Origin of the sequence: Microbacterium helvum (assembly GCF_014779795.1) — a bacterium.
Lineage (GTDB): Bacteria > Actinomycetota > Actinomycetes > Actinomycetales > Microbacteriaceae > Microbacterium > Microbacterium helvum.
On sequence record NZ_JACXZS010000001.1, the window covers coordinates 397411 to 453632 of the forward strand.

Consider the following 56222-nt stretch of genomic DNA (forward strand, 5'->3'; position numbering starts at 1 on the left):
CGCGGCTGCGCGACGTCACCGCCAACATGCTCATCAGCCAGCCGAGCGTGTCGCGCCTCGTCGACCGCATGGTCGCGCGCGGACTGATCACGAAATGCGCGGATCCCGAGGACGGACGCGGCTCGCTGGTTCACGCGACGGATGCCGGAGCCTCGCTGTTCCGCCGCATCGCGAGTGCGCACGGCCGCGCCATCGCCGAGCGGATGTCGATCCTGAGCGACGACGAGCTCTCGCAGCTGCGCGACCTCACCGCGAAGCTGCGCAAGAAGCAGCCCGGCTGCTGACGACCGTCTACGGCGTCCGGCGGCGCAGCGTGAGCGACGCCAGGATCAGCGAGCCCACCGCGAAGGCCACGACGACGAGCAGCGGCCCGAACACGTCCCATCCCTCGTCGCCTGCCGTGACGGCGTTGATGGTGTCGATCGCGTAGCTCAGCGGCAGGATCTTCGAGAACTGGTACAGCGCTTCGGGCATGTCTTCACGCGGCATGAAGAGTCCGCCGAGGATGATCTGCGGGAACACCAGGATCGGCATGAACTGCACCGCCTGGAACTCGGTGCGGGCGAACGCGCTGGCCAGCAGCCCGAGCGCCGTGCCGAGGATCGCGTCGACCACGGCCACCAGTCCGAGCTGCCACAGCTCCCCGTCGACCTGCAGGTCGCACACCCACACGGCGAAGGTCACGGTGATCACCGCCTGCAGCGTCGCCATCAGCCCGAACGCGAGCCCGTAGCCGACGATGAAGTCAGCCTTGCCGATGGATGTCGTCATCAGGCGCTCGAGCGTGCCCGACCGCCGCTCGCGGAGCGTCGTGATCGACGTGATGAGGAACATCACGATGAACGGGAACAGCGCGAGGATCGGGCCGCCGAACTGGTCGAAGACCCCCTCCTGGTCGCTGAACAGCCAGGCGAACAGTCCCACGAGCAGGCTCGGGGCGACGAGCATCAGCGCGATGGAGCGCGGGTCGTGGCTCAGCTGCCGCAGCACGCGGCCCGCCGTCGCGAAGGTGCGCACGCCGTTCATGACGCGTCCTGCCCCGACGGCGGCCCCGGCTCGGGATGCTGCGCATGCTCGCGGGCCTCGCGGCGGGTGAGGGGATGATCGGATGCCGCAGCCCGGTCGCCGCCGTGCGCATCGTGCTCGATGAGCGCCAGGAAGGCGGCATCCGGATCGGTCGTCCCGGTGTCGGCGAGCAGTCCGTCCGGGGTGGTGTCCGCGATGATGCGGCCGGCCCGCATGAGCAGGAGCCGGTCGCAGCGCAGCGCCTCGTCCATGACGTGGCTCGACACGATGAGGGTCGTTCCGGCATCCGAGAGCCCTCGGAACACGTCCCACAGCTCGGACCGCAGCAGCGGGTCCAGGCCCACGGTCGGTTCGTCGAGCACGATGAGCTCGGGGGTGCCGAGCATCGCCACCGCGAGCGAGACCCGATTCTCCTGTCCGCCGCTCAGCGACCCGATGGTCTGGTCGCGCTGGTCGGCGAGCCCGACCTGCTCGATCACCCGGTCGACGTCGCTCCGCGGCGCTCCGCCCAGCCGCGCGAAGTAGCGCAGGTTCTGGCGGATCGTGAGGTCGGAGTAGACCGAGGCGGCCTGGGTGTCATAGGCCACGCGGTGCCGCAGGCCCCGCGACCCTGCCGGTTCACCGAGGACCGTGACCGTTCCTCCGGCGACTTTCTGCACCCCGACGATGGAGCGCATGAGCGTCGTCTTGCCGCACCCGGACGGCCCGAGCAGCCCCGTGATCTGCCCGCGCGGAATGACGAGATCGAGCCCGGCGAACACCTCGGTAGCGCCGCGCCGGACCCGCAGTCCACGCACCTGGACGGCATCCATGCGCTCAGAGTAGACCCGCATCACCAGCGGTTGTGGACCTCTTCCGCCCAGCCCAGGATTCCGTCGAACGCGACCGCTTCGCCACCGGGGATCTGGAAAGAACCCGACCAGTGCCCGAAGCACTGATCGGTGCGCGACGACAGCACCGCGAGGTTCGTGCGGGTCGTCTTGTCGTAGAAGGGCGCGAAGGATGCCGCCAGCCCGCCGCCGGTGATCCGCCAGGGCTTGCGCCAGTCGGCGATGTCGTAGTCCCACGTGAGCTCGTCGTGGATCTTGTGCAGGCGGCCGTCGACGAAGAACGCGTTCTCGGTGGACCCGGTGCCCTCGGTCCAGCGGCCGCCGACTTGGATGCCGATCGTGCGGCCATGCGAGACGCCCGAGCCGGCGCCCCAGTTCCACGCGATGTCGTACGGCCAGCGGCCCCGGCCGTGGTCGAGCACCGCCCACGACTCCCCCGCAGGGACCTCGTGGGTGACGCCGTCGACGGTGACGGTGCCCGAGGCCGGGCGCGCGACGTCCTTGACCGTGTACTGGAACCGCGTGCGGCTCCACGGCACCACGACCGCGAGCCGCTCGTGGCCTTCGGGAAGCTCGGCGAACACGTCGAACGACGCGCCGGGGATCCGGGCGCGCAGCCGGGTGCCTCTTGCGCCGGTCCCTGAGCCTGTCGAAGGGATCACCTCGATCTCGAGGTCCTTCGCCCGCGCACGCGCGGGCCCGCTCTCGACTCCCGCCGGAAGCTCGGCGCCCCGCGCGGGGATGACGGTCGCGCCCTTGCCCCACGTGCGCTCGGTGGCGCGATCGAACACCCACACCTCGTGCACCGCCGCGTAGTCGATCGATGGCACGGTGAGCGCGAGGATGTGCGTCGGCGTCGTGACGTTCCAGTACTCCCAGCGCTTGTTGCGGCCGAACCCCCGGCCGATGCCCGACGTGTCGACGAGCGGCTGACGCGCCCAGCCGATCGCGTCGGGGTTCACCCTCCCGTTCGCGAGCGTCAGCGACACGGGGGCGGTGAGCTCGCGCTCCGTCATGCGGGGTCCTTCCTGAGGCGCGGGGATGCGGCATCCCTCAGTCGATCGTTGATCGCGCGCATCACGTCCTCGGGAACCTTCACGAACCGCCGATCGTACGTCACGAGCCCGTTGACCTCTTCTTCGACGTCGGCGAGCTGCGTGTACACCGTGACGGCGAGGCCGCGGGCGATCGCCGGCGCGATCTCGCGGTCGTGCAGGCGTTCGAGGGCCGCGACGAGCTGATCGCGCGAGCGGTACTTCTTGTAGCCGAACGTCGTCGGGCTCCAGGTGTGCTGCGGCACGGCGAGGCTGTAGCCGCCGTACTCGGTGAGCGCGATGACGCGCCCGTCGCCGCGCGGCGCCTTCACCGGGCGGAAGTAGATGTGAAGGCTGCGCAGGTCGCCGGCACCCTGGTCGTGCCAGCCGCTCGCGTGGTCGACGGGGCGCGTGGGGTCGAGCTCGCGCACGACGCCCGCGATGCGCGCCGCGTCGAACTGCCCCCAGCCCTCGTTGAACGGCACCCACAGCGACAGCGACGGCACGCTGCGCAGGTGCTCGATCATGTCGCGCAGCTCGCGCTCGAACGCGACACGGCCGGTCTCGTCGGCCCGCCCGAATCGCGCGTGCCTGCGATCGTCGAGCGTCGGCGAGGCGATCGCCGGCGCCGACACCACGAGCGGGTTGTAGCTCGTGCCGCCACTGACGGCGTCCTGCCACACCAGCATGCCGAGCCGGTCGCAGTGGTGGTACCAGCGCAGCGGCTCGACCTTGATGTGCTTGCGCAGCATCGTGAACCCGAGGCGCTTCGCCAGGCGGACGTCGTACTCCAGCGCCGCGTCCGACGCCGGCGTGTACCCGCCGTCCGGCCAGTAGCCCTGGTCGAGCAGGCCGACCGGCAGGTGCGGCCGCCCGTTCAGCAGCAGCCGTGCGAAGCCGCGGTCGTCCACGCCGACGCCGAACGACCGCATGCCGACGTACGACTCGACGACATCGTCGCCGAGCGTCACCCGCACGTCGTACAGGAACGGGTCGTCCGGGCTCCATGTGCGCACCATCCCGTCGAGCACGACCGCCGTCGGCTCGCCGACCGGAAGATCGATGGATGCCGCCACCCGCTCGCCGTCGTGCACCTCGACCCGTGCGGTCTCGGAGCCCGCCGCATGCTCGCTGTGCACGGTGACCACGACGGCTCCGGCGTCGAGGTCGGGCGTGAGCACGAGGCGATCCACCGCGAGGCGAGGCACGATCTCGAGCCACACCGTCTGCCAGATTCCCGACTGCGGCGTGTACCAGATGCCGCCCGGACGGCTCGTCTGCTTGCCGCGTGAGAGCCACGAGGCATCGGTGACATCCCGCACCGCGACGACGAGCTCGTGCTCGTCGGGGTCTCGGTCTGCGGCGAGCGCCGCCGTGATGTCGAGGGCGAACGGCAGGTACCCGCCGCTATGGGCGTGAGCGCCGTCGCCGCCGACCTCGACGCCGTCGACGGCGACGCGGCACGACTGGTCGACGGCGCCGAAGTGCAGGATCGCGCGCTCGCCGTCGCGGAGGCCGCGAGGCAGCGCGAAGGAGCGCCGGTACCAGAGCGTCTGGTCGGCGCGGAGGGTGCGGCCGACACCCGACAGCGCGGTCTCAGGAGAGAACGGCACGACGATGCGACCGTCCCAGGTGCCGGGCGGCGCGGTCGGGTCATCCACGGCCACCGGGTCGGCGCCCTCGGCTCCTGGTCCCTGAGCCTGTCGAAGGGGCGTGATGGCGTGGTCCCACCGCCCGTTGAGGTTCGTCCACGCCCCGCGCACGAGCTGGGGGCGCGGATACTCCGGCAGCGGGGCGTCGGGATCGAGCGTCTCGGCCCACGGGGTCAGCAGCGTCATGCCTGGGCCTCCGTGACCGCCGGGCCGGCGGCATCCTGACGTCTCCTGTCGTGACGACGCAGCAGCAGCACGGGCACGACCACGAGCACGGCGACCACGGCCGCGGCGGGGAAGATCCAGGGCGTGGGCACCTGCTTGACCACGCCGAGGTCGACGTACGTCTCGGCCGCGCCGACGATGACCGCGGCGCCGATGAAGGGGCCGGCGACCATCGGGATCAGCACCGCAGCGATCATCCGCAGCCCCTGCACCATGCCGACACGGTCGGTCGGCGTGGCGTCGCGGACGCTCGCCGAGATCGCGGCGACCGACAGCATGAAGCCGGCCATCATGACTGTGCCCGCGACGATCACCGCGACCATGTCGCGCACGAAGAACATCGCGACCAGGCCCGCGACGAGGATCGCGACGGCGGGCAGGATGGTGCGGACCTTTCCTTCTGCGTGCCGCTGGCCCACCCGGTCGATCACCCGGCCGCCCAGGACGCTCGCGATCGAGGCGAGGATCAGCACGCTCGCGAGCACGATCGCGTATCCGTCGATGCGCAGATAGCGCTGGATGTAGATGATCAGGTAAGGGATGAACACCTGGGTGCTGGTGCCGACGACGGCGTACGCGAGCAGCAGCAGGTACAGGCGAGGGTTCGCGCGGATCGTGCTCGGGCGCAGCCCGTAGACCACCGTGGCGAGGTAGGCGCCCTGCGCCGACTCGATGCGCTCGGGGTCGCGCACCAGGAACCACGCGACGACGCCGACGGCCGCGGTCACGAGCCCGACGATGCCGAAGAACAGCGTCCATTGCCCGGCCTGCGTGAGTCCGTCGAGCGCGCCGAAGACGACCAGCATGCCGATGAGCGGCATGATCGCGAGCACGCCGTCCACGCGGCCGCGGTTGGACGGGTCGGTCGACTCCGTCACCCACGCATTGAACGCGGCGTCGTTGGCGCCCGAGCCGAAGAACGACATGACGCAGTCCAGCGCCACGATCGCCACCACCGCCGTGCCGACAGCGAGTGCGGCATCCGCTCCCGTCGACGGCTGCACGAAGCCGAACGTCGCCGTCGTGAGGCCCCACAGCACGTAGCCGACCGCGATGAACGGACGGCGGGTGCGGGCGCGGTCCGACCAGGCGCCCACCAGCATCGTCGCAAGCGTGGCCGCGACGGCGGAGGCCGCCACCAGCGTCGCGATCACGGTGGGGTCGGTCGTGATCGTGTCGTACACGAACACGTTGAGGTACATGTTCTCGACCGTCCAGGCGAGCTGGCCGACCAGGCCCAGCACCACGACGGTCACCCACGTGCGGGCGGCGAGTCGGTGGGCGCGAGGGGTCTGCGCGCGCGGCGGCGCGGGCGCAGGAGATTCTGCGGGCATCGGCATCCTTGCTGACGGTCCGGGTACGGGTGTTCCAGGGGGTGGAGCGCTTCGATCCTAAGCCGACATAGTCTGACGCCATGCGCACTCCTGACCTCGCCCGCCTGCAGGTGGTCACCGGGCCGATGTTCGCCGGCAAGTCCGAAGAGCTGATGCGCCGCGTCCGCCGCGCGCGCATCGCAGGGCTCTCGGTCGAGCTCGTCAGCCACGCGTTGGACGACCGGCGCGGCGCCGGACAGGTGAGCTCGCACTCGGGTCTGAGCGTGCCCTCGCGCACCGTCCCGGACGCCGCTGCCCTGGCGACCGAGACGCGCGGCCGCGAGCTCGACATCGTGGCGATCGACGAGGCGCAGTTCTTCGGTACGTCGCTCGTCGACGCGGTCGACGAGCTGCTCGCGGACGGCATCACCGTGATCGTCGCCGGTCTGTGCGTGACGTTCGACGGGCGACCGTTCGAGCCGCTGCCCGCGCTCATGGCCACGGCCGAGGACGTCCTGAAGCTCACGGCCGTGTGCGCCGTGTGCGGCGCCGACGCGGCGTTCCACCAACGCCTCGCGCCCGGCGACGTCGCCGACGCCCGCGTGCCCACGGCCGAGCAGGTCGGCGGCATCGAGTCGTATCAAGCGCGCTGCCGCCGTCACTTCACCGGCGGTGCGCTCAGCACTCGATGACGTTGACGGCGAGGCCTCCCTCGCTGGTCTCCTTGTACTTCGTCGACATGTCGATGCCGGTCTGGCGCATCGTCTCGACCACGGCATCCAGCGAGACGTAGTGCGAGCCGTCACCGCGCAGCGCCAGGCGCGCGGCGGTCACCGCGGTCGACGCGGCGATCGCGTTGCGCTCGATGCACGGGATCTGCACGAGGCCGCCCACGGGGTCGCACGTGAGCCCGAGATGGTGTTCCATCGCGATCTCGGCGGCGTTCTCGATCTGCCGGTTCGTGCCGCCCATGACCGCGGTCAGCCCGCCGGCCGCCATCGCGCACGCCGAGCCGACCTCGGCCTGGCAGCCGCCCTCGGCCCCCGAGATGGACGCGTTGGCCTTGAACAGCGAGCCGAGGGCCGCTGCGGTGAGCAGATAGCGACGGATGCCGCGCCGCCGGTTCGCATCGGCCACCTGGTCGTCGTCCCAGGCGCCGGATTCCTCAGGCTGCGCGACATGGCCGTCGTATCCGAGCAGCGCGCTGCCGACGAGCTCGCCGTACGGAGTCACCGCGTTGCCCGAGCCGAGCCCGGAGTCGGCGAGGAAGCGCCACCAGTACATCGCGACGGCAGGCACGATGCCTGCCGCGCCGTTGGTCGGCGCCGTGACGACCCGGCCGCCGGCCGCGTTCTCCTCGTTGACGGCGAGCGCGAACGCGCCCAGCCACTCGCCGGGCAGCTCGCGCCGTCCGTCGGCCTCTGCGGTCTCCAGCTGCGCGCGGATCGCCGCCGCCCGCCGCTTGACCCCGAGCATGCCCGGCAGCACGCCGTCGGCGCGCAGGCCCGCCTCGACGCAGCCAGCCATCGCGTCCCAGATCGCGTCGAGACCTGCGGCGACCTCCTCCTCGCCCCGCAGCGCGGACTCGTTCAGCCGTGCCGCCTCGGCGATGGTGAGCCCCTGCTCGTCGCACAGGTGCAGCAGCTGCTCGGCGCTCGAGAAGTCGAGCGGATAGGCGTGCGCCCGCACCTGCGGCGGCTCTCCCTCGCGGCGGATGAAGCCCCCGCCCACGGAGTAGTACGTCTCTCGGGCGAGCAGTCCGTCTTCCGGGACCGGCTGGGCGTCCTGGACGACGGCCGTCCCGGTCGAACGGATGCCGCCGGCCGAGGCGAGCGCGCGGTCCGGGCCGTCGTCCGGCCCGGCCCAGGCCTCGAGCGTCATCGCGTTCGGGTGCGCGGGCAGCCGGGTCCGAGGCGCGAACACGACATCGCCGCGGTCGAACGGCACGGCGTGCACGCCGGCGACGTCGAGGTGCCGCCCGTCGGGCCAGCCCGTCCACGCCGCGCGGACGGCATCCGGATCCACCGTCTCAGGCTCCAGACCCTGCAGTCCCGCCACGACGGCGTCGGGAGTGCCGTGGCCGATGCCGGTGGCGCCGAGCGAGCCGTAGAGCGTGCAGGTGACGCGGCCGACGCGCGGCAGCACACCGGACTCGCGCAGGCGGACGGCGAAGTCGTGGGCGGCCCGCATGGGTCCGACCGTGTGGGAGCTCGAGGGTCCTACGCCGATGGAGAACAGCTCGAACGCCGAGACGTAGGCGCTCATCCCGACCAGGCTACGCCGCTCGGGAGCGCACTCTGCCCACCGTAATGGATTCGAGAGCGACAGGATGCCGCATCCCCAGCCGATCCGGCCGCGCACTGTGCACGCCACCGAGCATCACACGCGCGGTTGGAACGCGATCAGACCGACGGTGTTGCCCTCGGAGTCCTTCACGAACGCCTGCCACTCCTCGTGACCCGCGGGGCCGAGCGTGTCGTCGTCGTGCGTGAAGATCACGTGCGGCGCCGACACGACCTCGACGCCCTCGCCGAGCCGATCGAGCGCGGCCTGGACGTCCTCGACGCGCAGATACAGGAGTGCGGACGGCGCATTGCGATCCAGCAGCAGCCGGACCCCGTCGAGGTCGAAGAACAGCAGCCCCGGCGGATCGAACCGCGCTCTCGGCGGAGCGCCGAGGAGCGTCTGGTAGAACTCCGCCGCACGGTCGAGGTCGTCGGCACGCTGCGCGATCTGCATGAGTCTCATGGCGACATTCTCGTGCGCGCTCGTCCCCGCACACACGTGCCGCGATGCGCCGCCTTGCTCACGAGCGGCGGGTGCGGTAGGCAGAGAGGGCAACGGCTAACGAGTCAGGGGGCTGCCACATGCTTTTCGTGCTCTACCTCATCCTGCTGATCGGCGGAATGGTGCTGCTGGGGATCTCGTTCGCTTCGCCGCTGCCCGCATTGCTGTTCGTCGTCGGACTGCTGTGCATCGTGCTGGCCGTCGCTCTGCCGATCTCTGCCGGCGCCTTCGAGCAGCGCAAATAGCCTGATCGCGCCGTCGACGCGACAAACCGGCTAGGCTCGGGAACTTCATCTGTCCCGGCCGAGGAGGTTGCCGTGTCTGTTGTGGAGGAGCCGATCTGGCTCACGCAGGACGCTCTGCGTCAACTGCAGGACGAGCTCGACGCGATCGTGGGCGACAGTGCCGCCGACGACCAGTCGCTGGCGCGTGCCGTCGAGCTGCGCAGCATCATCCGGCGCGCGCAGGTCGGCGCGCGCCCCGATGACGGCATCGTCGAGCCCGGCATGCGGGTCACCGTCGAGTTCGCCGCAGACGGCTCGCAGGACACCTTCCTGCTCGGTTCGCGGGCGCTGCTCGGCGCCGACGGGGACGTCGCGGTGTACTCCCCCGAGTCGCCGCTCGGCCAGGCGATCGCCGGGCTGCTCCCCGGCGACCGCTTCGAGTACCGCGCCCCGAGCGGAGCGACCGTTGCGGGCGCGATCGTGAGCGCCGTCCCGCACGCGTGATGCGTCTCGGCGGCCACCGCGAGGACGATCCGCGCTCTTCGGAGTGATCACCGATGCTCGTGTAGCGCCTGCTCGTCGACTGTCGTAGCTTCGTGCGAAGCTCCGGGTGTGAGGACACCGACGGGAGGCGGCATGCGGGGTGAGGCGACCGTGCTGCACGCGGATTTGGACGCGTTCTACGCGTCCGTCGAACAGCGAGACGCCCCTGCGTTGCGCGGCCGCCCGGTCATCGTCGGCGGGGGCGTGGTGCTCGCTGCGAGCTATGAGGCGAAGGCGCGCGGCGTCCGCACGGCGATGGGCGGACGGATGGCGCGCGAGCTCTGTCCGGATGCCGTCGTCGTGCCGCCGCGCATGGAGGCGTACTCGGCGGCCAGCAAGGCCGTCTTCGCGATCTTCCGCGACACCACGCCGCTCGTCGAGGGACTGTCGATCGACGAGGCGTTCCTCGAAGTGGGCGGGCTGCGGCGCATCGCCGGAAGCCCCGAGCAGATCGCGGTGCAGCTGCGCCGGCGCGTGCGCGCGGAGGTGGGACTCGCCATCTCGGTGGGGGTCGCGCGCACCAAGTTCCTCGCCAAGGTCGCGAGCGCCGTCAGCAAGCCCGACGGCCTGCTCGTGGTCGAGCCCGACCGTGAGAGCGAGTTCCTGCTGCCGCTGCCGGTCGAAAGGCTCTGGGGTGTCGGAGCGGTGACCGCCGAGAAGCTGCACCGGCTCGGCATCCGCACCGTCGGGCAACTCGCGGAGCTCGAAGAGGCGACCACCGCGAGGCTGCTGGGCCGGGCGGCCGGCGCCCACCTCCACGCGCTCGCGCGGCTGCGCGATCCGCGTCCGGTGGACACCACCCGTCGGCGGGGATCGATCGGCTCGCAGCGCGCCCTCGGCAACCGGCCGCGCTCATCCGGCGAGCTGGAGGTCATCCTCACGCAGATCGTCGATCGGCTCAGCCGCCGCCTGCGTGACGGCGACCGCGTATGCCGCACGGTGGTGCTGCGCCTGCGGTTCGGTGACTACACGAAGGCCACGCGCTCCCGGTCGTTCCGTTCGCCGACCGATCGCACGGCACTCATCCTCGCTGTCGCGCAGGGTCTCCTCGCCGCCGCCCAGCCTGAGATCGCGGACCGCGGCGTCACGCTGATCGGCGTCTCGCTGTCGCAGCTGGGGCGTGTCGACGGCGTTCCACCCGAACTGCCGATCGACTGGGACGACGGCGTGCGCCTCGACTCGGTGCTCGATGCCGTCCGCGACCGCTTCGGCGCGGCGTCGGTGTCGCGGGCCGCGCAGCTCGGACGAGACCCTGGATGGTCGACGCCGCTGCTGCCCGAGCACGAGTGACCGTCGCGGAGCGGCAGCCGTCGATGTCGGCGGCCGCGCCTACTCTGCCTGCATGCCCGAACGCGTCGAACTGTGGTGGGCCCGCCGCCAGTTCTCCAAGGGCGCCGAGGTCCCGTACCCGGTCGGCACCTATCGCGAGGCCTGGGCGTCGTACCCCGCCGTGATCCGTCAGTACCATCCCGAACTCAATGCGGGCATCGTGCTCAGCCAGGTTCCGCCGGCCGCCGACGTGCTGCTGCTGTGGCAGTGCGAGGCCGGGCACAAGTTCGCGGCCACGCCGGACGAGCAGCGCAACCGACCCGGCCGAGAGCGACGGCGCTCCGCCTGGTGCCCCGAGTGCTCCGACCTCGCGCGCCCCGCCCGCGCGCTGCCGATGCGCGACGTGGTGACCCTGCCGGGTTCGCCGGTGCCCGCCGCGGTCGCCGCCCCGGTCGGTCGCACCGTGCTCCGGCCGCGCCGACCTCCGCGCACCGTGCAGCTGTGCCCGAAGACGCCCGATCTTCCCACCGGCTCGGCATTCCTCTCGGCCTGCGCACCGAAGCCCGCATCAGCCGTGGAGGCGCGGCTGCGCGCGGACCTGTTCGCCCGGCTCGCACTGACCCCCGGGCTCAACGCCGTCCGCGTGGCGCGGCCCTTCTTCGACCACCTCGAGGTGTGGCCCGACATCGTGCTGCCCGAGCTGCGCGTGGCGATCGAGTACGACAGCACCGGCCGCCATGGGCTGGAGCACGTCGGCAAGAAGGAGGACGCCGACCGGCGCAAGGACCGGGCGCTGCGGGCGGCGAAGTGGGAGGTGGTGAGGGTCCGCACCGGCAGGCTTCAGCCCCTCGGCCCGCACGACCTGCAGGTGGCCGCCTGGAACGCCAAGACTCTGGACCGCCTCATCGATGCTCTCCGCGAGATCCGCGGGCCGCTCCTCGTCGACCCCTACCTCGTGTGAGGCTCGTACGTCCGTCACGGTGCGGCGAATCCGCCGGTCATCCGAATCATCTGCGGGGATAGTGTCGTATTCGAGCGTCGCCGTTCGTGGATGAGGTGTGCGACCCTTCCGGGTCGCCGCGACAGGGAGCCACGACACGGCTCTCGTCCTTGAGAGGAGACGGCAATGCCGAAGTATCTGATCGCGTTCAATGACGAGTGGGTTCCCCCGCACACCGCCGAGGAGCTGCAGCGCAAGAGCGAGGCCTCGCGGGCTGTGCTGGAAGACATGACCGCCGCCGGCGTCTTCCTCTACGCAGACGGCGGGATCGACGCATCGACCGCCGTGTTCAGCGTCGTGAACAAGGGCGGCGAGCCGGTCTTCACGGACGGACCGTTCGTCGAGACCAAGGAGCACCTCGGCGGGTTCACAGTCATCGAGGTGCCCGACGACGAAGCCGCTCGCTACTGGGCGGGCCGGCTGGCCGTGTCGCTGGACTGGCCGCAAGAGGTGCACCGCTTCCCGTCCGACATGGCCGAGATCGTCGAGAAGCATGCGACCACGAGCGCGTGAGATGACCCGGGAGTCGTGACGCGCCCGGCTGTCGACGAGGCCATCGCCCGCGCCCACCGCGAGGAGTGGGCGCGGCTGGTGGCGGGCCTGACCCGCCGCTTCGGCGACGTCGGGCTGGCGGAGGATGCCGCGGCCGAGGCGTATGTCGCCGCGATGGAGCGCTGGCCGGATGACGGCGTCCCGCCCAATCCGGGTGCGTGGCTCACCACCACCGCGACGAGGAAGGCGATCGACCGGCTGCGCCGCGAGTCCCTGCGCGATGCCAAGCACCAGGCCGCCCACATGCTGTCCGACGACACGCCGCCCGAACCCGTCGGTCCGGTCGAGGACGACCGGCTGCGGCTGGTCTTCACCTGCTGCCATCCGGCGCTGTCGATGGAGGCGAGGGTCGCGCTGACGCTGCGCCTGCTCGGAGGCCTCACCGTCGCAGAGATCGCGCATGCCTTCTTCGTGGCCGAGACCACCATGGCGCAGCGGATCACGCGCGCGAAGGCCAAGATCAAGGCGGCACGGGTGCCCTTCCGCGTTCCCCAGGCAGCCGACCTGCGGGAACGGCTCTCGGGTGTGCTCGCCGTCGTCTATCTGATCTTCAATGAGGGCTACCTCGCCAGCGCCGGCGGCGACCCGCTCCGAGCCGATCTCGTCGACGAGGCGATCCGGTTGGGGCGCCTGCTGCATACCCTGCTCCCCCGTGAGGGCGAAGTGACGGGGCTGCTTGCGCTCATGCTCCTCGTCGATGCGCGACGGCCGGCGCGCGTCTCGCGCACCGGCGAACTGCTGACGCTCGACGAGCAGGACCGCGGTGCGTGGAATCAAGGCCTGATCGCGGAGGGTCACGCCCTGGTGCGTGAGAGGATCGCCGCCGTCGCCGCCGGCGCCGGACAGCCCGGCCGCTATCAGCTTCTGGCGGCGATCAACGCGGTGCACACCGACGCCCCGTCGGCGCGTGACACCGACTGGTCTCAGATCGTCGCCCTGTACGACCGCCTGCTCAGGGTCGACGCCTCGCCGATCGTCCATCTCAACCGCGCGATCGCGGTCGCCGAAGTCGACGGGCCTGACGTGGCGCTCGCCGAGATCGAACGGCTCGCCGAACCCCTCGACGGGTATCACGCGTATCACGCTGCTCGCGCCGACCTCCTGCGCCGAGTCGGTCGCAGCCGCGAGGCCCGTCGTACGTATGACCGGGCGCTCGGCCTCGCGGGGAATCCCGCAGAACGGGCTTATCTGACCCGTCGCCGCGACCAGCTGGTGTCGTGATCCACGGACGCGGGCGACGCGACTCCTGACCCCGCCCCGCCCGGCGAGTACCGTGAGGTGCACGCACGCCGCGAAGGGGGTTGCTCATGGGCGAGTCGACGACCGGATCCACAGGCATCAGTCCGGCCGCGTTCCAGCGTGCGCCGGGCGTCGCGGACTGGCGGGTGACGGCGACAGGGCCTCAGGCGGTGTTCATCGCCGAGTCGCTCGCCGACGCCGCGGGGCTCGTCGCCCCGGTCGTGGCGGCAGCCGAACGCTGCGGCATCCTTCCCGACATCGATGTGCGACCGGAGGGCGTGATCGTACGGGTCCCGCCTCGGGATCCGCAGGGCATTCCGGCGCGTGCACCGGAGTTCGCCGCGCTGGTATCTCAGGCGGCCAGCGAACGGCACCTGGCGGCCGACCCCTCGCGCATCCAGTCGATCGGCGTCTACGTCGCCGAGCACTCGCGCGCGGATGCCCGCCCCTTCTTCCTGGCCGCGCTGGGTTACGACGCGCTCGGCGACACCGACGCGGCCGATCCGCTGCGCAGCGGCCCGCAGCTCGCCTTCAATCCGATCTCCGGCGACGTCGCCGGGCGGGGCCGCACGCACTTCGACGTCTTCGTGCCCGCTGACCAGGCGCGCAGTCGAGTGGATGCCGCACTCTCTGCCGGCGGACGCCTGGCCGACGACTCGCATGCGCCGATGTGGTGGTCACTCGCCTCGCCCGACAACCACGGCGTCGACATCGCCTCCTGGACGGACACGTACGACGGCTGAGGCGGGCGCAGGCGCCTCGACCCGAGCGCAGATACAGAAAAAGCCCCGAACGGGGCTTCTTCCGGTTACTGTCTCAACACAGTGCGCGCCTCGAGGGACTCGAACCCCCAACCTTCTGATCCGTAGTCAGATGCTCTATCCATTGAGCTAGAGGCGCCCGTTGCACACTCTCGCGCACAACGTCGTCAAGAATACCTGACGGATCGACTGCGCGCGAATCGAGAGCGGATGCCGGATTCCCGGGCGTGTCCGTCGACTCACGGATCGATCACGTCGAGCGCACGAAGCTGGCGCTGCAGCGCCACACGCCGGTACGAGGTGTCGATGAGCTCGCCCAGGAGCGCCCAGTCGCCGGCATCCTCGTCCACACGCAGCGCGAGCCAGCCGGAGGCTCCCTCGTACGGCGGGACGAAGACATCATCGCGCTCGAGCAGCGCCGGACGTTCGAGCTCGTCGGGGATGAACAGCACCGCGGGTTCGGGGCCGACGCCGACGATCGCGAACTGACGCTTGCCGGCACGGAACGTGCAGCGGCCGTGCGCGATGGCCTCGACGGCCTCGGGATACGGCAGGCAGATCGCGCGCACCCGCACCGCGAGCGGATGCCCGGGCGGGAACCACATCGGGTGCGCTGCCGGCGCAGGGGCCTCGTCCACGAGGGCGAGCGTACGCCCCGCGGGCGACAGGCGTCAGCCCTCGAGCTCGCTCACGTCGATGCCCGACACGCGCGGAGACGGTGTCACCACGGGCGCCGGGGTGTCCGCGTCGTCCGCGTCGGCCTCGTCGGCGCGCCGCTTGTGCGCCGCCAGGCGCGGCAGGTCGACGAGGCGGATCGACTGCATGCGTGCGGCGCGCATGCGCTCGTAGTCGGGGTCGAGGTCGGCGCGCATGCCCTCGACCTGCAGACGGCGCTGCAGGTTCGCCTCGACGTCGCCCCAGGCGGCGTCGCGCGACTGCTCGATGAGCGTGCGGACGACGTGCGGGTCGTCGGCCATGCGGCGCAGCGCCTGTGCGACCCCCGCGTACTGGCGTCCGCGCTTGCGCAGGTTGCGGGTGTCGCGGTCGCGGTAGTCGTGAGTGCCGTCGGGGTCGGTGAACTTGCCCCAGGCCTTCTTGCGCTGCCTCTTCACGAGCTCTGCGGCGGCGTCCTGCTCGTCGGCGAGCGCGATCAGCGTCTCATGCGCGAACGGCGCGAAGCGTGTCACCTCGAAGGGCTCGTCGTTCGCGATCGTGTCGACGAGGATGCGGTTGCGGATCGAGAGGCGCGCGGCGGCGGACGCGATGGACACCCCTTCGGCGATCGCCTCTGCGGTCTTGCCCATCACACCTCCCATGAAGAGGCTAGCGTCCGCGAGGGCTTCGTGAGTCGGCGAGAATCGTAGGCGCGATCGTCGACGAGGACGATCCCGAGCGAGAGGCTGCACATGACGAGACGGCGACCCCTTCAGGTGCGCGGGCGCGCGACGGTCATCACCGGAGCCGCAGCCGGAATGGGCGCCGACGTCGCCCGGCAGCTGGCGGCGAAGGGCGCACGCGTGGCGCTCGTGGATCGCAACGCCGAGGGCCTGGACGCGGTCGCGTCCACTCTCGAAGGGACCGGCCACACGACACACGCCGTCGACCTCACCGACGACGCGGCGGTGACCGACGCCGTCGCCGAGGTGGAGGCATCCCATCCCCGCATCCAGGCGCTCATCACGTGCGCCGGGTCGTCCATGCTCGGCGACCTCGGCCAGCTCACGATGGCCGAGATGCGGTGGCTCATGGACGTGAACCTGTGGGGCACCGTCAACATCACGCAGGCGCTCCTGCCCGCGATGCTGCGCGAGCCCGCCGCACACATCACGCACCTCGTGTCGATCTACGGGCTGGCCGCTCCCGCCGGGCGGATCCCGTACGCGATGAGCAAGTTCGCGGTGCGCGGCTTCACCGAGGCACTGCGGCACGAGCTGGAGCGCACGACCGTGAGCGTCGGCGCCGTCTACCCGGCGGGCGTCAAGACGGGCATCATCCTGCGCGGCCGGTACGCCGCGGCGATCGACCCCGAGGTCGCCCAGCGCGCCGCCGAGGCTCAGGCCGCGATGTACCACACCGAGCCGGAGGACGCGGCGGCGCGCATCGTGGACGCCACCATCGCGCGCCGTCCGCGCATCATGATCGGGCGCGAGGCGCGGCTGGTCGACGTGCTGACGCGCATCACTCCCGTGCACTACTGGGCGCCGATGCGCCGCCCGCTGCGCGACGCGATCGACACGCGCACGCCCGTGCGCTAGCAAGCCCGCGGCCTCGGCGCAAGCCCCGTCGTCCCGGTCGACTGTCGCCGTACGGTGGAAAGACCACCCCACGAGAGGAGCGACCGATGGGATTCATGGACGACGCCAAAGAGACCGCGGAAGCCGTCGGCGAAAAGCTGAAGGACGCGTGGGAGGACACCGCTGATCGGATCGACGACAAGGTCGACGAGATGAAGGCGGATGCTGACGTCAAGAAGGCCGAGGCCGAGCGCGACTCGGTCAAGGCCCGCAACGACATCAAGGAAGACCTGCGCGACCACTGATCCGCAGACGACGAAGGCGGAGCCGACCGGGGGGCCGGCTCCGCCTTCATCATGCGGGGCCCGATGCGAGCGGCGCCGCGGAGATCAGCCGATCGCCGCGATGCGCCACGATGCGGTGGTGGATGCTTCCGGCTCGAGCACGATCAGACCGGCGTCGTAGTCGTACGAGGCCGCATTGAACGCGTCGGGCGCACACGTCATCGGCTCGACGGCGAGGCCCAGACGGCTCTCCGCCGGGTCGGGCTTGTCGGCCGTGTGCACCTGGACCCACGGGCACGCGGCATCCCACGTCATCTCGACGCCCTGGCCGGAGGCATCCGTCAGCCGCACCGTCGCGAAGCCCTCGGCGTCGCGGATGAGTCCGGTGTACGCGTGGTCGATCTCGGCAGACCCGATGGGACGCGCCGTGCGGAAGTCGAAGCGCTCCGGGTCGTCGCCGTCGACCGGGCCGAGCGCGACAGGGCTCAGGCGGTCGGGCGTGACCGACAGCACCTCGGCGGCGGGCAGCTCCAGCGTCCAGCCGTCGACGTGTCCCTCGCCGCCCACGAGGTACGGGTGCGGGCCGGTGCCCCACGGCGCGGGCGCGTCGCCCTCGTTTCGCGCGCTGACGGACTGGGTCAGACCGTCAGGGCCGAGCGAGAACGTCGTGCTCACGACGAGGCGCCAGGGGTAGAACGTGGACGGCTGGATGACGGCGGCCAGGGTCACATGGTCGGGGCCCTTGTCGATCGCCTCGAAGTCGAGCCACGTCGCGAGGCCGTGCAGCGCGTGCGAGCGGGCAGGCTCGGTCAGCGGCAGCTGGAAGTCGCTCCCGCCGAACGAGTACCGCCCGTCGACCACGCGGTTCGGCCACGGCGCGAGGGTCGCGCCGCGGTGCGCCGGGCGCACCTCGTCGGCCTCGAACGGGACGACGAGGTCGCGACCGCGATAGGTGAGGGAACGGAGCGTCGCACCCACGCTCGCGACGACGGCTTCGTAGTCGCCGGCGCGGAGCGCGTGCTGGGTTCCGGATGCGGGGGGACGTGCCATGAGGGCTCCTTGGGGGAACGGATGGATGCCGCTGACCAGAGTAGCGGCGAGCTCAGAGGCCCTGCGCCAGCCGGTAGTACGCCTGGTTCCAGCGCAGCTCGCGCTGGAACCCGCGCACCGTGGTGTCCTCGTCGATGACGACCAGCTCGGTGGCGGCGATCTCGGCGAAGTCGCGGAACACCTCGATGCCCACCGCCGTCGTCATGACGGTGTGGTGAGCGGCACCGGCGGCGAGCCAGCACGCGGCGCTCGTGGCGAAGTCGGGCGCGGGCTTCCACACCGCACGGCCGACGGGCAGCTTCGGCAGGTCGGGCGCGTCGACGTTCTCGACCACGTTGGCGACCAGGCGGAAGCGGTCGCGCATGTCGCTCATCGCCACGACGAGCGCCGGACCGGGGTCGGCGGTGAAGACGAGGCGCACCGGGTCGTCCTTGCCGCCGATGCCGAGTTCGTGCACCTCGAGGCGTGGCTTCGCGGAGGTGAGCGACGGCGAGACCTCGAGCATGTGCGCGCCGAGGATCTTCTCGTCGCCCGCGACGAGGTCGTAGGTGTAGTCCTCCATGAGGCTCGCGCCGCCGGGCAGCCCCGAGCCCATGACGTTCGCGATGCGCACGAGGATCGCGGTCTTCCAGTCGCCCTCGGCGCCGAAGCCGTAGCCCTCGGCCATCAGTCGCTGCACGGCGAGGCCGGGCAGCTGCTTCAGCGCGCCGAGGTCCTCGAACGAGGTCGTGAAGGCGCCGAAGCCGCCCTCCTCCAGGAACGAGCGCAGACCCAGCTCGATCGCCGCGCCGTCGCGCAGCGACTGGTGGCGTTCGCCGCCGGGCAGCAGCTCGTCGGCCACGTCGTACTCCGCCAGGTACACCTCGACCAGGGCGTCGACGTCGGCATCGGACTGCGCTTCGACGGCCTCGACGAGCTCGTTCACGCCCCACGTGTTCACCTGCACGCCGAAGCGCAGCTCGGCCTCGGTCTTGTCGCCCTCGGTGACCGCGACGTACCGCATGTTGTCGCCGAAGCGGGCCAGCTTGAGGGAGCGGGATGCCGCCCACCCGGCCGCCGCACGCTGCCAGTCCTCGACCTGCTGACGCACCGCCGGGTTCGACACGTGGCCGACGACGGTCTTGCGGGCGACCCCGAGGCGGGTCTGGATGTACCCGAACTCGCGGTCGCCGTGCGCGGCCTGGTTGAGGTTCATGAAATCGAAATCGATGTCGGCCCACGGCAGCTCGACATTGGCCTGCGTGTGCAGGTGCAGCAGCGGCTTGCGCAGCGCGTCGAGACCGGCGATCCACATCTTGGCGGGGCTGAAGGTGTGCATCCACGCGATCACGCCGATCACCTCGTCGCGCGCGTTGACGTCGAGCGCGAGGCGGCGGATCGAGTCGGAGTCCTTCAGCACCGGCTTCCACACCACCTTGACCGGAAGCCCGTCGAGGCCGGCGGCGACCGCCTGGGACTGCTCGGCGACCTGACGCAGGGTCTCGTCGCCGTAGAGGGTCTGGCTGCCGGTGACGAACCAGATCTCGTACGCGTCGAGGCTGGTCGAGAGGGGGGTACGGGTCATAGTGGGGGTTCCTTCCGTGGGTTCCCGGTCGTTGAGCGAGCGAAGCGAGACGAAACGCGGTGAGCCGAGCTCTGGACGTTTCGACTTCGCTCCTTCGTCGCTCCGCTCAACGACCGGGGAGTGCGGTGACGGCGGCGGCTTCGACGGCGAGGCCGGCGCGATAGCGGTCGAGGTAGGCGGTGAAGCCGGCGACGTCCGCCGGCTCGGGGTCGGCGACGTCGATGGCGGCGCCGGCGAACACGGTGCGGTCGAGATACTCGGGGAGACCGGATGCCGGGCGCCCGGCATCCTGAATCGCCCTCGTGTAGGCGGCCAGCACGGCGATCCCCCATGCGCCGCCCTCGCTCGCGGTGTCGCCCACCGCGACGGGGGCGTCCAGCGCCGCGGCGAGGAACCGCTGGGCGACGCCGGCGGTGCGGAACAGGCCGCCGTGCGCGAACATGCGGTCCAGCCCCACGCCCTCGGCGTCGAGCACGCGCATGCCGAGGGCGAGCGTGCCGAACACGCCGTACAGCTGGGCGCGGGCGAAGTTGCCCAGCGTGAAGGCGCTATCGGGAGTCCGGACGAACAGCGGGCGCCCCTCGTCGAGACCGGCGATCGGCTCACCGGCGAGGTGGTTGTAGGCGAGCAGGCCGCCCGCGTCGGCGTCGCCCGAGAGCGCCTCGCGGAACAGCGCATCGAACACGGCGTCGCTGTCGACGGGCACACCCGCCGCGGCGGCGAAGCGCCCGAACAGGGCCGCCCAGGCGCCCAGCTCGCTCGCTCCGTTGTTGCAGTGGACCATCGCCACCGCGTCGCCCGACGGCGTCGTGACGAGGTCCAGCTCGTGGTGCACGCTCTGAAGCGGCCGCTCGAGCACGACCATCGCGAAGATGCTCGTGCCGGCGCTGACGTTGCCGGTGCGCGGTGCCACCGCGTTGGTGGCGACCATGCCGGTTCCGGCGTCGCCCTCGGGAGCGCAGAACGGGATGCCGGCGGCCACGGTCCCCGTCGGGTCGAGCAGCGCGGCGCCTTCGGCCGTCAGCTCCCCCGCAGCCTCGCCGGCGACGAGCACGCGCGGCAGCAGGTCGGCGAGAGCGGGGATGCGCCCGGCAGCGAGCGTGTCGTAGCGCGACACCAGTTCGGCGTCGTAGTCGCGGGTCGCGGAGTCGATCGGGAACATGCCCGACGCGTCTCCCACACCGAGCACCTTCTCGCCGGTGAGGCGCCAGTGCACGTAGCCGGCGAGCGTCGTAACGGACCGGACGTCGGGCACGTGCGCCTCGGCGTCGATCACCGCCTGATGCAGGTGCGCGATCGACCAGCGCAGCGGGATGTTGACGCCGAGCAGCTCGGTGAGCTCGGCGGCGGCCGGCCCGGTGTTGGTGTTGCGCCACGTGCGGAACGGCACGAGCAGCTCGCCGGCCTCGTCGAACGCCAGATAGCCGTGCATCATCGCCGAGACGCCGATGGCGCCGAACGTCGTGGGGCGCACGCCGTGACGACGCTCGGCGTCGGCGACGAGATCGGCGAACGCCGTCTGCAGCCCCGTCCACACGTCGTCGAGAGCATATGTCCAGAGCTTGTCGCGGTACTGGTTCTCCCACTCGTACCCGCCGACGGCGAGAACCGTCGACGGGTCGTCGGCGTCGACCAGGCACGCCTTGATGCGCGTGGAGCCGAACTCGATGCCGAGTGCGGTGCGGCCGTCGAGGATCGCCTGGCCGCTGGCATCCTGGGTCATCGCTCGCCCTCGCGACGCTCGTCGGACGACTGCCCGTAGATGTTCTGGTACCGGTTGTAGAGGCTGTCGATCGCCTCCTGCGAGATCGGGATCAGCGGGCCGGCCTCGCGCGCGTAGTGCACGGTGCGCGCGACGTCCTCGACCATGACGGCGGCCTTCACGGCGTCTTTGGCCGACACCCCGATCGTGAACGGGCCGTGGTTCTGCATGAGCACGGCGCGGCTGCGGTGGCCGGTCAGCGTCTGCACGATGCCGCGGCCGATCGAGTCGTCGCCGATGATCGCGAACGGGCCGATCGGGATGGGGCCGCCGAACTCGTCGGCCATCGCCGTGATCACGCACGGGATCTCTTCGCCACGTGCGGCCCACGCGACGGCGAAGGTCGAGTGCGTGTGCACCACTCCCCCGACCTCGGGCATGTTCCGGTACACGTAGGCGTGCGCGGCCGTGTCGCTCGAGGGGCTTCTCTCGCTGCCCTCGGAGCCGGGAACCACGTTGCCGTCGAGGTCGCACAGGATCATGTTCTCGGGCGCGAGGTCGTCGTAGCTCACGCCCGACGGCTTGATCACGAAGAGGTCGGCGCCGGGCACGCGCCCCGACACGTTGCCGCCGGTCCACACGATGAGGCCGTAGCGCACGAGCTCGCCGTGCAGCTTCGCGACGTCGGCGCGGACGGCGGCGATGGATGCCTCCACCTGTGCATCGGTCATGAACTCGTCCCTCTTCGGGCCAGTGCGCGTTGCAGCAGCACGAAGACGAGCAGCACGGCGCCGGTGATGATGGTCAGGTATTCGGGGTTGATCGTGCCGTCCTTCGTGATGATCAGGCGCAGAGCCGCGATCACGAAGACGCCGACGACGGATCCGAGGATGTAGCCGTATCCGCCGGTGAGCAGCGTGCCGCCGATCACCACGGCGGCGATCGCGTCGAGCTCCCAGCCGATGCCCGTCACGTTCTGCGCCTTGCCGCCGACTTCTGCGGTGTAGACGATCGCCGCCAGACCCGACAGGGCGCCCGAGACGATGTAGATCCACACGCGCGTCCGGCTGACGGGAAGGCCCATCAGCTGGGCGGAGGACTCGTTGCCGCCGATCGCGTACACGGTGCGGCCCATGCGGGTGCGGTGCATGAAGAACATGCCGCCGAGGACGACGATCACCGCGATGAGCAGGCCCGGCGTGACCGTGAAGTCGTTGACCTTCGGCCCGTCGATGATCTTCCAGTCCGTGGCCAGCAGCAGGATCGGCGAGCCGTCCGGTGCGATCACCGGGGTCGTCGACAGGATCGAGGCGAGCCCGCGGGCGAGGAACATCATGGCCAGCGTGGCGATGAACGGCTGCACGTTGAAGTACTGGATCATCACACCGGCGATGAGGCCGAACACCGCTCCGAAGACGATCATGAGCAGCATCGACAGCCAGCCGTTGACGCCGATGTTCATGAGCATCACACCGGCCACCGAGCTGAAGGCCACCACCGCTCCGACCGACAGGTCGATGCCGCCCGAGACGATGACGATGGTCATGCCGACCGCAAGGATGATCGTAGGCGCGAAGCTGACGAGCAGGCTCGACATCGTGCCGGCGTGGAACACGCGGCCGTAGGCGATCTCGGCGTAGATCAGCATGCCGAACAGCAGGACGAGCGCTGCGAGCGTGGGGATCAGCGACTGGCTGCGCTCCCACAGACCTGAGATGCGGCTCACCTGGTTCGGCTGCTTGCTCTCGGCCAGATCGGCGACGGGCGGAACGGACTCCGCGAGACTGCGCGCGTTCACGCGACGACCTCCTTCGTGGCGGGCGAGTCCTGACCGGCCGCGGCGGGCGAGGAGCCGCCCGGGCTGGGCGTGCCCAGGCTCGGCGTGCCCCCGGACTTCGATCGCCCGAGGGCGAACGAGCGCACCCGCTCCGACTGCACGAGCACCAGGACGATGATGACGAGAGCCTTGAACGCGGGGGTGGCCGCGGCGGGGATGCCGAGGAACAGCACCGTCTTGTTCAAGGTCGCGATGAGGAGGGCGCCGATCGTCGAGCCCAGAATGGAGAACTTGCCGCCGGCGAGCGAGGTGCCGCCGATGACCACCGCGAGGATGGCGTCCAGCTCCATCAGGTTGCCGGTTCCCGAGACGCTCACCGTCATCACCTCGGACACGCTGAACAGACCGCCGACCGCGGCGAGCGCCGCCGACAGGATATATACCCCCAGCAGGATCGGACGGGGACGGATGCCGGCCAGTCGGCTGGCCTTGGGGTTGATGCCGATCGACTCGATCATGAGACCCAGCGCGGTGCGGCGCATGAACAGGGCGACGATGACGACGATCGCGATGGCGATCACGAAGCTCGTCGGCAGGCCGAGGATCTGCCCGTTCGACAGCTGCCGGAACGGCTCGTTGGTCGCGTTGGTGTTCTGGCCGTCCGTGATGACGCGGGCGAGGCCGCGCGCCGCCATCATCATGATCAGGGTGCTGATGAACGGCTGCAGTCCGACGACGGCCACCAGAAAGCCGTTGACGGCGCCGAGAAGGATCGCCAGCGCCAGCGCCAGGCCGATCGCTGCCAGCATCGCGCCGACCGACGTGGGGTCGTCGAGCGTGGCGAGCGTCTGCATCGCGACCGCGCCGCCGACGGCCATCATCGAGCCGACGGACAGGTCGATGCCCTCCGTCGCGATGACGAACGTCATGCCGAGCGCGATCATGATGATCGGCGCCGACACGCGAAGGATGTCGAGCAGGTTGCCGGTGAGCAGGCCCGTGGTGGGGTTCACGCTGAGCGCGAGGTAGGCGGGGTTCTTGATCGAGTTGATCAACAGCAGCACCGCGATGCCCACGATCGCCCAGAACCATGGGGTTCTGAGTGCGGTCTTGACACGACTCATGACGCGTCCCCTTCCTTTGCTTCCGTTGCGGTGGGGCCTTCGCCCTCGGCGACGTCCTCGGCGAGCGCGTCGGCGTGGGCTTCGGCCTCGGATCCTGATTCGGTGGCGATGACGGCCACGATGCTCTCGGCCGTCACTTCGGGGCCGTTGATCACTTCGCCGACCTTCTGGTGGTCCTTGAGGATGACGATGCGCTCCGAGAGGCGCACGACCTCTTCGAGTTCGGACGAGATGAACACGACACCCATGCCGCCTTCGGCGAGCTCGGCGACGGTCTCTTGGATGTCTGCCTTCGCCCCGACGTCGATGCCGCGGGTGGGCTCGTCCAGGAGCAGCAGGTCAGGATTGGTGGCGAGCCACCGACCCAGCAGCACCTTCTGCTGGTTGCCGCCGGAGAGCAGGCGGATCGGACGGTTCGGGTCGTTGGGGCGTACGCTGAAGCGCTCCATATAGGTGTTGACGAGCTGGTCGACCTCACGGCCGGGCACGCGCCGGAACCAGCCGCGCCGTGCCTGGACGGCGAGCATGATGTTCTCGCGGATGCTGAGGTCGCCGACGATGCCGTCGTCGCGTCGACTCTCGGTCGAGTAGGCGATGCCGTGCGAGAGCCCCGCGACGGGCGAGTTCAGTGAGACCTTGTTCCCGTTGATGCGGACCGTGCCTGAGTCGGCTTTGTCTGCGCCGGCGATGAGCCGCGCGAGCTCGGTGCGGCCGGCGCCCAGCAGCCCGGCGAAGCCGACGACCTCGCCGGCGTGGATCTCGACAGCGGTAGGCTCGATCGCCCCCTTGCGTCCGAGTTCCTCGGCGGCGAAGAGCGGTGTGCGGGTGCGATCACGCAGCTCGGTCTGCCGGTTGGAGCCGAGTGCGCGGAGCGACTCGAAGTCCTTGCCGATCATCTTGGAGATCAGTTGGGTGCGATCGAGGTCGCGCGTGAGGTACTCGCCGACGAACCCCCCGTTGCGCAGCACCGTAATGCGGTCGCTGATCGCGTAGACCTGGTCGAGGAAGTGTGAGACGAAGAGAATCGCGACGCCCTGGTCGCGCAGTCGCCGGATGACGCCGAAGAGCACCTCGACCTCGTTCGCGTCGAGGCTCGAGGTCGGCTCGTCGAGGATGAGCACCTTCGAGTCGGTGACCATGGCGCGGCTGATCGCGACGAGCTGCTGCATCGCGATCGAGATGGACGACAGCGGAGCACGCGGGTCGAGGTCGCCCAGGCCCATGCGCGCGAGCGCCTCGCGAGCCTTCGCGTGGGTCTTGCGCCAGTTGACGCCGCCGAGGCCGCGCACCTCGTGGCCCAGCATGACGTTCTCGCCGATGCTGAGGTTCGTGCACAGGTTGACCTCCTGATACACGGTGGAGATGCGTGCCGCCTGCGCAGAGGCGGTGCCGGTGAAGCGGCGCACCTCGCCGTTGACCACGATCTCGCCGGAATCGAGCTGATAGACCCCGGTCAGTGCCTTGATGAGGGTGGATTTTCCGGCGCCGTTCTCGCCCATGAGCGTGTGGACCTCACCGGGGAGCAGCCGGAAGCTGACCTCATCGAGGGCTTTCACGCCGGGAAACGAGATGGACGCGCCTCGGACCTCGACGATCGGGAGCGGTTCAATCATCGCTGGGTGACTCCTTAGTGCAGCAATGCAGACATACGGACGGAGACGAACACGAGCGGGGGCTGCCGCGTACGGCTTGCCCCCGCTCGCACTTCTCTTCTCTAGCCGACGGAATGTCGGATCAGAAGCCCTTGCCCGCGTCGATCGCGGCCTGGCCGGCCTCCGGCGAGTCGAAGGTCTCACCCGGGACGACGATGGTCTTCTCGACCGTCTCGCCCGCGAGCGTGTCGTTGACAGCGTCCACGGCGAGGTCGCCGAAGAACGGGTTGTACTGGGCGACGAAGCTCAGGTCGCCGGCGGCGAGCGCCTCGAGGGCCGGAGTGGTGCCGTCGATCGTGGCGATCTTGACGTCGGTGCCCGGGACCAGGCCGGCGGCGGTCACCGCAGCAGCGGCGCCGATGCCCATCTCGTCGTTCTGAGCGAAGATGAACTGCAGGTCGGGGTTCTCCTTCAGGACGGTCTCGATGACCGACTTGCCCTCGTCAGCCGTCCAGTTCGCCGTCTGAGCGCCGATCTTGTTCCAGCCGTCGTGGCCTTCGATCGCGGCGTCGAAGCCCTCGTTGCGCTCGTTGACGACCGACAGGCCGGGCACACCCTCGAGCGTGTAGTAGTTGGCGCCCTCGGGGAAGGTCTCGACGGCCCAGTCGCCGACGGAGCCCGCGACCTTCACGTTGTCGGGGGCGATGCGGGTGACATAGAGGTCGTCGCTCGAGTCGACGCCGCGGTCGAGCAGGATGACGGGGATCTCTGCCTCTTCAGCCAGCTTGAGCGAGTCGTCCCAACCCGATGCCTCGGTGGCGGTGAGCAGGATCACATCGACCTCGTCGTTGACGAACGTCGCGAAGGCGTCGAGCTGCGACTTCTGGTCGGTCGGGCTCGCGGCGGGAGCGTACTTCAGGTCGAAGCCGGCGTCCTCCGAGAACGCGTCCTTGATCGCCTGCTCGTTGGCGTTGCGCCAGCCGCCCTCGGGTCCGACGGCCACGAAGCCGACGGTCGTGAGCTCGCTGTCGCTGCCGCCGTCGCTGCCGCTGTCGGCGTTGTCGGCTGCGCCCGAGCAGCCCGCGAGGCTGAGCGCGAGCACGCCCGCGCCCACGAAGCCCAGCATCCCCAGCATGCGCTTCTTGTGTGCCATGTTCTCCTCCTTGAGAGACCGATCGGCGCCCTTCGCCGGCCGGAGAGTTGTGTGTCCCGCGGGACACTCTCGGTATGTGCGGTACCCATTGTGCGCGCTAACATCTCCTAATGCAAGCGCGAGACGGGTATCTGTTACGTTTCCGTTACCGCGAACATCGCGGAGTGCGTTCCGCTGCTCGGTCGAGGCGTCCGTTCTGTCCGGCGTGTCTCAGATCCGTGCGCGCGCCGTTGACGACCGCACCACCAGCTGCGGCTCGATCATGTGGTGCTGAATGCCCTCTTCGCCTTCGATCGCGGCGATGATCTGGTCGAGCGCGAGCTCGCCGAGCGAGGCGAAGTCCTGCCGGACCGTGGTGAGCGGCGGAAGGAAGTGTCGCGCATCGGGCAGGTCGTCGAAGCCCACGACGCTGACGTCCTGCGGCACGCGCAGACCCCGTTCCGACAGCCCGTGCACGAGCCCCAAGGCCATCTGGTCATTCGCGGCGAAGATCGCGGTGACGTCGCCGGGGGTGAAGCCGCGGCCGAACTCGTAGCCGCAGTCCGAGGTCCAGTCGCCGGCGATCACCGGCCCGATCGGCAGGCCGGCCAGAGCGAGAGCGTCGCGCCAGCCGCCGTCGCGTTCTCGGGCGTCATACCAATCCAGCGGGCCGGCAAGGTGCAGGATCGAGCGGTGGCCGCGCTCGATGAGATGGTTGACTGCGAGCGTCGCGCCCGCGCGCTGGTCGACGGCCACCGTGTGCCAGGCTGCGTCTTGTTCGGCCTTGACCACGATCGTGGGCAGACCGGTCGTCTGCTTGCGCAGCAGGTCCAGCGATGAGGCGCGGGGGGCGATCACGCAGAGCGCGTCCACGCCGTGCGTGACGAGCTCCACCACACCGACATCGATCTGGGAGTCCTCTTCGTCCGAGATCGAGAACGCGCTGATCGCGTATCCCACATTGCGCGCGGCTGACTCGAGAGCGCGGAGTGTGCTGTTCGGCCCATACTGCACGGGACTGTCGACCAGCACCCCGATTCGCATCGCACGGCGCGTCGCCAGGGCACGAGCGATCGAGCTGCGGGTGTAGTTCATCTCTTCGATGGCCTGCAGCACACGCTCGCGAGTCGACGCCCGGATGTTCGGGTGCCCGTTGAGCACCCGCGAGACGGTCATGTGCGACACGCCGGCACGCTTCGCGACATCGTAGATACTCGGTCGCTGCCACCCCGGTCGCGTGGTGTTCTCCGCCATCGACCTACATCCATTCGTCTTTCACGTCTTGCCGCCCGAAGGGGCATCCAGCCGAGTCACTCAGCGAGGCGAGGCGAGCTGACCGGCCGGAGTCCTCGGCTCCTTCGAGCCGCCGTCCGCCTTCGGACCCTTCGCGCCCTGTCCGCATACTAAGGGGTTCACTCCCCCCAGCCAGGGGTCCACGCCGCACAGCGGAATGCGCGGGCCCTTGCACCCGGGCTTGTCCGGCCGCCCGGGCCGCGGCTTCACACCTGACTCCGGGACCTCGCGCCCTCGGCATCGATCGTCCAGTGGCGTGATGGTGACAGAGATGCTCACGGTGCCGTCCGACTGCGCGCCCGGATCCGGTTCGGCGGCGCGCGAAGCACCCGGCGTCAGCAGTGCCGACGTCAGCACCAGCGCGAGGACGGGCGCCAGCAGCCGCACTCCCGGAGTCACGGAAGCCTCGACTCCGCGACCTCGCGGCGGCCGGCCTCGCGCGCCTCTTCGAGCAGGGCGTCCAAACGGCCGCGGGAACGACCTCGGCGCCACACGAGCGCTGCCGCCAGCATCCCGACTCCCAAGACCACGAGCAGCTGCGGCCAGGGCATCGCCCACGCGGTCGCATCGGCTCGCATCGCGGCAAGGGTCGGAGCCTCACCGCTGACGACGATGACCTCCGGCTCGAGGTCGATCGCGACGGGAACGACGAACTGCGGCCAGACACCGTCGATCTCGACGGTGAAGTGCCGCGCGTCGCCCGAGAGCAGCTCCTGTGGCTCATCCTGCGGAGGGAAGTCGACCTGGCGTCCATCCGCCGTCACGACGCCGGCGATGCGCAGTCGGGTGTTCCCCGTGTTCACGACGTCGAATTCGACGCGAAGCCGTCCCGGCGCGACGGGATTCCAGGCCGTCAGATAGGCGGTCTCGATCTTGTCGACGACAGCGCTCGGCGAGAGCTCACCGGTCACCCTCGTCATCACCCTGAAGCCGACGCGACTCTCGACGCCGACGGTGGCCCCCGCGTCGTCGGCGCCTGTCGAAGAGATCGACGCGGCGACACCGGCGGCGTGGTCGCCGGGCTCGGCGTCATCGGGAACGCGGATCATGAGAGCGACCACGGCCGTCTCGCCGGCAGCAACCGTGACCGACTCGGGCAATTGGATCCACCTGCCGGCCGCAGTGGACTCCTGGCCTGCGGGGAGGATGTTGAAGCGACCGTTCTCGTTGAAGTATCCATCCGCGGCGGTGAGCCGGAACGTCACGTCATGATCGCTGAAGTTTCGCACGGCGAGATGCTCCTGCGCACTCTCGCCAGGGTCGAGGGTCTGCTCGATCCAGGGCCGCCCGTCGGGCCCGTTCTCGTCGGCGGGCTGCACCGACCAGGTCACCGAGCCGTCGTCGGCGGCTGCCGCCGCGCCCGCCGACAACTGCAGCGGGAGCACGACACCGGCGATCGCCGCGATCGCCGCTGTCAGCGCGGAGGCCCGAAGCACGGATGCCCGAAGGGCGGATGATGCACGATGGATCACGGCGGATGTCCTCGGTGAAATGTCGACGGGGCCGTGGGTCACCCCCACGGCCCCGTCCGCACAGACTATTCGAACAGCGAGAGGGTCAGCACGGAGGTGTACGCACCGGGTGCCGTGTCGACCGGGACCTTGAGGAACAGGTCCGCGTCAGCCGCCCACGAGTCGGACACGGCCTGTGCCGAGCCCGAGCCGTTCAGCGTCATCGCGAGAAGCTCGGGACCCGCGACGCCTTCGAGACCCACGTTGTTCGGGCCGTCATCGAGGACCGTGTCCACGGTGTCACCCGCCAGGACTTCATAGGTCTCACCGGGATCGACGACGCGGGGCACCCAGCCGAGATACCCGGCGGAGATGTCGGGCTGGCCGCCGCCGTCGGTCGAGACGAACGCGCTGGCCTGGCCGAGCACTGCCCACGCCGCACCCTCAGGGATCGAGGTGCGCGTGTCGGACACGGTCACCGACGGAAGGGTGCCCGTGAACTTCCGCTCGGTCGGATCGTCGGAATCGACCTCGGCGAGCGTGGTCGCGTCATCGGCCACGGTCATCGCCAGCGTGCCCGGTCCGGTCAGCTCCTCGATCACGACATTCACGTCGACGTCGTCGGTCTGCTGCTCTTCATCGGCGAAGGCCGCGCCCGCGACCCCCGCCAGGAGGATGCCCCCGAGCGTCGCCACCGCGACGCGGGAAGTGACCGCCTTCCTCATCTTCATCGCTTTCTCCATTTCTCCGGCCGGCCTCCATGCCTCCGGATATGCGTTCGGCTGATCTCATGTTAGCGAGAACAGTTACCGAGAACAAGACTTCTCGGCGCTCTATGGACACCATCCGGGGGGACGCGCGTTCGTCCCCCCGGATGGTGGTCTCGCGTGGCTAGCCGCAGGTGGCCGCCGGGTACTCCACCGAGACGGGGCTGCCCGTCGCGGGCGTCACCGTGACCTGTCCGGCGGGGATGCCGGCGGCCCGGGTGGTGAACGCCTGAGCCACCGACTTGCCCGCCGCGACCACGACGTTCTGCTTCGATCCGTAGGGCGTGGTCACCGCGACCGAGACGGCCTCGTCCGTCGGGTTCGCGATGGTGGCGACCAGCACGACCTTTCCGGCGACGCACCGTGTCGATGTGGTGACCTGCACCGCAGGCGTGGCGGCACCCTGGACGAACGACCAGTTGTCGACCTGAACCAGACGCTGGCCCTCGGGCCCGTGGAACACGAAGAACACATCGTGCACTCCGCTCGCACCGGTCACCTCGGCGGACACCTCGCCCCATTCGCCGACCGCGGTGTCCACCGGGATCGTGGCCACCGCGGGGCCGGTCTCGGAGTCCAGCCGGACTTCGATCGAGCCACCTTCGACCAGCGGCTTGACCCGGGCCGTCACCGTGGCAGCGCCGTCCGCGAAGTCGGCCTGCGAGATGCCGGTGAAGTCGCCGTCGTCGATGTTGGTGAGGACCGTGTTCCCGCCGCCGTTGTGCTCGGGGAACTCGACCGCGGGCGCATCGACGCCCTCAGTGCGAACACCGAGCTGCCAGGCGAGCGTCTCAGCCTCGAACGTCCGGTATGGATCGAAGTTCTGGATCTGGTCGACCCCGGCGTTCGTGCCCACGACCTCCTTGATGGTGCCGTCCTCGTTGAACTCGAGCTCGTCGAGGTGCACGCTGCGGTAGTTCACGACGCGTCCGCCGTTGAGCTCGCGACCCCACTCCAGACCGGCGACCTGGGTGTGGTACGCGAAGTACGTCTTGCCCTTGTACTCGAACATGTCGGAGTGGTTGTTGCCACCCGACCCCGGGAACCACTTGCCGTGGGACGCGAACGCCGTGCCGGCGAACTTGTCGCGCGTCAGGTTCATCGGGTCGTCGGTCACCATATACGCGATCTCACCCTGCCCGGGATACAGCTGGCCCGGGAGCTTGAAGCCGGCGTATGTGGGGTTGTTCACCGCGAAGTTCGACGAGTAGGAGTAGTAGTACTTGCCGTCGTGCTTGAACATCGACGACGCCTCGAACATGCCCGGCCCGTCGATGACGGTGATGCCCGACCCGGTCGGGTCCGCCAGCTTGGTCGGGTCGTTCTCGTCGAGCTTGACCACGCGCGTCGACTTGGGGTGAGCCGGGTCTCTGGGGCCGAAATCCCAGTTGCCGCCGAAGTAGAGGTACGGCTGCTCATCATCGTCGATGAAGATCTCCGGGTCGAACAGCCACATCCCCGACGGGAACTGGACCGGGTTGCCCTGCGAGATCAGCATCTTGCCGTTCGGATCCGTCCAGCCGCTCACCGGCGAGTCGCCGACGATCACACCGGTGCCGGCACCGCCGTTGCAGAAATAGAGGTAGACCTCTTCGTGACCGTCGCCGTCGAAGTCCGCCGAGACGGCCGCCGGGGCCCACGAGTTGCCCGCCCACTTCGCGACGCCGTCCAGCCCCGCGACGGGAACCTCACCGTGGTCGACCCAGTTCACCATGTCGTCGGTCGAGATGACGTTCAGGTGGGTGATGCGGTCGTACCCGCCGTCCTGGACAGGCAGACCGTTCGCCTGCTTCGTCGCCGTACGGTACTGCTGGTCGTCGCTCGTGGAGTAGATGTACAGGCGGCCGTTGAACACCACGTGGTGCGGGTCGGCGCCGAACTTGTGACCCATCAGCGGGTTGTGGTCGCCCACGGGCTTGGTCTGGATCTGTTCGACCGCCAGTTCGCCGTCGGGGGCAGGCTCTTCGAGGTCGCCCGGGTTCAGCATCTCGAGACTCACATCGTCGATGAGGAACGGCACCGTCGACGACCACGGCGTCTCGAACTGGAAGTAGCTGAACACCGCGGACACGCTGTCTGCCGTGTAGTACGAAGACTGCTCCGGAATGAAGTCGAGGGTGTAGGTCTGCCAGCCGCCCTGCGGCAGGGACTTGATGGCGTTCGCCGCAGCCACGCACGCGCCCGAAGCGGGGCAGAACGCGAACCCGAACGGCTCGGTCGCCGCACCGTCGGTGTGCTTCACCTTGGCGGTGACGCGGTACTCGGCATCGTGGTCCAGCGGCTCAGTCAGGCTGCCGCGCAGGCCGTTCCAGAAATTGGCGCGACCTGACAGCGAGCCACTGGCTGCGCCGGATGCCGCATCGGTGCTCAGCGTGAATGTCGCGCCGCTGGTGGACCAGCCGGTGGTGCCCGACTCGAATCCGGGGTTCGCGACGATGTTGGTGCCCGCCGCCGCCGACGGCAGCCCCGGAAGTGCGACGAGCGCCGATACCGTCAGCGCCGCAGCGCCCACCGCCGCCAGGATGCGACTTCGGGGCCTTCTGCGTGCACGAGCCACTTGTGATGACATCTTCATCTCCTTCGTTCATCGGTTGTCCACTGCTTCGCCGGTCGCAGACACGCCGCGACCGGCGGGGCGCCGACGACGTCGGCGCCCCGCCAGGTCACCCGCAGGTGCGGGCCGCGTACTCGGCCGCGGCGACGGTCGTCACCGTTGCGCCGTCGACCTGGGCCGTCGCGGTCGCCGAGGCGGAACCGTCCGGCACGCTCGCCGCGCGCGTCGTGAACACCTGCGTCACGCTCTTGCCCGGTGCCACCGCGGCGAACGACTTCGTGCCGTACGCGGTGCCGAGCTCGATCGCGACGGGGATGTCCTCGCCGTTCGTCGCCTGAACCGTCACGAACACCTTGCCTGCGACGCAACGTGTGTCTGCGGTGGCGGCGACATCGAGAGCCGACGCCGCCTCGACGAGCGTGTCGAGGCGGGCGAGCCGGTAGCTGAGGGTCCGTTCGGGCGCGTCGATCTGGTTCTGCGTGCCGGGGTCCGCGGCCTTCACGGACTGCGCGTCCCGCAGGGCGTCCTGCATCTCGTCCCACGCGTCGGCCGGGTAGTCGCCGGCGTGGAGCGTCCCCGCATAGGCGATCGCCGCGTCGAGCGCGTCCTCATCGAGCGGCAGGTTCTGTGCGGTCAGGGTGTCGCTCAGCAGATAGTCGTCGAAGTCGACGTGCCCGCCTGCCTCTTGGGTCGCGTACGCGAACAGCCCGATCCGGTGCCCCATGAAGTGGGTCAGCCCGCCGTCCAGTCGGAGCGGACCGACTTGGTTGCCGAGCCGCGTCCACGTCTTGCCGTCGAGGCTGTAGTAGAACGTGGTGTACAGCTCCCCCGACGTGCGTGCGAAGTCGAGATCCGCCTTGAGATGGACGACGGTGGAGGCGCCGAGTGACGCCGTCGCGCCGGGAAGGAAGCCCTCGATCGCGGCCTGATCGATCGAGTTCGCGAACGGCTGCCCGCGATACACGACGCCGACCGTGTTCTGCCCGTCGACACGTTTCACGGCGACATACGAGAAGTCCCGGTTGTAGGCGGCGAGGCCTGCGACGTCGCCGTCGTTCATGCCCGAGACGTCCAGCGTCGTCTCGACCGACTGCCGTGGCCCGAATGTCCGCTGCGAAAGGGTGTTGCGAGCCTCCTCGAGATAGGTCATCTCACCGCCGTTGCGGTGCACGTAGGTCCCCGTGACGCTCTTTCCCGTGGTCAGCCGGAGCCAGCCGTCACGATCGGTCAGAGACCAGTACCGGTTGTCCGGGGCGTGGTTCCACTCCCACGCCAGATCGAGGTTGGAGCCGTTCGGGGCGATCTCGTCGGAATGCGGCAGCTCGGTCGTCATCGGGCGACCCCGGAGCGACGCGTCATCGACTGTGAAGTCCATCAGATGAGTGTTCGGGTCGGTTGACGGAGAGCTCGTCCACGGCGTCTCGATGAACAACCGGACATCTGACAGCGCCTGCGCGGCGGGTACGGTGAACGTCCCCGACACCTTGCCCCACGTGCCCCTCGGAATGGACGTCGCCGACGTCAGATTGGTGAAGGTCGTGCCGGCGCCGCCGTACCGCGCGGTGATGTAGAACTGCTTGGTCGCGGGACTCGCCGGGTTGTCGTACTTGACCCATGCCGACACGTCGTACGTCACGCCGTGCTGCAGCTTGCCGGTGACGTTCTGCGCCGGCCCCGACCCCGTGGTGACGCGCCCGGTCACCGCAAGGGCGCCGGCGCCGCTGCGAGCATCGGCGGTGGCCGAGAGGACAGCGGTGTCGTTGACGATCCAGCCGTCCGTGCCGCCGGACTCGAGCCCGGGATTGCTGAACAGCTCGACGCCGAGCAGGCTCTCGTCGATGTCGGGCCCCGAGGGGATCGTCCACTGCTCGTCCTGGAAGGCGCGATGAGGGGCGTCGTTGTCGAAGTCGTCGGATGCGACGATGCTCTTCTGCTGCTCGAAGCGCTCCTGTGCCGGAGTGAGCGTGATCGGCTTGTCGAACGTTCCGTTCACCGGCACTGCCCCGGCATTGCCGAACACGGGCCACCCGGCGCTCCACGCGGCAGGGATCAGCGCGGGGCTGCGGCCGATCGGAAAGTTGTCGCGGAAGAAGAACCCGTACCAGTCGTCTGCGCCATCGCCGTTCGCGATCGGGACGAGGCTGCCCTGAGCGAACCCGTTCGAGTTGAGCACGCCCTTCGACTCGTACGGAGCCGGAGTCGGCGCCAGCTTTCCCAGCAGCTGCGTCGAACGGAACATCGCGACCTGACGACCACTGCTCGGCCACGTGATCATGACAACGTAGTAATAGCCGTCGATGTAGAACGCCTGCGCCCCCTCGAAGAGGCCGCTGGTGCCGACGTAGGGCTGGCTGGCATAGTCGGCGCGCGGGATGAAGTTCGGAAAGTCCTGCTCGATGGCGGTCAGGTCGGCATTGAGACGTACGGCGCTCACACCCCCGTAGATGATGTACGGAGTTCCGCCGTCGGCGTCGTCGAAGAACAGCGAGGGGTCGTGCAGACTCCGCCCGAGCGCCGTGCGGCTCCATGAGCCGTTCTCGATGTCATCAGTGCGGTAGATGAAGGCGCCGCCGAGATTGAGCGAATTGATCAGGACGTAATACGTGCCGTCGTGGTAGCGCAGCGACGAAGCCCACTGCCCCTGGCCGTACGAGCTCGCCCCGTTGCGCAGCGACGCCGCGTCGCTGATGTTCAGCCGATCGAACACGTAATTGACGATCTGCCAGTTCACCAGGTCGTACGACTTCATGATCGGGGAACCCGGGCTCAGCTGCATCGTGGTGCTGATCATGTAATAGATGTCGCGGCCCTCGTCGTTCTGCGACGCGGGAACGCGCTCCACGCTCACGTCGGGCACGTCGGCGTTCAGCATCGGCACGGAGTAGGTGCCGTCGCCACGATCAGTCGATGTGTAGGACACGCCCGGGTCCCATCCCTCCGCAGCGGTCGCCTGCTGCCCGGCCCACAGCCCCGCGCCGGCGACCGCAACCGCCGTCGCCAGGGCGATCGATCGCCGCAGGTGCCCGGGCCGTCGTCCTTGTCTCGCCGCCATCGAGTCGTCGTGGCTCATCGTTCTCCTTTTCGCAATGCGGTGATCAGTTGCAGGATGCGGATCCGTAAGACGCCTCGACGCGCGTCGAGACCGGCTGCCCGTCGACGGCGGCCGCGGCATCCACGGATACCTCTCCCGGCTCGAGCTGCGCGAGACGGGTCGAGAACGAGTACGACGCGCTCTTGCCGCCGCCGAGCGCCTCGACGTGCTTCGCGCCGTACGGGGTCTGCACATCGAGCGCGACCGCGCTCTGCTCGGCGTTGCGCACCTGGACGACGAGCGTGACCTTGCCGGCGACGCACCGCGTCGTCACCGACGCCGTGACCTTCAGGGGTGCCGTGTGCTGCTCCTGGATGAGGACGGTGTAGCTCGTCGAGGTCGTGTGGTCCTGCGCGAACGACGTGATCGTCAGCGCCGTCGGAGACCCGGGCGTCACGGCAACCCGGCGCGGCTGCGTGTCGTCGATGAGGATGTCACCGACTTTCACCAGGCCGCTTTCGAACTGCGGATCGGCGTCGAAGTCGACCTCGGTCACGCCCGCCGGCACCGACAGGACGTACGACGTGGTGGCCGGCGCGAACGGCGTGTCGAGCGTTCCCACGTCGAACGTGAGCGCCTTCAGCGCGGGATTCGAGTCGTAGACCAGCGGCCGCGTCGTCGCGATCCCGAAGACCCCGCCGGCGAACCCTCCGGTCGACTGGAACCTGACCGTCACGACGGGGATCGGATTCCCCTCCGCGTCGAGTACGAGGTTGCCCAGCGCGTCGACCTTGTGACGTACGCCGGGGCCGTCGATGTACGTCCTCGAAATCTCGTCGACGACGTCATAGAAGACGTTCGTGCCCGCGGAATTCGTGATCGTCTGCGTCTTCAGCTTCACGTCGTCGAGGTACACATCGAAGCTGCGCCCGGAATCCCCGGAGTAATACGTGACCGCGAGCAGATTCTTCTCGGCTGCGGGATCCACCTCGAGGTCCCAGCTGAACCATCCGCCCGAGTTCGCGTCGCGATATTGACGCCCGTTGAACGTTCCGACGGTCGAGTTCGCCGACGCCTTCTTGTTCTTCTCCGCCTCGAAGTTGTTGTTGTCGAAATTGGTGAGCGAGTCGATGTACAACTCGGTCGTGCGCTGCGCCAGCTTGGAGTCCAAGATCCGCTGCTGCGCCGCCTGCGAGTCGGGCGACTCGATGGTGACGTACATCGCATACCGCTCCTGGCTGCGCAGGTAATGCGGGGTGAAGCGCGTGCCATCGGCGTTGCTCGTGCCTCGCACCTCGAACTGCACCTCACCGTCGGCGGAATCCTCGATGCGCACCAGGTTCTCCGACAGGGATGCCAGCCACGTGGCCGATGTACCCTGCGCGACGACCAGCGACGAGAGCGCGTCGGGGTCGAGCTTGGGCACGCGCACGCCGATGCCGACCGGGGTGTACGCACCGAGGTCTTTCGTGCCCGCTCCGGCACTGAGCACCGTCGGGCCGTACCTGAAGGCGACGAAGTCAGGATTGTCGGGCGCCGCGATCGCGACGAGCTTCATCGGCATCCGGTAGGTCACGACGTCGCCCGCGTCCAGACCGCGTAGCACGACATAGCCTTCGTCGATCGTCGGCTGGACCGCCTCAGCGTTGACGGCCACCGTGGGCTCTCCGTCGATCCAGTCCGGGACCCGCAGCCGCAACTCGGCGTCTTCTGCCACAGCCCCGCCGTCGGCCGCGCCGATCTCGAATGTCACCGTGTCACTCGTGGGGAGATCGGCCGTCTGCGTGACGCGCATGTTGGCGCCGGCGTATGAGAACGCCGAGCTGAAGAACATGTTCACCCAGACCGACGAGCGCCCCGTGAAGTAGATGGAGTCGCCCAGCTTGGAGAAGTTCTCCATGCCCGAGCCGGTGCAGCACCAGAAGTCGGTGAACGGCATCGAATAGAGCTTGTTGTACCCAGGCGCCATCGCCTGGAAGTACGTCGTCATCCCGGTGTCGGGATTCTGCGACGACAGGATGTCGTTGATGTACGCCGTCTCGTAGAAGTCGGCATACCGCACATCCTGCGTGAGCTTGAAGAGCTCACGCGAGAGCTTCAGCATGTTGTAGACGTTGCAGGTCTCAGCCGTCTGCGGGTTGCCCGTCTCGCCCATCTCGGCGGCGTACCGGTACAGCTCATCGGCACCGTGGAAGTGCTCGGCCTGGCTGTTCGCGCCCGTGACGTATGTGTGATGCTCTGCGACGATCTGCCAGAAGTTCTGCGCCGCGGTCAGATACATCCCGAGGTCCTGCTTCTCAGCGGGCGTGAGCATCGCCAGGTATTCCGGGTTCTGCGTGAACACCGTGTACCGCTTGAGAGCGCCGATGACCTTGGGGATCATCGTGTTGGCGTGCTTGCCGTTGAGCACGTCCTGCCCCGCCGCGAGGCTCCGGAACAGGCTCGTCTCGTCGAATGCCTCGGCCGCCGTCTTGATGTGCGGATTGCCGGTGAGGCGGAACAGCTCGTACAGCGCCTCGTTGGTGCCGCCGTACTCGGTGCGCAGCATCTGCGACTTGTCGGCGAGCGTGGACATGCGCCCGTAGAGGTACTCGCCCCAGCCTTCGGCGACGGCCAGCGCCCGATCGCCGAGCGCGGCGGGCGCGTAGCGCTTGATGTCGAGAAGCCCCGCCAGCACCTTGTGCATGTTGTAGTAGGGGACGATCACGGGGTCATCCGAGGCGCCACGCCCTTCGACCTGGTTGAACGCAGTCGGCCGGAACGGAGCGATGTAGCCCTGCTGCGCGGACCCCGCGTAGGAGTTCTGGACCTCTTCGAGCCCGCTCACGGCGTTGGTCAGCTGGGTGGCCAACGCCGCCTTGGTGGCCGTGTCGTCGCTCGCCGCGTACGACATCGCGAGGGCCGACATGTAATGACCGAAGGCGTGACCGCGGAAATTGGCCGAGGCGTTGCCGTTCTCCCAGCCTCCGTAGCCGCTTGCCGTCCGAGGCGTCAGACCCGCCGTCCGGGAGAACCAGTAGAGGAACGTGTCATAGCTGAGCGACAGCAGGTACTCCTGCTCCTTCTCCATGCCGTTCTTGAGGTAGTCGTCCGACAGCAGCACGTCCAGACCGGAGTCCTGCAGGCTCTCGGTCGGCGCCTGGACGGTCACCTCGAAGGTCCGCGTCGACGCCGGTCCCCCGGCGTAACGGACCGACGCCGTCAGGGTGACCACCGCGTCCTCCGCTCCGGCGTCCGGGAGGTGCACCGTGCCGTCGTCCTCGATGACCGCCGGGTCGGATGACGCCCACGAGATGGCCGACCCGCTGGAGCCGGTGGTCGGCAGCGACAGATCGACGAGCGTGGACGACGGCACCACCAGAGCCGCAGCGTCCTGAGCAGCGATGGCGGCCTTGTCGATGACCCCGCCTCCTTCTTCGTACAGGGCGGCCACATCGGCCACCGTCGTGACACCGGCATAGAGGCGGTACTGGTCGAGAGCCGCCTTCAGGAATGCGCCGTTGTAGTTCGGCCCGTTGTAGCCGATGGTCTTCGGCACATCGGCGTCGGGTGCGATGATGCCCGTCGCGTCGCCGGCGATCGCCGAAGCGACGGTCGAGGGCACGCGCACGCCGTTGCGGTAGAAGACGACGTTCTTGGACGGCCCGTCATACGTCACGACGATGTGCGTCCACGCGCCCGCGGGGAAGAACGCGTTGCGATCGCTCTGCTGCACCCGCACCTTGTAGGGCTGACCGGATGCCGGGCCGATCGAGATCACGAGAGGGCTGCTGCTGCTCTCGGACGAGACATAGAAGCCGTCGCTGTTGAACGCCTTCTTGTTCCACGTGATGATCTCTTCGCCAGACATCGGCGCAGCGGGCTTCAGCCAGAACGACAATGAGAGGCTCGTGGGCAGCAGGTCGGTGCTGGTGCCCAGGTCGAGGTACGAGGAGCTGAGCGCGATCGCACTGGAACCCGGTGCGACGCCTGGGACGTACGTCGCTGTCGGCGCGGCGCCACCGGGCTTCATGAGCTGGACGGGGTGGGCCGACGGGCCGGTGTCGGTCACCGTGTTCTCGAACGTCAGTTCCAGAACGGGCGGGCCGACCGTCAGCTCATCCGCGGCGTGCGCCGGCGTGGTACCGGCGGCGAGGATGAGCGCGATCGCCGAAACGACTGCAGCGGGCGCCCAGCGGCGTGATCGGTGGTGCGTCATCACAGGTTCCTCGCATCGTCGCGCGTGAATGTTACCGAGAACACGCTGATGTTAGCGATAACGGGTCCGGCAGGTCAAGTGTGGGATTCCAAAGCGCTGGCAGGCTGGTGGCATGCGCATCGCCCTCACCGGCTCGTCCGGAAAGCTCGGCACCGTCGTCGCCCGCGAACTGCGCGCGGCCGGCCACGACGTCATCGGCCTCGACATGGTCGGGGCCCGCGGTCCCGGCTTCGTGCAGGTAGACCTCACCGACTACGGCCAGGTCGTCGACGCCCTCACCGCCGTCAACGACCGCCACAACGGGTTCGACGCGGTCGTGCATCTCGGCGCGATCCCGGCCCCCGGCATCCGCTCCGACGTCGCGACATTCCACAACAACATGAACGCGACGTTCAACGTGTTCTGGGCCGCCGTGCGGCTGGGGATCCGCAAGATCGTGTACGCGTCGAGCGAGACCGTGTTGGGCCTGCCGTTCGACGTGCCTCCGCCGTACATCCCCGTCGACGAGGAGTACCCGCCCCGGCCCGAGTCGGTGTACTCGCTCGTGAAGACCCTCGAAGAGCGCATGGCCGTCGAGCTCGTGCGCTGGCACCCCGACCTGTCGATCACGGGACTGCGGTTCTCGAACGTCATGGTCCCAGAGGACTACGCGGCGTTCCCGTCGTACGACGACGACGCGACCACGCGCAAGTGGAACCTGTGGGGCTACATCGACGCACGCGACGGCGCTCAGGCCGTCGAACGCGCGCTGCAGGTCGCGCCGCCCGGTTTCGAGACGTACATCATCGCCGCCGCCGACACCGTGATGTCGCGCCCGAACGCCGAGCTCGTGGCCGAGGTGTTCCCCGGCGTCGAGACCCGGGAACTCGGGGAGCACGACACGCTCCTGTCGATCGACAAGGCCCGCCGCCTGCTGGGGTACCACCCGCAGCACTCGTGGCGGGACCACGTCTCCGGATCATGAGCGAAGACCCGCGCCTCGCCGCCGCCCGGTATCGCGCCGCCCACGAGGGCGACGGCAGCGGTGACGCGGATGCCGGCGAGTCGCGGTCGCAGGCCGCACAGGCCTACTCGGCACTCGATCGCGCCGCGGTCGTCGAGACCGCGATCCAGCAGGCGATCCGCCGGGGCGAGTTCGACGACCTGCCAGGGGCAGGCAAGCCCATCCCCGGGCTCGGAGAGACGCACGACCCGGACTGGTGGATACGCCGCAAGATCGAGACCGAGAACCTCACCGGCCTCGGCCCGCCCGCACTCATGCTGCGCGTCGAGGCGGAGCAGCTCGACGCACGCCTGGACGAGTTCACGCGGGAATCCGAGGTGCGCATCGAGCTGGAGGACTTCAACCGCCGCGTCATCGAGGCCCGGCGTCAGCTGCTCGGCGGCCCACCGGTCGTCACGCCGACGCGCGACATCGAAGCCGACGTCGCCGCATGGAGTCTCCGTCGCGCAGCTCTCGCCGCCGCCGAGACGGAGGCGAGGGATGCCGCACCGCCGACGCGCCGGCCGTGGTGGCGACGGCGGGCATAGGCCGCCGGCATCCACCCTCTCGATCAGGGGTTCGGGTTCGTCGCCTTGCCGTCGAGCCACAGGACGTTGGTCACGTCGGAGTGCGTGCCGTCGGTGCCGACGTGCTTCTCGCTGATCTGCGGGCCCTTGGTGATGACGTGCACGAGCGCCATCGCGTGACCGCGGCCGAGGCCGTAGTCCGCGGCGAGCCACTCGATGATGGGGGTGGCCTTGGTCTTCTCGTCGAAGCCCTTGGCGTGCGCCTCGTCGACGAGCTGGCGCGGTGTGCGTCCGGTCTTCGTCTCGATGTTGTCGAGGTATGCCTGGAACGACATGGGTCTCTCCTGTGCTCAGTCTTCGGTGGGAAGGTCGCCGGGGATGTCGAGGATACCGGGGGCGTCCTGCCACTCCTGGATGATGCGGTCGGACGCGTGGATGCACAGCACGCGCAGACGCCCGGTGCCGCTGTTCTTGAAACCGTGCCACACGTCTGCGGGGCCGGTGGCGGTGTCGCCGGCGACCGCGTGCAGCACGACGTCGCCGATCGTGATGCGCGCCTCGCCTTCGAGCACCACCCAGGTCTCGGCGTACGGGTGGCGGTGCAGGTCCGGACCTTGTCCGGGCTCGTTGTCGACGAAGAAGTACGACACGGCGGCGTCGTGCTCGGCACCGATGAAGCGGCGGGTGCGGCCGGTGCCGATGCCGAGCCCGGCCGCAGGGACGATGGTGGGAGTCGCGGTGTTCATGACTTCAGCCTCGTCGTGCGGCATCCCCCGCCCTATAGTTTCGATGTGGATCGAAAGTTCGTCGATTTCCAGCTCGCGCCCGACGATCTCACCGCGATCCGGTTCGGGATCTCGCCGGGCCACGAACTGTGTCATGCGGTGCGCGCCCTGCTGCGCCCCGACGAGTACCCGCTGCAGTGGGGGTGGATGAGGGCGTACCGCGACCGCATCCCGCGCGAGGACTTCGAGGTGCTCGCGCTGCTGATCCGCGAGGAGGGGTACTTCCCCGACTTCCTCACCACCACACCGACCTGGGAGCTCACCCCCGAGGCCGAGGCGGAGCGCCTGCGCGACATCGACGACGAGCGCTTCGAGGTCGACATGACGAAGGTGCTGGTGCGGTCGGCGGGCGCCCGTCGCGTCGCCGTCCAGCACATGCTCGATCAGCCCGACCGAGCCCGCGCGATGATCGCCGGCGCATGGCTGTCGGTCTGGAGCACCGCGGTCGCCCCGGTGTGGGCGCCGCTGGAGCGACTGCTGCGCGCCGACATCGCCGTGCGCACGCGACGCATCGCCGAGAGCGGCATCGGCGACATGATCCAGACGCTGCACGACCGCGTGCAGTGGTCGGACGGCGCTGTGCGCGTCACGATGCGCATCTGGAGCGAGGTGGTCGACTGTCGCGGCAGCGGTCTCGTGCTCGTGCCGTCGGTCATGGGGACGACGGGATGCTTCGTGCTCACCGAGCCGCCGGCCCAGCCCACCCTCTTCTACCCCGCCCACGGCGTCACCGCGACCTGGGCGCGCGACGCGGCCGACGCGGCCGCGGCCCTCGGCGCCCTGCTCGGCCCGGCGCGGGCCCGCATCCTGCGGGACGCGCACGAGCCGCGCACGACGTCGCAGGTGGCGAGCGACACCGGCCTCGCGATCTCGACCGCCTCGCACCATCTCGCGGTGCTGCGCGACGCCGGGCTCGTGGCCAGCACCCGTGACGGCGCGCGCGTGCTGCACCGCCGCAGTCCACTGGGCGAGGCGATGGTCGGCGCCGTGCTCTGACGCCCAGCACGAGAGCGGATGCCGCCGCCCGGCCGCCGTCCAGGCTCCGCCGGTAGACTGGCACTGCCATCCACGATGTGCATCACCTGCCCGCGCCGTCTGCGCGGGGCAAGGCGGCACGATCAGCCGCCCCCGCGGCCAGAGAGCCAGGAGCCAGATGCACACCGCCATGTCACCCGCCGACACCGCCACGATTCGCGCCGAGCGCAGTCCCAGCCTCATCCGCGAAGCAGGCTACTCGTACTTCCCGATTGCCCTGATCGCCCGCCTGCCGTTCGCGATGATGGTCGTCGGCATCCTCACCCTCGTCGTCTCGGCGCGAGGCTCGCTCGCCCTCGGCGGCGCGACGAGCGCCATGACCGGCCTCGGCACGGCTCTCGTCGGGCCCCTGCTCGGGGCCGCGGCCGACCGGTTCGGCCAGCGCCGCGTGCTGCTGATCGCGGGCACCGCGAACAGCCTGCTGCTCGTCGCGATGGCCTGGCTCGCGTTCGCTCCGGTGATGGATGCCGCCCTGCTGGGTGTCGCGTTCCTCATCGGCGCGACGATGCCCCAGGTGGCGCCGCTCTCGCGCAGTCGCCTGGTGGGCATCATCGGCCGCGCGTTCCCCGCCTCTCGTCGGACGAAGGTCGTGAACGGCGCCATGGCGTACGAGTCCGCCGCCGACGAGATCGTCTTCGTGTTCGGTCCGGTGATCGTCGGGCTGCTCGCGACCACGCTGAACCCGGCCGCCCCGGTCATCGGCGCGGCGATCCTCGCCCTCGTCTTCGTGAGCGCGTTCGCACTGCATCCCACCGCCCGCACGGTCGCCGCGCACGGCGACGCCGGTCCGGCCCAGGCGCCCGCCCGCGAACTGTTCCGCGCGGGCGTGCTCGCACCCGCCGCCGGGGCGCTCGGCATGGGGCTCTTCTTCGGCTCGATGCTCACCTCGCTCACGGCGTTCATGGCAGAGCGCGGCGTGCCCGAACAGGCCGGGCTCGTCTACGGGGCGATGGGCATCGGCTCGGCGGCGCTGGCCCTGGGCGTCGCCCTCTTCCCGGCACGGTTCACGCTGCCCGCCCGCTGGCTGACCTTCGCCGCCGTGCTCGTGGCGGGCACGTTCGCGCTGCCGTTCGTCGACAGCGTCGCAGGGATCGCCGTGGCCCTGCTCGTCATCGGCGTCGGCATCGGGCCGACGCTCGTGACCCAGTACAGCCTCGCCGCCGGCTACAGCCCGCAGGGCCGGTCGGCCACGGTCATGACGATGCTGGGCTCGGCCGTCGTGGTGGGACAGTCGGCAGCATCCGCTCTTGTGGGCCTCATCGCCGACGGCGCGGGTGCACGCGCCGCGCTGGTCGCGCCCGTGGTCGCCGCCGCGGTCGTGCTCGCCGCGGGCGTCTGGAACCTGCTGGCCACCCGGCGCCGCAGCCGCGCGCAGCACTGAGCTCGGTTTCGCGCGTGTTCACGTGCCGGAGCGGGCGAGCAGCCTGCGGATCTCGGCGTTGGTGGCCTCGGACTGCTCCAGCAGGGCCCGCAGCCGCGCGGCATCGACATCCGCGGGCACAGCCGCCGCGCGGTCGGGCGCGGCATCGACGCCCTTGCCGACAGCCCCCGCAGCAGCGCCGGCGGCGACACCCCGCGAGGCGGCGTCCGCGAGCGACGAGCCCGCAGCGTCGTCGCCGGCATCGACCGCCGACACGGTGTCGTCGTCGGGGGCGGCGGTGGCGGCATCCTCTTCGTCCTCCGCCGAGGGGTCGGACTTCGACGGCCCGAGGAACACGTTGGCGAGATAGCCCGTGAACGTGCCGAAGATGCCGATGCCGACCACGATGATCACTGCGCCCAGGATGCGACCCAGGTTCGTCACCGGGTAGGTGTCGCCGTAGCCGACGGTCGCGATCGTGACGATCGTGTACCAGATGGCGTCCGAGGCGTTCGTGATGTTGGCGCCTTCGGCGTTCTCTTCGATGGCGAGCATCGAGATGCTGCCGAACTCGAGCACCAGGATGCCCATGAGCAGCAGGGTCATCAGCGCACTGTTCGCACGGTCTTTGACGAGCGTCCGCACGAGGGTGCGCACGCCGAGCTTGCGCAGCAGCCGGTACACGCGCACCAGGCGGAAGACGCGCAGGACCTTCAGCTCCGCGAACGGCAGGCTGGCCAGCAGGTCCGCCCAGCCGAAGTCCCGGAAGAAGTAGCGGGTCGCCGAGGGCGCCGTGAAGATCCGGTAGACGAAGTCGATCAGGAAGATGACGCTGAACAGGCCGTTCATGACGCTCAGCACCGTCTGCAGCGACGGATCGCTGCGGAAGACGTACACGAGCACGAGATTGAGGATCGACAGGATCGACAGGACCCCGATGAAGATCTCGTACGCCGTGTTCTTCAGTTCTGAGCGAACCTTCTTCGGTTTCGCGCTCTTGGCCATCATCGCCGCCCTCCGACAGGATCACGGCCGGAGTGCCGCCCGCGGGCACCATTGTGGCGCACCGCGGCGCGGCGGCGCGTCAGGCGCGGTCGGCGATGCGCTCCCCCGCCTCGACGCGGGCGGCGAGACGGTTGTTCAGGGGCGGCAGCGGGCACACGTAGTGGTCGCTGAACGCGCACGGCGGCAGGTAGGCGCGGTTGAAGTCGACGGTGACGGAGCCGTCTGCGGCGGGGACGTCGATCGGCAGGAAGCGGAACCGGTACGCGTCCACGTTGCTGGTGCCGTCGGCGATCACGGCCTCGAGCTCGTCGTCGAGGTCGCCCCACACCGTCAGCTCGACCGGCTCGCCGGCCACCTGGAGCGAGATCGTGCCGACGGCCGGTTCCTCACGCTCGTAGCCGTCGACGCTCTCGATGACGATCGACTGCCCCTCGGCGGCCGCATGGAAGACCCCCGGGAGCGCCCAGGCGTCGTCGTGCGGGAAGGAGAGGATGCCTCGCAGCGACGTGCGTCCGGGCGTCTCGGGGTCGAACACGCGCAGTGCGGGGGCGCCGCCGCGGTTGATGGCCTTCAGGCGCAGCGACCCGATGTCGAGGTGCTCGCCGGCCGACAGTGCGACCTCGGGCGTCTCGCCCGGCAGCCCGGTGCCGACGACCCGGCCGTCTTCGCCGTGCCACAGTCCGGGCGCGCCTTCGTACGCGCGATGCTCGGCGTCGAGCCAGTGCGTGAAGCGCAGCGCCGCGGTGCCGTGCGGGGCGGAGACGGCGGCGAAGCGGGCGTCTGCGGCAGTGTCGGGGGTGCTCACGGGCGAAGTCATACTCCATCCCAACACGTCCACGGGGCCGGAATTCCCCCGCACAGGCCCGCTCGTCATGCGGGGTCACCGTTGATACCTTGCACTTCTAGGTGACTTGTACTTCTATGTACCTAGATGTTCTAGGCATGAACGCGGGAGGCACGATGAAGATCGGCAAAGACCTGGTCGCCGCGGCGGCGACGCCGATGGTGCTCGGCATCCTCGCCGAGGGAGAGTCCTACGGGTACGCGATCCTGCAGCGCGTCGGCGAGCTGTCGGGCGGCGAGCTCGAGTGGAGCGACGGCATGCTGTATCCGCTGCTGCACCGCCTGGAGCGCCTCGGCCATGTCGAGTCGTCGTGGGGCGCCTCGCCGAGCGGCCGCCCGCGCAAGCACTACCGGCTGAGTTCCGAGGGGCGCGCCGCGTTCGCAGAGCAGCGCCGCCAGTGGACCGTCGTCAGCAAGGCGCTGCAGCAGGTGTGGCCGGGCCGGGACGGCGGCACCGACTTCTTCGGCGCTCCGGCGCTCGGGGGTGCGTGACATGAGCGACGATCCCGGCAAGGTCGACGACCTCGACGCGGGCACCGAGCAGCAGATCGCGGCCTGGCGCACGTACGTGTCGCGCCGCGAGGCCATCCACGGCCGCGACGTCGACGAACTCGAAGACCATCTGCGCGGCGAGATCGGCCGGCTGGCGGCATCCGGTCTCGACGCCGACGAGGCGTTCCTCGTCGGCGTGAAGCGCCTCGGCGCGCTTGACGAGCTCTCGCGCGAATACGCCCGCGAACACTCGGAACGGCTGTGGAAGCAGCTCATGTTCGGCGACGAGCCGACGGCGCCACGCAACGGGGGGCTGCTGCTCGCGGTGGGGCTCGCGCTCGGCGCCGCGATCGCGATCAAGCTGTCGGCGCTGTTCGGCGTGGACTTCGCGGCGCCCGGCGACTTCTACCCGCGGTTCCTGCCGCTGTTGATCCTGCCGTTCGTGGCGGCCTACTTCCTGGTGCGTCGCCGGGCTTCGCTCGCGACGATCGGCATCGTCGCGGCGCCGTTCGCCCTGGCCGCGGTGCCGATGGCGGTGTATCCGTTCCACAACGACGCAGCGACCCTCGTGCTCGCGACCACCCACTGCGCGGTCGCGCTGTGGCTCGTGATCGGCATCGCCTACGTCGACGGACGCGTGCGCTCCAGCCGCGCCCGCATGGACTTCATCCGCTTCACCGGCGAGTGGGTCGTGTACCTCGCGCTCATCGCGCTCGGCGGCGGCGTGCTCATCGCCCTCACGATGGGCGTGTTCGCCGCGATCGGGGTCGACGCGGCGATGTTCGTGCAGGACTGGATGCTGCCCTGCGGGGTCGCCGGCGCCGTCGTCATCGCGGCATGGCTCGTCGAGGCGAAGCAGAGCGTCATCGAGAACATCGCGCCGGTGCTGACGAAGCTGTTCACACCGCTGTTCACCCTGCTGCTGCTGGCGTTCATCGCGGCCGGCATCGTGCAGGGCGTCAGCACCGCGATCGGTGTCGAGGTGTTCGGCCAGCGCGATCTGCTCATCCTGTTCGATGTCGTGCTGGTCGTCGTGGTCGGGCTGCTGCTGTACGCGCAATCGGCGCGCGACCCGCTGGCGCCGCCGTCGTGGTTCGACCGGCTGCAGCTCGTGCTCGTGGCGGCGGCGATCGTCGTGGACGCGATGGTGCTGGTCGCGATGATCGGCCGCATCGCCGAGTGGGGCGCGAGCCCCAACAAGCTCGCCTCGCTGGGCCTCAACGTCATCCTGCTCGCGAACCTCGCCGGGGCGGCGTGGCTGCAGGTACGGTTCGTCATGCATCGCGCGCCGCTGGAGCGTCTGGAGCGCTGGCAGACCGGCTTCCTGCCGGTGTACCTGGCGTGGGCGGCGGTCGTCGTGGTGGTGTTCCCCCCGGTGTTCGGCTTCGTTTGACGGGACGGGATGCCGCGGCCGGCGGCATCCCGTCTCGAGCGTGTCGGGGGCGCGGCCTACGCTCGGGGCATGCACACGTGGGTGCTGCACGTCGACCTCGACCAGTTCATCGCGGCGGTCGAGATCCTGCGGCGGCCGGAGCTCGCCGGCAAGCCGGTGATCGTCGGCGGCCGCGGCGACCCCACCGAGCGCGCCGTCGTGTCGACGGCGTCTTACGAGGCGCGCGCGTTCGGCGTCGGGTCGGGGATGCCGCTGCGCATCGCCGCGCGGAAGATCCCGGATGCCGTCATCCTGCCGGTCGACGCGCCCACCTACCTCGCGGCGTCGGAAGAGGTGATGGCGACGCTGCGAGGCCAGCCCGGCGCCGTCGTGCAGGTGCTCGGCTGGGACGAGGCGTTCGTCGGGGTCTCGACGGATGATCCGGAGGCGTACGCGCGACGGCTGCAGGCGGAGGTGCTCCAGCGGACTCGGCTGCACTGCAGCATCGGCATCGGCGACACGCTCGTGCGCGCCAAGGTGGCGACGGGGTTCGGCAAGCCGCGGGGCGTCTTCCGCCTGACCGCCGAGAACTGGCTCGACGTCATGGGAGCACGCCCTGTCGCAGACCTGTGGGGCGTCGGGTCGAAGATCTCGAAGCGGCTCGGGCTGCTCGGCATTCGCACGGTCGCCGAGCTCGCGGCGGGCGACGAAGCCGCGCTCGTCGCCGAGTTCGGCCCCAAGATGGGGCTCTGGTACCGACAGCTGGGTCGCGGCGACGGCGCTTCGGTCGTCGACGACACGCCCTGGGTCGCGCGGGGGCACAGCAAGGAGACGACGTTCCAGGCCGACATCGTCGACCCGGCCGATATCGAGCGCGAGGCTCGGCGACTGCTCGACGCGGTGCTCGCCGAGGTGGCCGCCGACGAACGCCCCGTCGTCGGCCTCGGGCTCAAGGTGCGCTACGCGCCGTTCCTCACCAAGACCTTCACCAAGAAGGTCGCCTCGACCTTCGACCGGTCCGACGTCGTCGAGAAGGCGATGGAGCTCGTGGCGAAGATCGAGCCCGGCCGTCCGATCCGTCTGCTCGGCGTGCGCGCCGAGATGGCGATGCCCGACGACGTCCGCGAGGGCCACACCCCGACCCGCAGCGGGTGGTGACGACGCCGGTGACCTCGATCCCGTAATTGACAGCATCCTGTCAATCTGCCACCATGCGAGATGTGGACGACGACGCGATGTTCGACTTCTCGCTCGCGGTGTTCCGGGTCAACGGACTGCTCACCCGCAACGGCGAGCGTCTCACGGCTCCCGCCGGTCAGAGCAGCGCGCGGTGGCAGGTGCTGGGCCGCGCCGCCGACTCACCGCGGACCGTCGCGGCGATGGCACGAGAACTCGGCCACGCGCGGCAGAGCGTGCAGCGGGTCGCCGACGTCCTCGCCGCGGAGGGACTCGTCGTGTACATCGACGACCCCGCGGATCGGCGCGCGCGTCGCGTGGCGATCACCCCCGACGGCGAGCGCGCCCTCGCGCACATCATGACGCGGTACGCGCACTGGGCGTCACGCATGCGCACGCTCACCGATCCTGCCGTCGTCGCCCAGGCGACCGCGGTGCTCACTGCCGTGGGCGACGCGATCGAGTCGGATCTGGAGAAGGAGGAGACATGACCAAGCGCTACGTCGTGCTGTACCGGGCGCCCCGCTCGGTGGCCGAGCGGTTCGCGCAGGCCACGCCCGAAGAGGCGCAGCAAGGCCTCACACTGTGGCACGACTGGGCGGCACGCCTCGGCCCCGCACTCGTCGACGTGGGTCGGCCGCTCGGGGCGAAGGTCGACGTCACCCCCGACGGCGTCGTCGACAGCGGGAGCGACGTCATCGGGATGTCGCTCATCGAAGCGGAGTCGATGGATGCCGCTCTCGCCCTCGTCCGCGACCACCACCACCTGCACTGGGCCGAGGACTGCTCGATCACGCTGATCGAGGAGGCCCCGATCCCCGAGCTGCAGGGCTGAGCGCCCCGGTGCAGCCGCTCGGCAGCGCCTGACCCGCTCTGTCGACGAGCACTGGCAGTGCCTGTCACCGCGCCCGGCCCGGACGTAGCGTGGAGGCATGACCGACATCCGTGCCGAGGCGAAGGAGTTCCTGAGCTCGCGGCGAGCGCGCATCACCCCCGAGCAGGCGGGGCTTCCCGCGTACGGCGGCAACCGCCGGGTGGCGGGCCTGCGGCGCGAAGAGGTCGCGATGCTCGCCGGGGTGTCGGTCGACTACTACGTGCGTCTCGAGCGCGGCAATCTGTCGGGCGCCTCCGATGCAGTGCTGGATGCTGTCGCCCGGACCCTGCAGCTCGACGAGGCCGAGCGTGAGTACCTCTTCGACCTCGCCCGCGCGGCAGGGACGGTGCGCCGCGGCGAGCGCCGCGCGCCGTCGACGGTCCGCCCCGCCGTGCTGCAGGTGCTCGACGCGATCACCGAGGCGCCCGCGTGGGTGCGCAACGGCCGCCACGACATCCTCGCCGCGAATCTGCTCGCCCGCGCGCTGTACTCCCCCGTGTTCGATGACCCCCGCCGGCCCGTGAACACCACCCGCTTCGCGTATCTGAACCCCGCCGCGCGCGAGTTCTGGCGCGACTGGGACAGCATCACGCACGACTCCGCAGCGATGCTCCGGCTCGAAGCCGGCCGCAACCCGCACGACCCCGAGCTCATCCGGCTCATCGGCGAGCTGTCCACCCAGAGCGAGCTGTTCCGCGAACGCTGGGCGTCCCGCGACGTGAAGTTCCACCGCAGCGGCGTCAAGCGCCTCCATCACCCGGTCGTGGGCGACCTCGAGCTGAACTACGAGTCGATGGAACTGCCGAGCGAGCCCGGCCTCGTGCTCAACGTGTACACGGCGCCGGCGGGGTCGCCGTCGTCCGACGCGCTCAAGCTGCTCGCGTCGTGGGCGGCGACCCAGGCCGCCGAGTTCGCGGCGACGGATGCGAAGGCCTCGGGGGCGATCACTCGGGCATGACGACGAGCGTCGTGCGTGCGGCATCCACTCCGGTGATCACAGCCCCACCATCGCCATGCCGGCATCGTCGTAGCGATTGCCTGCGACGTTCGCCCCGAGGGCGTCGAGCGACGCGAGGTCGTCGGCCGACAGCGCGACGGCGGTCGATCCGGCGTTCTCGTCGACGCGCTCGCGCCGACGCGTTCCCGGGATCGGGACGATGAAGGGATGCCGCGACAGCAGCCAGGCCAGCGCCACCTGTGCGGGAGTCGCACCCCGCACCTGCGCCACCGCGCGCACGCCGTCGACGATCGCCTGGTTGGCTCGCAGGTTGTCGGGCTGGAAGCGGGGCACGCGCCCGCGGATCTCTCCCGCACCGAACGTGGCGTCGGCCGCGACCGTGCCGGTGAGGAACCCCTTGCCGAGCGGGCTGAACGGCACGAACCCGATGCCGAGCTCGGCGAGCGTGGGCAGCACCTCGGCCTCGGGGTCGCGGGTCCACAGCGAGTACTCGCTCTGCACCGCCGTCACCGGGTACACGGCGTGCGCTCGGCGGATGGTCTGAGCGCCGGCCTCCGACAGCCCGAAATGCTTGACCTTGCCCTCACGGACGAGTTCCGCCACGGCGCCGGCGACCTCTTCGATCGGCACGTCGGGGTCGACGCGATGCTGGTAGAACAGATCGATCGCGTCGACTCCCAGCCGCTGCAGCGACGCGTCCGCGACACGGCGAATCTGCTCGGGCCGCGAATCGGTCCCCTGCATCCTGCCGTCGACGATGTTCCAGCCGAACTTGGTGGCCACCACGACCTGATCGCGGATCGGGGCGATCGCCTCGCCCACCAGCACCTCGTTGTCATACGGCCCGTACACCTCGGCGGTGTCGATGAAGCTGATGCCCTGCTCGACGGCGTATCTCAGCACGCCGATCATGTCGTCGCGATCCCCCGGATTGGGGCCGTAACTCATCGACATGCCCATCGCGCCGATGCCGACGGCCGAGACCGCGAGTCCCTGACCGAGCCTCCTGGTGTGCATGGATCCTCCTCGCGCCGCCGGGGTCGCTCCCCCGCGGCATCCCCATTCCATCCCTTTCGGACCGCCCGCGGGAGTGCCTGCCGTGACAGGTACCGCCAGACCCTGTCCCGATCTCTTCGCGAGGAACAACACCCATCGTGCACCTGCCAGGATGAACGGGTGCGTGAGCTGATCGAGGTCGCGGACGGCGTCTCCGTCGCGACGAGCGCCATCATGTCTACGACGTCCACGGTGCTCGCCCGCGACGGCGCGGCGCTGCTGATCGACCCGTCCTGGCTGCCGAGCGAACTCGAGGGGCTCGCCGACGTCCTCGACGCCCGCGCGCTGAACGTCGTCGGCGGGTTCGCGACGCACGCCCACCACGACCATCTGCTGTGGCACGAGCGGTTCGGCGCGGCGCCGCGGTGGGCGTCGGCGGCGACGGCCGCGCTCGCCCGTGACGAGCGAGCTGCGCTGCTCGAGTTCCTCGGCGCCGAGTTCCCGCGCCCGCTTGCGGACCTCATGGGCCGTGTCGAAGGAGTGGATGCCGTCATTCCCGCCGACTCCGTCCCCTCCGGGTTCGCGCCCGAACTCGTCGTGCACGACGGGCATGCCCCTGGTCACACGGCGGTCTGGCTGCCCGACCAGCGGGTGCTGATCGCCGGCGACATGCTCAGCGATCTCGAGTTGCCGCTCCCGTTCTGGCCCGACGATCTCGACTCGTACGTCGCGGCGCTCGACCTGCTCGCCCCGTACGCCGCACGAGCGGCCATCGTGATCCCGGGGCACGGCACGCCAGGGGGCGACGCCGTCGCGCGCCTCGACGCCGACCGCCGCTACCTCGACGACGTCGTCGCCGGGCGCGTACCGGCCGACCCGCGGATGGCGCATCCGGGCATGGACGAGGAGTACGAGCACCTGAAGCGGCTGGTCGCGGGCTCCTAGCGCAGGTCGGCGAGCGCGCGGTGCACCGACGCGACCGCGCTGGACCCCTCGCCCACCGCGGCAGCGACGCGCTTCATCGACCCGCGCCGCACGTCGCCGGCGGCGAAGATGCGCGGCACCGAGGTCTCGAACGGCAGCGGCTCACGGCCGAGACCCTGCCAGCGTTCGAGCGACTGCAGCGACACGTCCGTGCCGGTGCGGAGGAAGCCGTCGGCATCCCGGTCCAGCTCGCCGAGCCACGAGGTGGCGGGCTCCGCGCCGATGAAGCAGAACAGTCCGCGCGCCGCGACGTCGCCGAACGAGTCGATGCTCACGCGCTCGAGCGTCGAACCGCCGTCGAGTCCGACGACACGCGACTGCGTGTGCACCTCGATGCGCCGGTCCTCGAGCAGGCGATCGACGAGGTACGACGACATGCGCGTGCCGAGGTCGGAGCCGCGGACGACGAGGTGCACGGGGCATCCGTTCGCCGCCAGGAAGAGCGATGCCTGCCCTGCCGAGTTCGCCCCGCCCACGACGACCACCGGCGACTCGTGCACCTGGCGCAGCTCGAGCGGAGTGGCGGCGTAGAAGATGCCGGCGCCTTCGAAATCGTTCCAGCGTTCGAGGTCCAAGGTGCGGTACGCGGCGCCGGAGGTGACGATCGCGGTGCGGGCTCGGATCACACGGCCGTCGGTGAGCGTGATGTCGAGCGTGTCGCCCGCCGAACGCAGTTCACGCGCCTCGCACGGCGCGTAGACCCGCACCCCGAACTTCAGGGCCTGGAGGGAGGCCTGCCCGATGAGGTCGCCGCCGCTCACGCCGAACGGGAAGCCGAGGAAGTTCTCGATGCGCGATGTCGCAACCGCCTGCCCGCCCGGCGCGACGGCATCCAGCAGCACCGTGCTGAGCCCCTCGGACGCTCCGTAGATCGCGGCCGCGAGGCCAGCGGGTCCCCCGCCGACCACGACGAGGTCGACCACCTCGTCGGCATGCGCCTGATAGCTGAGGCCGAGCCGTTCGGCGACCATGCCGGGTGTCGCGCGCCGCAGCGGCTCACCCTGGATGAATGCGACCGGCAGGTCCTCAGCGGTGATGCCGTGGTCGGCGAGCACGTCGAGGCCGCCCGGCGCGAGCTCCATCGCGGTGTGGACGAGGTCGAGGCGCTCGGCGAAGCGCCGCAGCGACAGGAAGTCGCGCGAGGAGCGGGCGCCGACGAGCTTGAGGGTGAGCGCCGCCGGTCCGCGGCGCAGCATCTCGCGGCGCGCCCACAGCGCGTGCAGGACGAGGTCGCACAGCTCGTCGTCCTCGGCCATGAGCAGTCGCAGGTTCGCGCGACTGACCCGCAGCATGCGCCCCGCCTGGGACGCGCGCGCCGACAGGAACGCGCCCTGGCCGTTGAGCAGCCCGAGCTCGCCGACGAACGAGCGCGGACCCATCGTGCCGATCACGGTCTCGGCCACCCACGACAGCGCGTCGCGGACGATCTGGACCTCACCTGTCTCGACCAGGATCAGGTCGTAGTCGAGGTCGCCCGCCCGGAACAGGTACTCGCCCTCGGCGACGTCGTGCTCCTCGCCGAACGTCTTCAGCCGCGTCCACTGCGCATCGGTCAGCGGCGGCTTCGACAGCCGGAGCATGTCGGGCTGCTTCATCGTCGTCCCTCTCCGCGTTCACTCACCGGTGGATCAGCCGGCGCCAGTCGTCGGGCACACGGCCCTCTGGACCGGGCGACGGCCATGCCTCGGGACGCGAGTCCGGGGGCGCCAGCGCGGGACCGTCGACGTACTCCTCGGCGACGTAGTCCCAGAACCACTCCTCCCCCGGCTCGAAGCTGCGGATGTACCGGTGGCCGGTGCCGCGGAAGTGGGCGGTGGCGTGCTGGGCCGGCGAGGTGTCGCAGCAGCCGATGTGCCCGCATTCGGCGCAGCGGCGCAGATGCACCCACCACCCGCCCACCGCTTCGCACTCCTCGCAGCCCTGCCCCGACGGCGCCGCACTGGGATCGATCCGGTCCAGACTCATGATCGCGATGCTAGCCCCCGTCGGCGACGCGCCGGTCAGAATGCGGGATCGTGACGGTCCCCTCAATCGAACCGCGCGGCGGTCTCGCGGGGATAGACGCCGCCCTTGAGCTTGACGAGCTGCGCGTGGGCGTACTCGCACACGAGAGCATGGCGATAGACCATGCGGGGCACGTCGACGTTGGAGTCCATCCAGAGGCTCATGCCGGCGAGCTTCCAGTGCCGGAACGTGTCGTCGCCGGTGACGAGGGCGAGGATCTCGAGGAACGAGTCGTCGAACCGGATCGAGTGCACCGCGCGGCGGTACTCCTCGACGGTCAGCGCCATCGAGAACGGGATGTTCATGAAGCACAGCGCGGTCTGGATGTCGAGCCGCAGGTAGCGTCGGCGCCAGCGCTCCGCGTCCAGGCGCGGCACGTCCAGCTGCGAGAAGTCGAGCGTCTCGGGTCGCGTCAGCGGCACCCGGTCGAGCGCGATGAGCACGTCGTAGACGTTCACGTCGTGCTCGACGACGGCATTGTCGCCCAGCCCCGAGAGCGTCTCGGGGCGCAGCGTGACCGGGGCCATCGCGACCGGGGTGTTGCGGATGATGAAGTTCACGAGGTTCGTCTCGACCACGAAGTGCCGGATCAGCAGCTCCACGGCGTCGGGCGACACGAAC

The 56222-nt window shown here is 69.8% G+C and carries 53 protein-coding genes and 1 tRNA gene (2 of these 54 only partly in view); 22 read left to right on the forward strand and 32 right to left on the reverse strand.

Going from position 1 to position 56222, the window contains the following annotated elements; all coding sequences use genetic code 11:
• Positions 1-284, forward strand: partial view of a MarR family winged helix-turn-helix transcriptional regulator gene (locus IF188_RS01790; RefSeq protein ID WP_191170059.1) — the 3' portion only. The gene continues 157 nt to the left of window position 1, outside the view; only the last 284 of its 441 coding nucleotides appear in the window; the start codon falls outside the window, past its left edge; the stop codon is at positions 282-284.
• 7 nt (positions 285-291) lie between these two features.
• Here the strand turns inward: IF188_RS01790 and IF188_RS01795 are convergent, their stop codons facing one another.
• Genes IF188_RS01795 through IF188_RS01815 form a run of 5 tightly spaced genes read right to left on the reverse strand, consistent with a single transcriptional unit; the run spans position 292 to position 6101 of the window.
• Positions 292-1026, reverse strand: coding sequence for an ABC transporter permease (locus tag IF188_RS01795; protein WP_191170060.1), 735 nt, complete (start codon positions 1024-1026; stop codon positions 292-294).
• Positions 1023-1838, reverse strand: a complete 816-nt coding sequence (locus IF188_RS01800) for an ABC transporter ATP-binding protein (RefSeq protein WP_191170061.1) — start codon at positions 1836-1838, stop codon at positions 1023-1025. Before IF188_RS01800 ends, IF188_RS01795 begins: the two co-directional genes overlap by 4 nt.
• A 20-nt stretch (positions 1839-1858) precedes the next feature.
• Complete coding sequence (locus IF188_RS01805; RefSeq protein ID WP_191170062.1) at positions 1859-2872, reverse strand: DUF2804 domain-containing protein; 1014 nt, start codon at positions 2870-2872, stop codon at positions 1859-1861.
• On the reverse strand, positions 2869-4728 hold the full coding sequence (locus tag IF188_RS01810; protein WP_191170063.1) for a glycoside hydrolase family 2 protein: 1860 nt from the start codon (positions 4726-4728) through the stop codon (positions 2869-2871). The genes IF188_RS01805 and IF188_RS01810 overlap by 4 nt, the downstream gene beginning before the upstream one ends.
• Positions 4725-6101: an MFS transporter gene (locus IF188_RS01815; protein WP_191170064.1), complete on the reverse strand. Its 1377-nt coding sequence runs from the start codon at positions 6099-6101 to the stop codon at positions 4725-4727. The genes IF188_RS01810 and IF188_RS01815 overlap by 4 nt, the downstream gene beginning before the upstream one ends.
• A gap of 80 nt (positions 6102-6181) precedes the next feature.
• Between IF188_RS01815 and IF188_RS01820 the strand changes: the two genes are divergently transcribed.
• On the forward strand, positions 6182-6772 hold the full coding sequence (locus tag IF188_RS01820) for a thymidine kinase (protein ID WP_191170065.1): 591 nt from the start codon (positions 6182-6184) through the stop codon (positions 6770-6772).
• Here IF188_RS01820 and IF188_RS01825 read toward each other — a convergent pair.
• Both IF188_RS01825 and IF188_RS01830 read right to left on the reverse strand, forming a co-directional pair.
• Positions 6759-8345 (reverse strand): L-serine ammonia-lyase, iron-sulfur-dependent, subunit alpha, encoded by a 1587-nt coding sequence (locus tag IF188_RS01825; protein ID WP_191170066.1) that lies wholly within the window; start codon positions 8343-8345, stop codon positions 6759-6761. The two genes, IF188_RS01820 and IF188_RS01825, sit on opposite strands and share 14 nt — an antisense overlap.
• Positions 8346-8459: 114 nt before the next feature.
• Positions 8460-8828 (reverse strand): VOC family protein, encoded by a 369-nt coding sequence (locus IF188_RS01830; RefSeq protein ID WP_191170067.1) that lies wholly within the window; start codon positions 8826-8828, stop codon positions 8460-8462.
• A 119-nt stretch (positions 8829-8947) separates the two neighbouring features.
• On the opposite strand from IF188_RS01830, the gene IF188_RS01835 reads away from it, so the two are divergent.
• The 7 genes from IF188_RS01835 (at position 8948) to IF188_RS01865 (ending at position 14437) form a co-directional block, all read left to right on the forward strand.
• On the forward strand, positions 8948-9112 hold the full coding sequence (locus IF188_RS01835; protein ID WP_185843053.1) for a hypothetical protein: 165 nt from the start codon (positions 8948-8950) through the stop codon (positions 9110-9112).
• A 72-nt stretch (positions 9113-9184) separates the two neighbouring features.
• On the forward strand, positions 9185-9595 hold the full coding sequence (locus IF188_RS01840) for a GreA/GreB family elongation factor (RefSeq protein WP_191170068.1): 411 nt from the start codon (positions 9185-9187) through the stop codon (positions 9593-9595).
• 132 nt (positions 9596-9727) lie between these two features.
• The gene (gene dinB, locus IF188_RS01845) at positions 9728-10924 is read left to right on the forward strand and encodes a DNA polymerase IV (protein WP_191170301.1); all 1197 of its coding nucleotides are present in this window, start codon (positions 9728-9730) and stop codon (positions 10922-10924) included.
• 52 nt (positions 10925-10976) lie between these two features.
• A complete protein-coding gene (locus IF188_RS01850; protein WP_191170069.1) occupies positions 10977-11864 on the forward strand; it encodes a zinc-ribbon domain-containing protein in 888 nt (295 codons plus the stop codon).
• A gap of 165 nt (positions 11865-12029) precedes the next feature.
• Entirely contained in the window at positions 12030-12416 is a 387-nt protein-coding gene (locus tag IF188_RS01855; protein ID WP_191170070.1) for a YciI family protein, read from the forward strand.
• A 15-nt stretch (positions 12417-12431) separates the two neighbouring features.
• Entirely contained in the window at positions 12432-13676 is a 1245-nt protein-coding gene (locus IF188_RS01860; RefSeq protein ID WP_191170071.1) for an RNA polymerase sigma factor, read from the forward strand.
• Positions 13677-13762: 86 nt separating this feature from the next.
• Positions 13763-14437, forward strand: a complete 675-nt coding sequence (locus tag IF188_RS01865; RefSeq protein ID WP_191170072.1) for a VOC family protein — start codon at positions 13763-13765, stop codon at positions 14435-14437.
• Between the two features lie 84 nt (positions 14438-14521).
• Here the strand turns inward: IF188_RS01865 and IF188_RS01870 are convergent.
• The 3 genes from IF188_RS01870 to IF188_RS01880 all read right to left on the reverse strand — a co-directional run bounded on the left by IF188_RS01870 (position 14522) and on the right by IF188_RS01880 (position 15759).
• A tRNA-Arg gene (locus tag IF188_RS01870) sits at positions 14522-14594 on the reverse strand.
• A gap of 100 nt (positions 14595-14694) precedes the next feature.
• A complete protein-coding gene (locus IF188_RS01875; RefSeq protein ID WP_318152713.1) occupies positions 14695-15093 on the reverse strand; it encodes an MmcQ/YjbR family DNA-binding protein in 399 nt (132 codons plus the stop codon).
• A gap of 33 nt (positions 15094-15126) precedes the next feature.
• Positions 15127-15759, reverse strand: a complete 633-nt coding sequence (locus IF188_RS01880) for an asparagine synthase (protein WP_224751275.1) — start codon at positions 15757-15759, stop codon at positions 15127-15129.
• 102 nt (positions 15760-15861) lie between these two features.
• Between IF188_RS01880 and IF188_RS01885 the strand changes: the two genes are divergently transcribed.
• Entirely contained in the window at positions 15862-16710 is an 849-nt protein-coding gene (locus IF188_RS01885) for an SDR family NAD(P)-dependent oxidoreductase (RefSeq protein WP_224751276.1), read from the forward strand.
• Between the two features lie 86 nt (positions 16711-16796).
• A complete protein-coding gene (locus IF188_RS01890; RefSeq protein WP_191170074.1) occupies positions 16797-16994 on the forward strand; it encodes a hypothetical protein in 198 nt (65 codons plus the stop codon).
• A gap of 84 nt (positions 16995-17078) precedes the next feature.
• Here the strand turns inward: IF188_RS01890 and IF188_RS01895 are convergent, their stop codons facing one another.
• The 14 genes from IF188_RS01895 to IF188_RS01960 form a co-directional block, all read right to left on the reverse strand.
• Positions 17079-18023: an aldose 1-epimerase family protein gene (locus IF188_RS01895; RefSeq protein WP_191170075.1), complete on the reverse strand. Its 945-nt coding sequence runs from the start codon at positions 18021-18023 to the stop codon at positions 17079-17081.
• Between the two features lie 52 nt (positions 18024-18075).
• Positions 18076-19587: an L-arabinose isomerase gene (gene araA / locus IF188_RS01900; protein WP_191170076.1), complete on the reverse strand. Its 1512-nt coding sequence runs from the start codon at positions 19585-19587 to the stop codon at positions 18076-18078.
• Between the two features lie 106 nt (positions 19588-19693).
• On the reverse strand, positions 19694-21310 hold the full coding sequence (locus IF188_RS01905) for a xylulokinase (RefSeq protein WP_191170077.1): 1617 nt from the start codon (positions 21308-21310) through the stop codon (positions 19694-19696).
• The gene (locus tag IF188_RS01910; protein ID WP_191170078.1) at positions 21307-22020 is read right to left on the reverse strand and encodes an L-ribulose-5-phosphate 4-epimerase; all 714 of its coding nucleotides are present in this window, start codon (positions 22018-22020) and stop codon (positions 21307-21309) included. The genes IF188_RS01905 and IF188_RS01910 overlap by 4 nt, the downstream gene beginning before the upstream one ends.
• Positions 22017-23087 (reverse strand): ABC transporter permease, encoded by a 1071-nt coding sequence (locus tag IF188_RS01915; RefSeq protein WP_318152714.1) that lies wholly within the window; start codon positions 23085-23087, stop codon positions 22017-22019. Before IF188_RS01915 ends, IF188_RS01910 begins: the two co-directional genes overlap by 4 nt.
• The gene (locus IF188_RS01920; RefSeq protein WP_191170079.1) at positions 23084-24190 is read right to left on the reverse strand and encodes an ABC transporter permease; all 1107 of its coding nucleotides are present in this window, start codon (positions 24188-24190) and stop codon (positions 23084-23086) included. The genes IF188_RS01915 and IF188_RS01920 overlap by 4 nt, the downstream gene beginning before the upstream one ends.
• Entirely contained in the window at positions 24187-25803 is a 1617-nt protein-coding gene (locus IF188_RS01925) for a sugar ABC transporter ATP-binding protein (RefSeq protein ID WP_191170080.1), read from the reverse strand. The genes IF188_RS01920 and IF188_RS01925 overlap by 4 nt, the downstream gene beginning before the upstream one ends.
• 121 nt (positions 25804-25924) lie before the next feature.
• Complete coding sequence (locus IF188_RS01930; RefSeq protein ID WP_191170081.1) at positions 25925-26935, reverse strand: substrate-binding domain-containing protein; 1011 nt, start codon at positions 26933-26935, stop codon at positions 25925-25927.
• A 210-nt stretch (positions 26936-27145) separates the two neighbouring features.
• Positions 27146-28168, reverse strand: coding sequence for a LacI family DNA-binding transcriptional regulator (locus IF188_RS01935; RefSeq protein WP_191170082.1), 1023 nt, complete (start codon positions 28166-28168; stop codon positions 27146-27148).
• A gap of 434 nt (positions 28169-28602) precedes the next feature.
• Positions 28603-29679, reverse strand: a complete 1077-nt coding sequence (locus IF188_RS01940) for a WxL protein peptidoglycan domain-containing protein (protein ID WP_318152715.1) — start codon at positions 29677-29679, stop codon at positions 28603-28605.
• Positions 29680-29744: 65 nt separating this feature from the next.
• Positions 29745-30389: a hypothetical protein gene (locus IF188_RS01945; protein ID WP_224751277.1), complete on the reverse strand. Its 645-nt coding sequence runs from the start codon at positions 30387-30389 to the stop codon at positions 29745-29747.
• A gap of 160 nt (positions 30390-30549) precedes the next feature.
• A complete protein-coding gene (locus IF188_RS01950) occupies positions 30550-32937 on the reverse strand; it encodes a carbohydrate-binding protein (RefSeq protein ID WP_191170083.1) in 2388 nt (795 codons plus the stop codon).
• Between the two features lie 151 nt (positions 32938-33088).
• Complete coding sequence (locus IF188_RS01955; RefSeq protein ID WP_224751279.1) at positions 33089-36049, reverse strand: beta-xylosidase family glycoside hydrolase; 2961 nt, start codon at positions 36047-36049, stop codon at positions 33089-33091.
• A gap of 25 nt (positions 36050-36074) precedes the next feature.
• The gene (locus IF188_RS01960) at positions 36075-40208 is read right to left on the reverse strand and encodes a beta-L-arabinofuranosidase domain-containing protein (RefSeq protein ID WP_191170084.1); all 4134 of its coding nucleotides are present in this window, start codon (positions 40206-40208) and stop codon (positions 36075-36077) included.
• Positions 40209-40320: 112 nt separating this feature from the next.
• Here IF188_RS01960 and IF188_RS01965 point away from each other — a divergent pair, with 112 nt between their 5' ends.
• Positions 40321-41172 (forward strand): NAD-dependent epimerase/dehydratase family protein, encoded by an 852-nt coding sequence (locus tag IF188_RS01965; RefSeq protein ID WP_191170085.1) that lies wholly within the window; start codon positions 40321-40323, stop codon positions 41170-41172.
• Positions 41169-41738, forward strand: a complete 570-nt coding sequence (locus IF188_RS01970; protein WP_191170086.1) for a DnaJ family domain-containing protein — start codon at positions 41169-41171, stop codon at positions 41736-41738. Before IF188_RS01965 ends, IF188_RS01970 begins: the two co-directional genes overlap by 4 nt.
• A gap of 23 nt (positions 41739-41761) precedes the next feature.
• Here the strand turns inward: IF188_RS01970 and IF188_RS01975 are convergent, their stop codons facing one another.
• Together IF188_RS01975 and IF188_RS01980 are read right to left on the reverse strand one after the other, a co-directional pair.
• Complete coding sequence (locus tag IF188_RS01975; RefSeq protein ID WP_191170087.1) at positions 41762-42052, reverse strand: DUF4287 domain-containing protein; 291 nt, start codon at positions 42050-42052, stop codon at positions 41762-41764.
• Positions 42053-42067: 15 nt separating this feature from the next.
• A complete protein-coding gene (locus IF188_RS01980) occupies positions 42068-42463 on the reverse strand; it encodes a cupin domain-containing protein (RefSeq protein ID WP_191170088.1) in 396 nt (131 codons plus the stop codon).
• 45 nt (positions 42464-42508) lie between these two features.
• Here IF188_RS01980 and IF188_RS01985 point away from each other — a divergent pair, with 45 nt between their 5' ends.
• Entirely contained in the window at positions 42509-43498 is a 990-nt protein-coding gene (locus IF188_RS01985; RefSeq protein ID WP_191170089.1) for an ArsR/SmtB family transcription factor, read from the forward strand.
• A 157-nt stretch (positions 43499-43655) separates the two neighbouring features.
• Positions 43656-44918 carry an MFS transporter gene (locus IF188_RS01990; RefSeq protein WP_191170090.1) on the forward strand — a complete coding sequence of 421 codons (1263 nt, stop codon included), beginning with the start codon at positions 43656-43658 and terminating at the stop codon, positions 44916-44918.
• Between the two features lie 18 nt (positions 44919-44936).
• Here the strand turns inward: IF188_RS01990 and IF188_RS01995 are convergent, their stop codons facing one another.
• On the reverse strand, positions 44937-45905 hold the full coding sequence (locus tag IF188_RS01995) for an ion transporter (protein ID WP_224751280.1): 969 nt from the start codon (positions 45903-45905) through the stop codon (positions 44937-44939).
• Between the two features lie 76 nt (positions 45906-45981).
• Positions 45982-46707, reverse strand: a complete 726-nt coding sequence (locus IF188_RS02000) for a DUF1684 domain-containing protein (protein ID WP_191170091.1) — start codon at positions 46705-46707, stop codon at positions 45982-45984.
• A 155-nt stretch (positions 46708-46862) separates the two neighbouring features.
• Between IF188_RS02000 and IF188_RS02005 the strand changes: the two genes are divergently transcribed.
• The 6 genes from IF188_RS02005 to IF188_RS02030 all read left to right on the forward strand — a co-directional run bounded on the left by IF188_RS02005 (position 46863) and on the right by IF188_RS02030 (position 51617).
• On the forward strand, positions 46863-47237 hold the full coding sequence (locus tag IF188_RS02005; RefSeq protein WP_191170309.1) for a PadR family transcriptional regulator: 375 nt from the start codon (positions 46863-46865) through the stop codon (positions 47235-47237).
• A gap of 1 nt (position 47238) precedes the next feature.
• Complete coding sequence (locus IF188_RS02010) at positions 47239-48630, forward strand: hypothetical protein (protein WP_191170092.1); 1392 nt, start codon at positions 47239-47241, stop codon at positions 48628-48630.
• Positions 48631-48699: 69 nt separating this feature from the next.
• Entirely contained in the window at positions 48700-49767 is a 1068-nt protein-coding gene (locus IF188_RS02015; RefSeq protein ID WP_191170093.1) for a DNA polymerase IV, read from the forward strand.
• 53 nt (positions 49768-49820) lie between these two features.
• The gene (locus tag IF188_RS02020; protein ID WP_191170094.1) at positions 49821-50276 is read left to right on the forward strand and encodes a MarR family winged helix-turn-helix transcriptional regulator; all 456 of its coding nucleotides are present in this window, start codon (positions 49821-49823) and stop codon (positions 50274-50276) included.
• On the forward strand, positions 50273-50620 hold the full coding sequence (locus tag IF188_RS02025) for a YciI family protein (RefSeq protein WP_191170095.1): 348 nt from the start codon (positions 50273-50275) through the stop codon (positions 50618-50620). The genes IF188_RS02020 and IF188_RS02025 overlap by 4 nt, the downstream gene beginning before the upstream one ends.
• A 97-nt stretch (positions 50621-50717) precedes the next feature.
• On the forward strand, positions 50718-51617 hold the full coding sequence (locus IF188_RS02030) for a helix-turn-helix transcriptional regulator (protein ID WP_191170096.1): 900 nt from the start codon (positions 50718-50720) through the stop codon (positions 51615-51617).
• 36 nt (positions 51618-51653) lie between these two features.
• On the opposite strand, the gene IF188_RS02035 is transcribed toward IF188_RS02030, so the two are convergent.
• Positions 51654-52634, reverse strand: a complete 981-nt coding sequence (locus tag IF188_RS02035; RefSeq protein ID WP_191170097.1) for an aldo/keto reductase — start codon at positions 52632-52634, stop codon at positions 51654-51656.
• 159 nt (positions 52635-52793) lie between these two features.
• On the opposite strand from IF188_RS02035, the gene IF188_RS02040 reads away from it, so the two are divergent.
• Positions 52794-53558, forward strand: coding sequence for an MBL fold metallo-hydrolase (locus tag IF188_RS02040; protein ID WP_191170098.1), 765 nt, complete (start codon positions 52794-52796; stop codon positions 53556-53558).
• Here IF188_RS02040 and IF188_RS02045 read toward each other — a convergent pair.
• The 3 genes from IF188_RS02045 to IF188_RS02055 all read right to left on the reverse strand — a co-directional run.
• On the reverse strand, positions 53555-55192 hold the full coding sequence (locus tag IF188_RS02045) for an FAD-dependent oxidoreductase (protein WP_191170099.1): 1638 nt from the start codon (positions 55190-55192) through the stop codon (positions 53555-53557). The two genes, IF188_RS02040 and IF188_RS02045, sit on opposite strands and share 4 nt — an antisense overlap.
• 22 nt (positions 55193-55214) lie before the next feature.
• Positions 55215-55562, reverse strand: coding sequence for a UBP-type zinc finger domain-containing protein (locus IF188_RS02050; RefSeq protein ID WP_191170100.1), 348 nt, complete (start codon positions 55560-55562; stop codon positions 55215-55217).
• 62 nt (positions 55563-55624) lie between these two features.
• Positions 55625-56222, reverse strand: partial view of a DUF6999 family protein gene (locus tag IF188_RS02055; protein WP_191170101.1) — the 3' portion only. The gene runs 254 nt beyond the window's last position; 598 of the gene's 852 nt are visible here — the last part of the coding sequence; the start codon falls outside the window, past its right edge; it ends in the stop codon at positions 55625-55627.

What these genes read in the sequence shown, in the direction of transcription:
- IF188_RS02045 (WP_191170099.1), bottom strand. Translation starts at nt 55,192, where the DNA reads ATGAAGCAGCCCGACATGCTCCGGCTGTCGAAGCCGCCGCTGACCGAT.
- IF188_RS02005 (WP_191170309.1), top strand. Translation starts at nt 46,863, where the DNA reads ATGAAGATCGGCAAAGACCTGGTCGCCGCGGCGGCGACGCCGATGGTG.
- IF188_RS01865 (WP_191170072.1), top strand. Translation starts at nt 13,763, where the DNA reads ATGGGCGAGTCGACGACCGGATCCACAGGCATCAGTCCGGCCGCGTTC.
- IF188_RS01995 (WP_224751280.1), bottom strand. Translation starts at nt 45,905, where the DNA reads ATGATGGCCAAGAGCGCGAAACCGAAGAAGGTTCGCTCAGAACTGAAG.
- IF188_RS01825 (WP_191170066.1), bottom strand. Translation starts at nt 8,345, where the DNA reads ATGAGCGCCTACGTCTCGGCGTTCGAGCTGTTCTCCATCGGCGTAGGA.
- IF188_RS01800 (WP_191170061.1), bottom strand. Translation starts at nt 1,838, where the DNA reads ATGGATGCCGTCCAGGTGCGTGGACTGCGGGTCCGGCGCGGCGCTACC.
- IF188_RS01835 (WP_185843053.1), top strand. Translation starts at nt 8,948, where the DNA reads ATGCTTTTCGTGCTCTACCTCATCCTGCTGATCGGCGGAATGGTGCTG.
- IF188_RS01795 (WP_191170060.1), bottom strand. Translation starts at nt 1,026, where the DNA reads ATGAACGGCGTGCGCACCTTCGCGACGGCGGGCCGCGTGCTGCGGCAG.
- IF188_RS01890 (WP_191170074.1), top strand. Translation starts at nt 16,797, where the DNA reads ATGGGATTCATGGACGACGCCAAAGAGACCGCGGAAGCCGTCGGCGAA.
- IF188_RS01990 (WP_191170090.1), top strand. Translation starts at nt 43,656, where the DNA reads ATGCACACCGCCATGTCACCCGCCGACACCGCCACGATTCGCGCCGAG.
- IF188_RS01925 (WP_191170080.1), bottom strand. Translation starts at nt 25,803, where the DNA reads ATGATTGAACCGCTCCCGATCGTCGAGGTCCGAGGCGCGTCCATCTCG.
- IF188_RS01955 (WP_224751279.1), bottom strand. Translation starts at nt 36,049, where the DNA reads ATGAGCCACGACGACTCGATGGCGGCGAGACAAGGACGACGGCCCGGG.
- IF188_RS02025 (WP_191170095.1), top strand. Translation starts at nt 50,273, where the DNA reads ATGACCAAGCGCTACGTCGTGCTGTACCGGGCGCCCCGCTCGGTGGCC.
- IF188_RS01815 (WP_191170064.1), bottom strand. Translation starts at nt 6,101, where the DNA reads ATGCCCGCAGAATCTCCTGCGCCCGCGCCGCCGCGCGCGCAGACCCCT.
- IF188_RS01880 (WP_224751275.1), bottom strand. Translation starts at nt 15,759, where the DNA reads ATGGGCAAGACCGCAGAGGCGATCGCCGAAGGGGTGTCCATCGCGTCC.
- IF188_RS01885 (WP_224751276.1), top strand. Translation starts at nt 15,862, where the DNA reads ATGACGAGACGGCGACCCCTTCAGGTGCGCGGGCGCGCGACGGTCATC.
- dinB (WP_191170301.1), top strand. Translation starts at nt 9,728, where the DNA reads ATGCGGGGTGAGGCGACCGTGCTGCACGCGGATTTGGACGCGTTCTAC.
- IF188_RS01905 (WP_191170077.1), bottom strand. Translation starts at nt 21,310, where the DNA reads ATGACCCAGGATGCCAGCGGCCAGGCGATCCTCGACGGCCGCACCGCA.
- IF188_RS02035 (WP_191170097.1), bottom strand. Translation starts at nt 52,634, where the DNA reads ATGCACACCAGGAGGCTCGGTCAGGGACTCGCGGTCTCGGCCGTCGGC.
- IF188_RS02010 (WP_191170092.1), top strand. Translation starts at nt 47,239, where the DNA reads ATGAGCGACGATCCCGGCAAGGTCGACGACCTCGACGCGGGCACCGAG.
- IF188_RS01855 (WP_191170070.1), top strand. Translation starts at nt 12,030, where the DNA reads ATGCCGAAGTATCTGATCGCGTTCAATGACGAGTGGGTTCCCCCGCAC.
- IF188_RS01975 (WP_191170087.1), bottom strand. Translation starts at nt 42,052, where the DNA reads ATGTCGTTCCAGGCATACCTCGACAACATCGAGACGAAGACCGGACGC.
- IF188_RS01970 (WP_191170086.1), top strand. Translation starts at nt 41,169, where the DNA reads ATGAGCGAAGACCCGCGCCTCGCCGCCGCCCGGTATCGCGCCGCCCAC.
- IF188_RS01820 (WP_191170065.1), top strand. Translation starts at nt 6,182, where the DNA reads ATGCGCACTCCTGACCTCGCCCGCCTGCAGGTGGTCACCGGGCCGATG.
- IF188_RS01980 (WP_191170088.1), bottom strand. Translation starts at nt 42,463, where the DNA reads ATGAACACCGCGACTCCCACCATCGTCCCTGCGGCCGGGCTCGGCATC.
- IF188_RS01895 (WP_191170075.1), bottom strand. Translation starts at nt 18,023, where the DNA reads ATGGCACGTCCCCCCGCATCCGGAACCCAGCACGCGCTCCGCGCCGGC.
- IF188_RS01920 (WP_191170079.1), bottom strand. Translation starts at nt 24,190, where the DNA reads ATGAGTCGTGTCAAGACCGCACTCAGAACCCCATGGTTCTGGGCGATC.
- IF188_RS01965 (WP_191170085.1), top strand. Translation starts at nt 40,321, where the DNA reads ATGCGCATCGCCCTCACCGGCTCGTCCGGAAAGCTCGGCACCGTCGTC.
- IF188_RS01930 (WP_191170081.1), bottom strand. Translation starts at nt 26,935, where the DNA reads ATGGCACACAAGAAGCGCATGCTGGGGATGCTGGGCTTCGTGGGCGCG.
- IF188_RS01805 (WP_191170062.1), bottom strand. Translation starts at nt 2,872, where the DNA reads ATGACGGAGCGCGAGCTCACCGCCCCCGTGTCGCTGACGCTCGCGAAC.
- IF188_RS01935 (WP_191170082.1), bottom strand. Translation starts at nt 28,168, where the DNA reads ATGGCGGAGAACACCACGCGACCGGGGTGGCAGCGACCGAGTATCTAC.
- IF188_RS01850 (WP_191170069.1), top strand. Translation starts at nt 10,977, where the DNA reads ATGCCCGAACGCGTCGAACTGTGGTGGGCCCGCCGCCAGTTCTCCAAG.
- araA (WP_191170076.1), bottom strand. Translation starts at nt 19,587, where the DNA reads ATGACCCGTACCCCCCTCTCGACCAGCCTCGACGCGTACGAGATCTGG.
- IF188_RS01945 (WP_224751277.1), bottom strand. Translation starts at nt 30,389, where the DNA reads ATGAAGATGAGGAAGGCGGTCACTTCCCGCGTCGCGGTGGCGACGCTC.
- IF188_RS02020 (WP_191170094.1), top strand. Translation starts at nt 49,821, where the DNA reads ATGCGAGATGTGGACGACGACGCGATGTTCGACTTCTCGCTCGCGGTG.
- IF188_RS02050 (WP_191170100.1), bottom strand. Translation starts at nt 55,562, where the DNA reads ATGAGTCTGGACCGGATCGATCCCAGTGCGGCGCCGTCGGGGCAGGGC.
- IF188_RS01830 (WP_191170067.1), bottom strand. Translation starts at nt 8,828, where the DNA reads ATGAGACTCATGCAGATCGCGCAGCGTGCCGACGACCTCGACCGTGCG.
- IF188_RS01810 (WP_191170063.1), bottom strand. Translation starts at nt 4,728, where the DNA reads ATGACGCTGCTGACCCCGTGGGCCGAGACGCTCGATCCCGACGCCCCG.
- IF188_RS02030 (WP_191170096.1), top strand. Translation starts at nt 50,718, where the DNA reads ATGACCGACATCCGTGCCGAGGCGAAGGAGTTCCTGAGCTCGCGGCGA.
- IF188_RS01910 (WP_191170078.1), bottom strand. Translation starts at nt 22,020, where the DNA reads ATGACCGATGCACAGGTGGAGGCATCCATCGCCGCCGTCCGCGCCGAC.
- IF188_RS02015 (WP_191170093.1), top strand. Translation starts at nt 48,700, where the DNA reads ATGCACACGTGGGTGCTGCACGTCGACCTCGACCAGTTCATCGCGGCG.
- IF188_RS01960 (WP_191170084.1), bottom strand. Translation starts at nt 40,208, where the DNA reads ATGACGCACCACCGATCACGCCGCTGGGCGCCCGCTGCAGTCGTTTCG.